The organism is Streptomyces sp. NPDC006283 (genome assembly GCF_040613325.1).
Classification (GTDB): domain Bacteria; phylum Actinomycetota; class Actinomycetes; order Streptomycetales; family Streptomycetaceae; genus Streptomyces.
Map to the genome: position 1 here is coordinate 1 of NZ_JBEXRZ010000033.1, position 47262 is coordinate 47262.

Below are 47262 nucleotides of genomic sequence, written 5' to 3' on the forward strand. Positions count from 1 at the left end.
ACCGCGTGAGGCCGTCCGCCGACCCGGCCCCAGCACGTACCGCGGGACACGGCGCCGCAGCCCCGCGCAGCGGCGGCCCCCGGAGCCGGGGCGCGCGGCGCGGAGCTGCCGCCTGGGGGGTCGGGGCGACAGCCCTCAGGGCCCGTCAGGGTTCAGGGAAGGGGCGGGGTGGGGGAATGTCCTCCCCCACGCCCCGCCGGCGTCTCAGATGACCGTCGCGCTCGCCGACTCGGCGGGCGGCGCCTCGCCCGTCATGGACGCCTCCGTGGATTCGGAGGGCGCTGCCGCCGTGTCGCTCTCGGAGGGAGCGGTCTCGGTGTCCGTCGGCGACGGACTCGTGGGCGGTGTCTCCGTCACCGACGGAGTCGGCGTGGGCGAGTTCGGCGGCTTCGGGGAGGACTTCGTCGGCGTCGGCCGCGTCGGCGGCGTCGCCGGCTCCGAGCCCGACGGACTGCCCGGCCTCGACGAGCTCGACGACGGCCGCTCCCCCGGCTGCTGCGGGTCGCCCGTCGAGGAGCGGGTCGCGCCCGGGGTCGTCGGGTCCGTCGGCTTCTTGGCGTCGTCCTTGTCCTGGGCCGGGTCGGCACTCGTGTCGGCCGCCGGGTCGTCGAAGGTCCACTCGTCGTCGACGTCGTCCTCGTTCACCGGCTGGCCGTTGCGCAGGTTGTCGCCGGCGGGCTCCTCCTGATCGGAGGTCATGCCGAGCGTGACGACCGTGCCCAGGACGGCGGCGAGCAGCGCGCCCGCCCCCGCGGCGACGACGTTGCGGCGGGCACCACCGAGGAGGGCCGCGCGACGGCCGGCCGGGCGGGCGGGGCCGTCCGAGGCGGGCTCCTGCCGGGCGCCCACCGCCGTGGCGGCGGTGGACGGGGAGCCCGGGGAACCGCTCCGCAGCAGCTGCTTCGTCAGCGGCAGCCCCGGCACGCCCTTCGGAGGCGACACGGGTTCCGCTCCGACGGCGGGGGCGACGGGGGCGACCACGCCGGACTCGCGGTCGGTGACGAGGGCGAGGGCCCGGCGTCCGGCGACCGTACCGTTCTTGTCGGCGAGCGCGCCGCGCATGCCGATCGACGCCTCGAGCTCGGCGCGGGCCCGCTCCGGGTTTCCGGTGCAGAGGGCCAGGACGCCCAACTCGTGGTGGAAGTAGGCCTCTTCCGCGACCTCGCCGGCGATCCGCGCCGCCTCCGAGCCGACCCGCAGGGCGCGCTCCCACGCGGTCCAGTGGCGGCCGGCCGCGAAGGCGGGCGCGGCGCTGCGGGCGAGCAGGACCGCGGTGCTTGCGTGTCCGGCCTCGTGGCCGGGCACGAGGGCGCTCAGCGCGGCGAGCACGGCGTCCGACTCCGCCACGGCCCGCTCCGGTGTGACGGACGGGTGCCCGGCCCACCAGGTGTAGTGCTGCGCGGCGGTGTGGGCGCGGCCGACGGCGTCCTCGTCGTAGCCCTTCTCACAGAGCTGCGCCAGCACCCCGGCCGCGAGGCGGTAGCGCGGGCCGACCGGGGAGAGCAGACCGCAGCGCATCAGTTCGCCGAGCGCGGCGTCGGCGTGGGTGTCGCCGACGAGGGCGGGCAGGTGCGCCTGGTGCGGCACCTCGCCGCCGAGGGCGACGGCGAAGCGCAGGGTCTGGCGGGCCGAGTCGCTGAGCCGGGAGGCGAGGAGAGAGGCGGGCGCGGCCCCCTCCCCCAGCGTCGGCAGGGGCACGTCCTTGCCGCCCGCCGCCGCGAAGGGCGCGAACTCCTCGAACGCCTCCGGGTCCGCACGGAGCTCGTCGCACTGGCGCAGCAGAGCGGCCGCCTGCACGAAGCGCAGCGGCAGGCCCTCGGACTCGAACCAGAGGTCGCCCGCCCAGTTGGCCTCCTCCTCGGTCAGCGGCCGTTCGACGGTCTGCTGCAGCAGATCGAGCGCGGCGGCGCGCCCGAGGCCGCCGAGGAAGACCTCTTCGAGGTGGGAGTCCGCGGAGGGCGCGGCGACGTCCGGCGTGGCGGCGACGAGGAACGCACATTCGGGCGCGGCGTCGAGCAGTTCGTCGAGGGACGCGCCGCCGAATTCCAGGTCGTCGAGGACGACGATGGCGCCGATGTCGCGTACGAATCCGGCGAGTGCGTTCCGGTCGGGCCGGTGTCCGGGCGCGTCGTAGACGACCGTGAACAGATCCTGGAGCAGCTCCGCGGGCGACCGGTGGTGGCCGTTGAGACGTACGACACCGTCGGGTGCGAAGTCACCGCACTCCGCGGCGACGGCGTCGAGCAGCGCGCTGCGGCCCGAACCGGCGGGGCCGGTGAGCCGGACGGAGCGTCCGCGGCCGAGGAGCCGTACCAGCCGTTCACGCTCCTCGTCGCGCTCCAGCAGCGGAGGCCGGGGCGTGGCGGGGCCGGGAGGTACGGGCGGCTGCGCGGCGCGGCGGTGCTCGACGCGCTCCGCGGCGCTGCGCCGGGCCGGGCGGCCGGGCTGCTGTCCGGGCGGACAGGCCTCGATCTCGCTGCCGTCGACGGGGTTGACGGTGAGCAGGAGGTCGCCGGAGACGAGCTGGACCGTACGCGCGGGCGACGGCGTGGACGGCCCGAAGTCCGCCGTTATGGCGTCGCGCGGCGGTCGCGCCTTTCCGGCGGCCTCGCCGAAAGTGTCGTTGTCCATGGTCTAAGCCCCCAGATACGGTTCGCTCGGCCTTGTCTCCGCCAAGATCACTGTCTCTTGGTGGCACAGCCGCGTGAGGTGCCCTCCCGGCCTTCCCGCACGCCCTGTCGCCTCGGTCCGGAGCCCACCTCATGGGTCCGTCGAAAGGGCAGGCGATCGAACCCTAGACGCTCGCCCCGCATCGCGAAACCTGCGGGGTGCCGCCCGTCCCTGACGTCATGGTCTCGAAAGGATTGCGCCGCTCGCCCCGTTCGTGCACCGGTCGCACCCGACGGGACGATTCGCCCCTGCGCGGACGCCCGGTGCGCCACCGACGCGACCGGTGCGTCACCGACCCGGACACCGCTGCGTCATCGCCACGGTCGCCCGGTACGTCACCGCCCCGGACTCGGGCGGCCTCACACGCGCGGAAGCGATTCCGCAGCGAGGCCGCCCTCGATCGCGAGGATGCGGTGCAGCCGGGTGGCCACGAGCAGTCGCTGCATCTGCGGCGGCACGCCGCGCAGTACCAGCCGGCGCCCGCATCTGCCGGCCCGCCGGTGGGCGCCCATGATGACCCCGAGCCCGGTGGCGTCCCAGGAGTCGAGGTGGGTCAGGTCGAGCACCAGGTCGCCGACTCCGTCGTCGACGGCCGAGTGCAGGACCGTACGGGCGTCCGCCGCGCTGCGGACGTCGAGGCGGCCCCCGACGACCAGCTCGGCGTGGTCGCCCCTGATGTGCATATGCGCTCCCCGAGTGTGCTTACAGTGCCCCGTGCCGGCCCCGTATCGACTGTGTGCGGCTGACTGTTCTTCGTCTGTTTCTTCTCTGTCTTGCAACAACTGACTGCCACGTAGGCGGAGGGGTTGCTACTTGTAAGCGAACCGATACCGAATTCACCCCGGTGGGTGATGCCGAACCGGTCGATAACGTCGGTGCGGACGTCAGTGCTTGTAGAAGCCCTGCCCGCTCTTGCGGCCGATGTCACCGGCGTCCACCATCCGGCGCATCAGCTCCGGCGGTGCGAACTTCTCGTCCTGGGACTCCGTGTAGATGTTGCTCGTGGCGTGCAGCAGGATGTCGATGCCCGTCAGGTCGGCGGTGGCGAGCGGCCCCATGGCGTGGCCGAAGCCGAGCTTGCAGGCGATGTCGATGTCCTCGGCGGTCGCGACGCCCGATTCGTACAGCTTCGCCGCCTCGACGACGAGCGCGGAGATGAGGCGGGTGGTGACGAAGCCGGCGACGTCGCGGTTGACGACGATGCAGGTCTTGCCGACCGACTCGGCGAACTCGCGTGCGCGGGCGAGGGTTTCGTCGCTCGTCTTGTAGCCGCGCACCAGCTCGCAGAGCTGCATCATCGGGACGGGCGAGAAGAAGTGGGCGCCGACGACACGCTCCGGACGCTCCGTCACGGCTGCGATCTTGGTGATCGGGATGGCGGAGGTGTTGGAGGCGAGGACGGCGTCGTCCCGTACGAGCTTGTCGAGCGTGCGGAAGATCTCGTGCTTGATCTCGAGCTTCTCGAAGACCGCCTCGACGACGATGTCGGCGTCGGCGACGGCGTCCAGGTCGGTCGTGGTGGTGATGCGCGCCAACGCGGCGTCGGCGTCCGCCGCTTCGAGCTTCCCCTTGGAGACGAACTTGTCGTAGGACGACTTGATGCCGTCCGTGCCGCGGGTCAGAGCCTCGTCGGTGACGTCACGCAGGACGACGTCCCAGCCCGCCTGGGCCGAGACCTGCGCGATTCCGGACCCCATGAGTCCGGCCCCGATGACAGCGAGCTTCCTGGCCACTGCGGCACTCCCTTAACGACTGTCCTCAACGACTGTTTACCTGTGCGCTCTCTGGCGGAGATTAGCGTCCGTGAGGTGCCCCTGTGACCGTGAAGAGATGCGCGTCACGTCTCAGATGACGGACATCACACCGGGACGGGCCGTCAGGGGTACCGGACCGGGCGGGTGAGCACCTTCTCCCCCGGAAACTCCCCATCTCGCCGACGGGAACGAGGGTTTCGCGCGACACTTCTTCCGGTTTGCTCCGCTTGGCCACGTCCATGGCGATCCGCCCCATGACGGTGAGGCGGCCGACGACCCTCGCACCGGGGTGGCTCGACCCGCTCTCGCACCTGACGCCGCTCCGCTGTCCGGCGGACGCGGTACGGGGCTCGTACATCGGCGAGTACGCCAAGGTCACGACGCTCCACGGCGTGCTCGTCGCCGTCTCTTTCGCGGCACTGGCCGTGACGGTCGGCACACGTGCCGTCCACGGGGCCGGCGCTTAACTACGCTGGCCACATGGTCAATCTGACGCGCATCTACACCCGTACCGGCGACCAGGGCACCACCGCTCTCGGCGACATGAGCCGGACCGCCAAGACCGATCTGCGGATCTCCGCGTACGCCGACGCCAACGAGGCCAATGCCGTCATCGGTACGGCCATCGCACTGGGTCAGCTCGACGACGCCGTGGTGAAAGTCCTCGTCCGCGTGCAGAACGACCTGTTCGACGTGGGCGCGGACCTCTCGACGCCGGTGGTCGAGAACCCCGAGTACCCGCCGCTGCGGGTCGAGCAGTCGTACATCGACAAGCTGGAGTCCGACTGCGACCACTTCCTCGAGCAGCTGGAGAAGCTGCGTAGCTTCATCCTCCCGGGCGGAACGCCTGGTGCCGCGCTGCTGCACCAGGCCTGCACCGTCGTACGGCGGGCGGAGCGCTCGACCTGGGCGGCCATGGAGGTGCACGGCGAGACGATGAACGGGCTGACGGCGACGTATCTCAACCGCCTCTCCGACCTCCTGTTCATTCTCGCCAGGGTGGCGAACAAGGAGGTCGGAGACGTGCTCTGGGTGCCGGGCGGGGACCGCTAGGGCTCCCCGGCGTCATGGGGCAGCCCGGACAGGGCCTAGCGCTCCGCGCGGGCCGGTTCCGGCTCCGGCTCCTTCGCCGGGGCCTTCTTCGGCCAGATCGCGTACGAGAGTGCGATCAGGCCGTGGATACCGGCCGCGCGCCACGCGGCGTACATCCAGCTCCGCAGCGATTCGGTCTGCCCCGCGTCGCCGACGTACCAGATCGCGATCTGCAGCAGCGCTGTGGCGACGGCCGCCGCCACCAGCGTGCCCAGCCAGATCCTGGCCTCGTGCCCCGCGCGGGCCATGCCGTGGCGCGGCGGCTTCGGCGGGGGCGGGGCGCCGGCGAAGCGATGCGCGGCGTGGCCGTCCAGCCACTTGATGGTGCGGTGGCCGTGACCGACCGTGTAGCCGATGTAGACCGCGGCCAGGCCGTGCTTCCAGCTCGGATCCGCGCCGTTCTTGAGGTCGATCGCGGTGACGACGAGCAGCACGACCTCCAGCAGCGGTTCGCACAGCAGCAGAGCCGCCCCGGTCCTCGGCATCTTCAGCAGGTAACGGACGGCCAGTCCCGCGGCGAGCAGCACCCAGAAGCCGATCTCGCAGATCACGATCAGCGCGACGATCACGACTGTTCTCCCTTCGTACGGTTCAAGCGTGTCGGTCCTCGGGGGCCGAATCGTCGTCGCCGGTGACGAACCCGCACTGCATCCTTCGATGTAGTGCAGGCTCACCCCGTACGCGGAGCCCTCGGGGCGTGGCGCCGTGTTTGATGGACGGGTGACCTTCCCCCGCCCCCACCGTGACGACGTCCTCGCGGCGGTCGCCGGTCTGCTCGGCGGCCTGCTGCTCTATGCGCTGGGGCTGCACAGCCAGGGCCCCGACCACGCGGTGCTGCCGACCCCGGTGACGCTGGTACCGCTCGTGGTGACGGCGTTTCTGGAACTGCTGCGGCGGACCATGCCGCGCACCGCGCTGCTCGTCGGCACGGTTGCCGTGATCGCCGACCAGCTCACCCGCGGCAGCATCGCGACGGTGCTGATGTTCGCGGACCTCGTGTACGCGGCCGTGGTCTACGGCACGCCCGCCTCCGCCCGGCGCATCCCGGTGACCACCGGGATGATCACCATCGCGGTGACGATCGGTTTCCTGGCCTGGTTCCGGGACCCGGCCGCATTGCTGATCGGCGTGATCACCGGTCTCGTCTCGTTCTTCCCCGCCGCCACCGGCGCGATCGTGCGCAACCACCGCGAGGCGGCGATCGCGGCCAGGCTGCGGGCCGAGCAGACCGCGCTGCTCGCGGAGATGGACCGCACCCAGGCCATCGCGGCCGAGCGCGCCCGGATGGCCCGTGAGCTGCACGACATGGTCGCCAATCACCTGTCGGCGATCGCGATCCACTCGACGGCCGCGATCTCCCTCGACGACGCGACGACCACGAAGCAGGCGCTGACGGTGATCCGCGAGAACAGCGTGGAGGGGCTGGCGGAGATGCGGCGGCTGATCGGGCTGCTGCGGGACAGCAGCGGCGACACGGAGCCTGCGGCGGCCCCGACCCTGGCGGGCCTGGACGCCCTGGTGGCGCAGGCCCGGACGAACGGCGCGGCCAGCGGGCTGACGTTCACCCTCGACGACGCGCGTGACGGCGACGGCCGGCTGCCCGCGCCCGTGGAGCTCGCCGCCTACCGCATCGTGCAGGAATCGCTCACCAACGCACTCAAGCACGCGGAGTCCGGCGAGGTGCGGGTCGAGGTGTCCGGCGGGGCGGGCGGGGAGGTGCGGGTGAGGGTGACCAGCCCGTTCGGCCGGCGACCCGGTCCGCGCGCCCCGGGCTCTGGCGCGGGGCTGGTGGGAATGCGGGAACGGGTGGCGCTGCTGGACGGGTCGTTCGAGGCAGGCCCGGCCGCGGGTCCGCCGGGCGGGCCCGAGAAGATCTGGTGCGTACGGGCGGCGCTGCCCGTGGTGAACGACAAGGAGCCCCCGGCATGACGGCGCACGCGGATGCCGCGCAGGACACCCCGCACACCCCCCGGATCCGGATCCTGGTCGCGGAGGACCAGAGCGCGGTACGGGCCGGCCTGGTGCTGATCCTGCGCAGCGCCCCCGACATCGAGGTGGTCGGGGAGGCCGGGGACGGCGAGGAAGCGGTGCGGCTGGCCCGCGAGCTGCGTCCGGATCTGGTGCTGATGGACGTACAGATGCCGCGGTTGGACGGGGTGTCCGCCACCCGTCAGGTGGTGGCGGAGGGCCTCGCCGACGTGCTGGTGCTGACCACGTTCGACCTGGACGAGTACGTCTTCGGGGCACTGCGGGCGGGGGCGTCGGGCTTTCTGCTGAAGAACACGGACGCCCACGACCTGCTGCGGGCGGTGCGCACGGTGGCACGCGGGGAGGGGCTGATCGCACCGGCCGTCACACGACGGCTGATCGCGGAGTTCGCCGCGCCCAGGCCCGTACGGTCTCCGGACGCGCCGGACCCTGCGGTCCTCGACGTCCTCACGAGGCGTGAGCGCGAGGTGCTCTCGTGCCTCGGGGAGGGACTGTCGAACGCGGAGATCGCACAGCGGCTCTCGATGGCGGAGGCGACGGTGAAGACGCACGTCAGCCGGTTGCTGGGGAAGCTGGAGCTGCGCAGCAGGGTGCAAGCGGCGGTCCTGGCGCAGGAGTTGGGCATCTGACGCCACCACGGACACCAGGGAGAACACCTTTGGTCTGGACCTATTGACGATTGGTCCAGACCACCCTAATCTCACCGAGCACGCTGCGGCGAGCCCCGCAGAGTGCGTGTGCACGGACCATCCCTGACATGTCCGCACCAACCTCGAGGAGCGTCCTTGAGTACCCAGACGCCACGAACCCCCCGCCCGAGAACCCGATTCAGATCCAGAGCCACCGCGGGCCTGACCGCGCTGCTGCTCCCCCTCGCCGCCATGGTGGGCCTCGCCTCGCCCGCCCAGGCAGCCACCTCCGCCACCGCCACCTACGCCAAGGCCTCCGACTGGGGTTCCGGCTTCGAGGGCAAGTGGACGGTAAAGAACACCGGCACCACGACGATCAACTCCTGGACCGTCGAGTGGGACTTCCCCTCCGGCACCCGCGTCACCTCGGCCTGGGACGCCACGGTCACCAGCTCGGGCGACCACTGGACCGCCAAGAACAACGGCTGGAACGGCACTCTCGCCCCCGGCGCCTCCGTCTCCTTCGGCTTCAACGGCAGCGGCTCCGGCTCGCCGTCCAACTGCAAGCTCAACGGCGCCTCCTGCGACGGCGGCAGCGTCCCCGGTGACAGCGCGCCCTCCGCTCCCGGCACCCCCACCGCCTCCGGCGTCACCGACACCTCGGTGAAGCTCACCTGGAGCGCGTCCACCGACGACAAGGGCATCAAGAACTACGACGTCCTGCGCGACGGCGCCAAGGTCGCCACCGTCACCGGCACCACGTACACCGACACGGGCCTGACCACCGGCACCGACTACTCGTACACGGTCCAGGCGCGCGACACCGCCGACCAGACCGGCCCCGTCAGCGGCGCCGTGGCGGTCCGCACCACCGGCGGTGGCACGGACCCCGGCCCGGGACCGGGCGACAAGGTGAAGCTGGGCTACTTCACCAACTGGGGTGTCTACGGACGCAACTACCACGTGAAGAACCTGGTGACCTCAGGCTCCGCGTCGAAGATCACGCACATCAACTACGCGTTCGGCAACGTCAGCGGCGGCAGGTGCACCATCGGTGACGCCTACGCCGACTACGACAAGGCCTACACCGCCGACCAGAGCGTCGACGGCGTCGCCGACACCTGGGACCAGCCGCTGCGCGGCAACTTCAACCAGCTGCGCAAGCTCAAGGCGAAGTACCCGCACATCAAGGTGCTGTGGTCGTTCGGTGGCTGGACCTGGTCCGGCGGCTTCGGCCAGGCGGTGCAGAACCCCGCCGCCTTCGCCCAGTCCTGCTACGACCTGGTCGAGGACCCCCGCTGGGCCGACGTCTTCGACGGGATCGACCTCGACTGGGAGTACCCGAACGCCTGCGGTCTGAGCTGCGACACCAGCGGCCCCGCGGCCTTCAAGAACATGATGCAGGCCATGCGCGCCAAGTTCGGCGCGAACAACCTCGTCACCGCGGCCGTCACCGCGGACGCCACGCCCGGCGGCAAGATCGACGCGGCCGACTACGGCGGCGCTGCGCAGTACATCGACTGGTACAACGTGATGACGTACGACTTCTTCGGCGCCTGGGCCGCCCAGGGCCCGACGGCCCCGCACTCGCCGCTCACCTCGTACTCGGGCATCCCGCAGGCCGGCTTCAACTCGGCCGAGGCGATCGCCAAGTTCAAGGCGAAGGGTGTGGCCTCGAAGAAGCTGCTGCTCGGCATCGGCTTCTACGGACGCGGCTGGACCGGCGTGACCCAGTCCGCACCGGGCGGCACGGCGACCGGCCCGGCGGCCGGCACCTACGAGCAGGGCATCGAGGACTACAAGGTCCTCAAGAACAGCTGCCCGGCCACGGGCACGATCGCCGGCACCGCGTACGCCCACTGCGGCACCAACTGGTGGAGCTACGACACACCGGCGACCGTCACCTCGAAGATGGGATGGGCGAACAACCAGGGACTCGGCGGCGCGTTCTTCTGGGAGTTCAGCGGTGACACCGCGAACGGAGAGCTGGTCGGCGCGATCAACAGCGGCCTCGGATAGAGCACGGGCCCGCTGACGACGAAGCCCGGGAGGCGTTCTCTCCCGGGCTTTGTCATGTACCGCTACGCGACGTTGACTCGCTGGCCGGGTGGCGCCGCCTCCAGCCAGGCGAGGAAGCCGGTCAGCGCGTCCTCGCTCATCGCCAGCTCCAGACGGGTCCCGCGGTGCACGCAGCCGAGCACGACAGCGTCGGACAGGAGCGCCAGCTCCTCCTCGCCCTCGGGAGTGCGGCGGGCCAGCACCTCGATCGCGGAGCGCTCGAGGACACGGCGGGGGCGGGGCGCGTACGAGAAGATCCGGAACCACTCGATCCGGTCGCCGCTGTAACGGGCGACGCCGTACACCCATCCCTTGCCGGTGGGGGTCCCCCCGGCGAAGCCAGGGGTGGCGTCCTGCCCCTCCGGGATGTTCCATCGGACGCTGCAGTCGAAGGTTCCCCCGGAACGCTGGATCAGCCGTCTTCGCAGTCCGAAGACGAAGAGCCCGATCACCACCAGGCCTACGACGCAGCCGCTCACAAGCAGAGCGAGGAACATCTCCACCGACCTCCTCGCTTCGTCCCGTAACCGAATATCACGTGCACCTGCATCGCCTCAGCCGCGGCACGGCCCGGAGGAGATCCGGGCCGGCCGCGGCTGAGGGACGAACCATTCGCGGGGTGCGTCTAGCGCACCGCCACCGCGCGCAGCCGGACGTCGGCGCGCCGCTCGGCGGCAGCATCCGTGTCCGACTTGGCGCGCTCCAGCGCACGCTCGGCGCGCTGGATGTCGATCTCGTCCGCCAGCTCGGCGATCTCCGCCAGCAGCGACAGCTTGTTGTCCGCGAACGAGATGAAACCACCGTGCACAGCGGCGACGACGGTTGCACCCTCGCTCGTACGGATGGTCACCGGGCCCGATTCCAGCACACCGAGAAGCGGCTGGTGACCGGGCATGACGCCGATGTCGCCGGACGTGGTGCGCGCGACGACCAGGGTGGCCTCGCCGGACCAGACACTGCGGTCCGCGGCGACCAGCTCGACGTGCAGCTCAGCAGCCAAGGTTGGCTCCTCGGGTCACCACCCGGCGGTTCAGCCGGGTGTTGGGTCATAAGTCTAGTAGGGACCTGAGCGCCGAAACGCTCCGGCCCGCCCCAGGCCTCTCGGCCAGGGATCCCGGGGTCGTCCCCGGGGGATACAGCAAGCGGCGTGCCGAAGGGGGCGGGACACGCCCGCCCCCTTCGGCGAGTCGGCCGACTCAGGAGACGCCGAGCTCCTTGGCGTTGGCCTTGAGGTCCTCGATGCCACCGCACATGAAGAACGCCTGCTCGGGGAAGTGGTCGTACTCACCGTCGCAGATCGAGTTGAACGCGGCGATCGACTCGTCGAGCGGCACGTCGGAGCCGTCCACGCCGGTGAACTGCTTGGCGACGTGGGTGTTCTGCGACAGGAAGCGCTCCACGCGACGGGCACGGTGGACAACCAGCTTGTCCTCCTCGCCCAGCTCGTCGATACCGAGAATCGCGATGATGTCCTGGAGGTCCTTGTACTTCTGCAGGATTCCCTTGACGCGCGTGGCGGCGTCGTAGTGCTCCTGCGTGATGTAGCGCGGGTCCAGGATCCGGGACGTGGAGTCCAGCGGGTCCACGGCCGGGTAGATGCCCTTCTCCGAGATCGGACGGGACAGAACCGTCGTCGCGTCGAGGTGGGCGAAGGTGGTGGCCGGGGCCGGGTCGGTCAGGTCGTCGGCGGGGACGTAGATCGCCTGCATCGACGTGATCGAGTGACCACGCGTCGAGGTGATGCGCTCCTGCAGCAGACCCATCTCGTCGGCCAGGTTCGGCTGGTAACCCACCGCGGACGGCATACGGCCGAGCAGGGTGGACACCTCGGAGCCGGCCTGGGTGTACCGGAAGATGTTGTCGATGAAGAAGAGCACGTCCTGCTTCTGAACATCGCGGAAGTACTCCGCCATGGTCAGACCGGCCAGGGCGACGCGCAGACGGGTGCCCGGGGGCTCGTCCATCTGACCGAAGACCAGCGCGGTCTTGTCGATGACACCCGAGTCCGACATCTCCTCGATGAGGTCGTTGCCCTCACGGGTACGCTCACCGACGCCCGCGAACACCGACACACCGTCGTGGTTGTTGGCGACTCGGTAGATCATCTCCTGGATCAGAACGGTCTTGCCGACACCGGCACCACCGAACAGACCGATCTTTCCACCCTTGACGTACGGGGTGAGAAGGTCGATGACCTTGACGCCGGTCTCGAACATCTCGGTCTTGGACTCGAGCTGGTCGAAGGTCGGAGCCTTGCGGTGGATGGCCCACCGCTCACCGATGTTGGCGTTCTCCTCGGGGACGTTCAGCACCTCACCGAGGGTGTTGAACACCTTGCCCTTGGTGAAGTCGCCGACGGGGACGGTGATGCCGTCGCCCGTGTCGGTCACCGGGGCCTGGCGGACCAGACCGTCGGTGGGCTGCATCGAGATCGCGCGGACCAGGCCGTCACCCAGGTGCTGGGCAACCTCGAGGGTCAGCGTCTTGAGCGCGCCGTCCTCGGCCGGGTCGGCGACCTGGACGGTCAGCGCGTTGTAGATCTCCGGCATCGCGTCGACGGGGAACTCCACGTCGACGACCGGGCCGATGACCCGGGCGACGCGGCCCGTGGCTACGGCCGTCTCAACAGAGGTCGTCATTACTTGTCACTCCCCGCGGTCGCGTCGGCCAGGGCGCTGGCGCCACCGACGATCTCGCTGATTTCCTGGGTGATTTCGGCCTGGCGGGCCGCGTTGGCAAGCCGGGAGAGGCTCTTGATGAGCTCTCCGGCGTTGTCGGTCGCCGACTTCATCGCGCGGCGGGTGGCGGCGTGCTTGGAGGCAGCCGCCTGGAGCAGCGCGTTGTAGATCCGGCTCTCGACGTAGCGCGGCAGCAGGGCGTCGAGGACGTCCTCGGCCGACGGCTCGAAGTCGAACAGCGGAAGGATCTCGCCCTTCGTGTCCGCCTCCTGCTGAGCCTTCTCGAGGCTGAGGGGCAGCAGCCGGTTCTGCACCGGCGTCTGCGTCAGCATCGAGACGAACTCGGTGAAGACGATGTGGAGCTCGTCCACACCACCCTCGGCCGTGTCCTTCTCGATCGCCGCGATCAGCGGGGCCGCGACCTTCTTGGCGTCCGCATATGTCGGGTTGTCGGTGAAGCCGGTCCACGACTCCGTGACCTTGCGCTCACGGAAGCCGTAGTACGACACACCCTTGCGGCCGACGATGTAGGCGTCGACCTCCTTGCCCTCGCCGCGGAGCCGCTCGGTGAGCTGCTCCGCCGCCTTGAGGGCGTTGGCGGAGTAGCCGCCGGCCAGACCGCGGTCGCTCGTGATGAGCAGGATCGCGGCCCGGGTCGGGTTCTCCGCCTCGGTGGTCAGAGCGTGCTTCGTCGTCGACCCCGTCGCCACCGCGGTCACCGCGCGGGTGAGCTCGGCCGCGTACGGCGTGGAGGCCGCCACCTGGCGCTGCGCCTTGACGATGCGCGAGGCGGCGATCATCTCCATCGCCTTGGTGATCTTCTTGGTCGCGGTGACGGATTTGATGCGACGCTTGTAGACCCGGAGCTGGGCTCCCATGAGTCAGGTCCCTTCCGTCGTCTACTTGGCGGTGCTGACCGGCGCGTCTTCGCCCAGAAGCTTGCCGTCCGAGGTCTCGAACTGCTGCTTGAACGCGGAGATGGCGTCAGCGACGGACTGGAGGGTGTCGTCCGACATCTTGCCGCCCTCGGCGATGCTGGTCAGAAGCTCCTTGCGCTCACGGCGCAGGTACTCCAGCAGCTCGGCCTCGAAGCGACGGATGTCGGCGACCGGGACGTCGTCCATCTTGCCGGTGGTACCGGCCCAGACGGAGACGACCTGCTCCTCGACGGGCATCGGCTGGTACTGGCCCTGCTTCAGCAGCTCCACCATCCGCTTGCCGCGCTCCATCTGCGCCTTCGAGGCCGCGTCCAGGTCGGAACCGAAGGCGGCGAACGCCTCCAGCTCGCGGTACTGGGCGAGGTCGACACGCAGACGGCCGGAGACCTGCTTCATGGCCTTGTGCTGGGCGGAACCACCCACACGGGAGACCGAGATACCGACGTTCAGGGCCGGACGCTGACCGGCGTTGAACAGGTCGGACTCCAGGAAGCACTGGCCGTCGGTGATGGAGATGACGTTGGTCGGGATGAACGCCGACACGTCGTTCGCCTTGGTCTCGACAATCGGCAGACCCGTCATCGAACCAGCGCCCATGTCGTCGGAGAGCTTGGCGCAGCGCTCCAGCAGACGCGAGTGCAGGTAGAAGACGTCACCCGGGTAGGCCTCACGGCCCGGCGGGCGGCGCAGCAGCAGGGACACGGCGCGGTAGGCGTCGGCCTGCTTCGAGAGGTCGTCGAAGATGATGAGGACGTGCTTGCCGTCGTACATCCAGTGCTGGCCAATGGCCGAGCCGGTGTACGGGGCGAGGTACTTGAAGCCGGCCGGGTCGGACGCCGGGGCGGCGACGATCGTCGTGTACTCGAGCGCGCCGGCCTCTTCCAGGGCGCCGCGAACGGACGCGATGGTCGAGCCCTTCTGGCCGATGGCGACGTAGATGCAGCGGACCTGCTTCTTCGGGTCGCCCGAACGCCAGTTGTCGCGCTGGTTGATGATCGTGTCGACAGCCAGGGCGGTCTTGCCCGTCTGGCGGTCGCCGATGATCAGCTGACGCTGGCCGCGGCCGATCGGCACCATGGCGTCGACGGCCTTGTAGCCGGTCTGCATGGGCTCGTGCACGGACTTACGGGCCATGACGCCCGGGGCCTGCAGTTCAAGGGCGCGGCGGCCCTCGGTCGCGATCTCGCCGAGGCCGTCGATCGGGTTGCCGAGCGGGTCGACGACGCGACCCAGGTAGCCCTCGCCGACACCGACCGAGAGGACCTCACCGGTGCGGGTGACCGGCTGACCCTCCTCGATGCCGTTGAACTCGCCGAGGACGATCGCACCGATCTCGCGCTCCTCGAGGTTGAGGGCGAGACCGAGGGTGCCGTCCTCGAACTTCAGCAGCTCGTTCGCCATGGCCGAGGGAAGACCCTCGACCTTCGCGATACCGTCGCCGGCCAGGCTGACCGTGCCGACCTCCTCGCGCGAGGCCGCGTCCGGCTGGTACGACTGGACAAAGTTCTCCAGCGCGTCCCGGATCTCCTCCGGCCGGATCGTGAGCTCCGCCATCTGGGTTCCCTGCTCTCCTTGTTGGGCCCGAAGTTTCTTTGGGGGTCTGGGGGCCGACCCCCAGGAATCTTCTGCAATCTCTGCACGGCCCAACCGGGCCGCTGGTCTTGCGTGTTCAGTTGGTGCGCACAGCAGTTGTGCCGGGCGTTGTCAGCCGGCGATGCGCCGCTGCGCCTCGTCGAGACGCTCCGCGATCGTGCCGTTGATGATCTCGTCACCGACGCGCACCGAGATCCCGCCGAGGACCGCGGGGTCCACTTCGAGGTTGAGGTGCATGTCACGGCCGTACATCCGCGCCAGACCGGCGCCGAGACGCTGCTTCTGCGCCTCGGTCAGCGGCACCGCGGAGGTGACGACGGCGACCATCCGGTCCCGGCGCGCCGCGGCGAGCTTGGACAGGGACTCGAGTCCCGCCTCCAGGCTACGTCCACGCGGGTGCGTGACGAGACGGACGACCAGACGCTCGGTGACCTGCTCGGCCTTGCCGCCGAGCAGACCGCCCAGCAGCTCGCCCTTGGCGGACGCCGTGGCCGACCGGTTGGTGAGCGCCGACCGAAGCTCGGTGCTGGACGACAGGATCCGGCCGAACCGGAACAGCTCGTCCTCGACGTTGTCGAGCACACCGGCCTTCTGCGCCGCGGAGAGGTCTGCGGTGTTCGCCAGCTCCTCGATCGAGTCGACCAGGTCGCGCGACTGCGACCAGCGGGACCGGACCATGCCCTTGACCAGGTCGGCGGTCTCGCCGCCGACCTGACCACCGAAGATGCGCCCGGCCAGCTCGGCCTTGGCCTCGCCGGCCTGCGCCGGGTCGGTCAGGACCCGACGCAGCGACACCTCACGGTCGAGCAGCGCTGTGACGGCGGCCAGCTCGCCGGCGAGCTTCGCCGCGTCGACCGACGTGTTGTCGACCAGCGCGTCGAGCGACTCGTGCGCGGCGGCCAGCGCCTCGCGGCTGGCTCCGTTCATCGGGTGGCCTCGGCCTTCGAAGCGCCGTCCTCGAGCGAGTCGAGGAAGCGGTCGATGGTGCGGCTCTGCCGGGCGTGGTCCTCGAGGGACTCGCCGACGAGCTTGCCGGCCAGGTCGGTGGCGAGCTTGCCCACGTCCTGACGCAGCGCCGCGGCCGCGGCCTTGCGGTCGGCCTCGATCTGGGCGTGGCCGGCCGCAATGATCTCCTCACGCTGCCGCTGGCCTTCCGCCTTCATCTCCTGGATGATCGCGGTGCCCTGCTCGGTGGCCTCCTGGCGCAGCCGAGCGGCCTCGTGACGGGCCTCGGCGAGCTGCGCCTTGTACTGCTCAAGGACGCTCTCAGCCTCGATCTTGGCCGCATCGGCCTTCTCGATGCCGCCTTCGATGGCCTCACGACGCTCTTCCAGAACCTTGTTGATGTTCGGGAGGAGCTTCTTCGCGAGGAAGAAGAAGACGATAGCGAAGGCGATCAGGCCGATGACGAGCTCGTCGAGGTGCGGAATGAGCGGGTTCTGCTCCTCCACAGCCGCGAGCTGCTGAACCAGAGGGTTCACATCAGTGCCTTCCGTAATGGGGTTGGGCTGTCGTCCGACGATCAGGCGCGGAAGACGAAGCCCATGACGATGCCGATGAGGGCAAGCGCCTCACAGAAGGCGAAACCCATGATCTGGTTGGTACGGATCAGGCCGGCCGCCTCGGGCTGACGGGCGAGGGCCTGGGTGCCGTTACCGAAGATGATGCCGACGCCGACGCCGGGGCCGATGGCGGCAAGGCCGTAACCGATGGAGCCGAGGTTGCCGGTGACGGCGGCAAGGGTCTGGGACATGCCAGTTCTTCCTTCTCTTTCACGGACCGGTGGGGGTTGGCCACCGGACGTCTTTTGGTCAGGGGGTCGGGTCGCTCAGTGGCTCTTGGCGAGCGCGCCCTGGAGGTAGCTGCAGGCCAGGAGCACGAAGACGTATGCCTGAACAGCCTGGATGAAGAGCTCGAAACCGGTCATGACGATGACCATCACGAACGAGGTGCCGGCGTAGATGATGCCGATGCCGTTGAGCAGGTACCAGCTGGCGAGGGTGAACATCACCAGCAGCATGTGACCCGCGAACATGTTCGCGAAGAGCCGGACCGCGTGAGTGAACGGCCGGATGAGCAGGTTCGAGAAGAGGTCGATGAACGAGACGAGCCACTTGACCGGACCCAGCGAGTTGTCGTAACCCGTGATGTTCTTCCAGCCGCCCACGAAACCGTGCGTCTTGAAGGTCAGTCCGACCCACAGCACGTAGACCAGCAGCGCCAGGCCCATCGGGTACGCGATGATCGACGTGACCGGGAACTGCGCGAGCGGGATCACGGACCAGAGGTTCATGATCCAGATGAAGAAGAACAGGGAGACCATCAGCGGGACGTACTTCTCGCCGTCCTTCTTGCCCATGATCTCGTACACGATCCCGCGGCGGACGAAGTCGTAACCGGCTTCACCGACCATCTGGAGCTTGCCGGGGACCAGCTTCGGCTTGCTGAACGCCGCCCAGAAGAACCCGACGACAACAATCGTCGCGATGAATGCCAGCAGCATGGGCTTGTTGAACTCGAAGCCGCCGACGGTGAAGATGGGCTTGAACAGGAAGGAATGGAGCCCGGGCGCCGGGAAGCCACAGTCCCTGAAGATCTGGCAGCTTGCGTCGAAGGCGAGCATCTGGGGGTCAGCACTCACCGCGGGCTCCTTCAGCGTGGCGCATAGGTACGGCAACCTCGTTGTGTCGGCGCGGCACGCGGCCGCGGTTCGGCACTGGACTGGTGTTTCGGATGTGGGGGCGGCTGTCAGGCGTTGAGCCTCGCGATGGAACAGGCGTCAGCTCAGATGCCCGCGCCCGCAGTGCCGCAGTTGGCACCGGACGATAGCAGGAAGGCGTGCGGCCATTTATCCCGCCCCTACCCCTCACGCCGCCGGTCCCGTCTTCACGGGGGTGTCACCCTTGGCGGACTCGGGGTCGACGTAAAGAATCTTCGTCTTCATGTAGGCACGTGCCTGCGCGGTGACCCAGACAATGGTCGCCGCGAGGAGCGTGAAGGCGAAGGCCTTGGCGTCGAACAGCGTGGTGTCCTTGAACGCCATCATGAAGACGAGAAGCAACAGCAGCTGCGCCGTATAGAGCATCAGCCCCATCGCCTGGAACAGGTGCGGAAAGTTCTTCGCCGTCCGCTGGAGCACCAGCATGCCCATCCCCATGAAGAGGATCACCACCAGGGTGCCGACAACGGCGCCGAGCGCTCCCTTTCCACCTGCGACCACACCACTGATCACAGCGGCGATCGCGCCGGCGGCAGCGGTGGGTACGGCGGCGAGGAGAAGAGTGCGTGCGTCGGTGGACGGCATGGCGGCAGCTCCGCTTGATGGTGGGGGCAGTGGTGTCGTCATGGACGAGCGTAGGCCCGGTCCGAGATGTGTCTCGGGGCCAACGGACCGTCGCACTACGGTCCTTCGGCTCTGTCTCCGGGTCTCGTGAACGGTATCACAAACTATTTGATGAGGTCTTTACCCAGTGGTGTGCCAACTCTCACACATGAGAGTGAAGGCGCGCGTGTGTGCACGACAACCGGGCGCTATGTCTGCTAATGAACCGTTTTCCCATCGACATCCGGCCGTTTCGGTTCGGGAGCCGCCTCTTTGCCACTCGGAAGCGGGCGCCGCCGACAGCCGGCGTTGACGCCATGCGCAGCCCCTGAGGCGGGCACAAGCCCACCCTCGCGCCGCTCCGTGGGGCAGGGCGCCGGCGAACGGCGCCTCAGCCCCGTGTGCCGGCCTTGCGCCGGTCCGGGAAGCGCGAGCGGGCGCCGATCGCCGTCGCGCCGTTGACTCCGCTCACGCCCACCCCGACCGGCACGCGGGGCTCGTCCTCGTAGTCGTCGGCGGCCGTGGCGGCGGGCTGCCCGGTCGCGGGCGCCTCCTGCGCCGTGCGGCGGCGGCGACGGTAACGCGGCGGGACGAAGCGCTCCGCCCAGCCGGGGGTGCGGGGGCTGAAGCGCGGCAGCAGCAGCAGGACGAGACCGATGGCGCTCAGGCCGGTGACGGCCAGCACGATCCACATCACCGAGTGGACCGAGTAGGCGACGACACCGAACGCGATCAGCGCCGACCAGAAGTACATGATCAGAACGGCCCGGCTGTGCGAGTGCCCGATCTCCAGGAGCCGGTGGTGCAGATGGCCGCGGTCCGCGGCGAACGGCGACTGGCCCTTCCATGTGCGGCGGACGATCGCCAGCAGCAGGTCGGCGACAGGGATCGCGATGATCGTCAGCGGCAGCAGCAGCGGAATGAAGACCGGCAGCGCCGCATGCGTGGCCTCGCGCGCGCTGCCTTCCCAGATCCTGAGGGCGTCCATGTCGACCTGGCCCGTCACGGAGATCGCGGCCGCCGCGAGCACGAGCCCGATCAGCATCGAGCCGGAGTCGCCCATGAAAATGCGGGCCGGGTGCATGTTGTGCGGAAGGAAGCCCAGGCACATGCCCATCAGGATCGCCGTGAACAGCGTCGCCGGGGACGCCGCCTCGATGCCGTAGCTGAACCAGATCCGGTACGCGTACAGGAAGAACGCTGCGGCGGCGATGCACACCATGCCGGCGGCGAGACCGTCCAGGCCGTCGACGAAGTTCACGGCGTTGATGGTGATGACGACCAGGGCGACGGTCAGCAACGTGCCCTGCCAACTGGTCAGCGACACGGTGCCGACGCCGGGGACCGGAATCCACAGGATCGTCAGACCCTGTACGACCATCACACCCGCGGCGATCATCTGGCCGCCGAGTTTGATCAGCGCGTCGATCTCGAACTTGTCGTCCAGGACGCCGATGATCCAGATCAGGGCGGCCCCGGAGAGCAGCGCACGCGGCTCGTTGGACAGCTCGAAGACGCTGTTGAGGTTCTCCAGATGATCGGCGACCAGCAGCCCCGCGCACAGCCCGAAGAACATCGCGATGCCACCGAGTCTCGGCGTCGGCTCGCGGTGCACGTCCCGTGCACGGATCTCGGGCATCGCCCCGGTGGCGATGGCGAATTTGCGCACCGGCCCGGTGAGCAGATACGTCACCGCGGCCGTGACGCAGAGCGTCAGCAGGTAATCACGCACGGGCTGCCCCACAGGAATCGCTGGCCATCTCAGCCCCACACCTTAGCTGTGGTAGCCACATGCTCGAGGACACACCGAGGCCGGGGATGGTTGCACGACTGCACCACAGCACTGCGGCTACCCCGAAAACGGCGGGAATCTCCCGACCATTTCCCGCACCTGCTCCCGGATGTCCCGCGCCTGCTGCTCGTCCCGCAGCGCGGCCGTGAACAGGGCCGCGATCCGGATCATCTCCGGCCGGCCCATGCCCTGGGTGGTGACGGCGGCGGTGCCCAGCCTGATGCCGCGGCCGTCCCCGTAGGGCAGCGCGCAGGTGTCCAGGACGATGCCCGCCGCGGCGAGACGTCCCCGGGCCGTCCTGCCGTCGACGCCGAACCCGACCGGGTCCGCGCCGACGAGGTGGGTGTCCGTGCCGTCCGTCAGCACCGTGAACCCCTCGGCCGCGAGCGCCTCCGCCAGCGCCCGCGCATTGGCGACCACCTGATGGGCGTACGCGGTGAACGCCGGCGTCTCGGCCTCCCCGAAGGCGACGGCCTTGGCGGCGATCGTGTGCATCTGCGCGCCGCCCTGCGTGAACGGGAAGACCGCGCGGTCGATCCGCTGGGCGAGCTCCGCGCCGCACAGGATCATCCCGCCGCGCGGGCCGCGCAGCACCTTGTGGGTGGTGGCGCAGACCACGTCGGCGAACGGGACGGGGTTCGGCGCCGCGCCGCCGGCGACCAGCCCGATCGGATGGGCGGCGTCCGCGATCAGATAGGCGCCGATTTCGTCGGCGATGTCACGGAACTGCTCGTAGTCGAGGTGGCGGGGGTAGGAGATCGAACCGCAGACGATCGCCTTGGGCCGGTGCTGGCGGGCCAGGTGACGCACCTGGTGATAGTCGATCAGCCCGGTCTCCGCGTCCACGCCGTAGCCGACGAAGTCGAACCACCGGCCGGAGAAGTTCGCGGGCGAACCGTGCGTGAGGTGGCCGCCGTACGGGAGACCCATGGCGAGCACCGTGTCGCCCGGCCGCAGCAGCGCCGCGTACGCCGCGAGGACCGCGGAGGAGCCGGAGTGGGGCTGCACATTGGCGTGCTCGGCGCCGAACAGTGCGGTGGCGCGCTCGATCGCGATGCGCTCGGCGGCGTCGACGAGTTCGCAGCCGCCGTGGTGGCGGGCACCGGGATAGCCCTCGGCGTATTTGTTGGCGAGCGGCGAACCGAGGGCGGCGAGAACCGCGGGCGAGGTGAAGTTCTCCGCGGCGATGAGCTGGAGCGTGCCGGCCTGCCGTTGCGTCTCGCCGAGGATGATGTCCGCGATCTGCGGGTCCTGGCGGCGCAGCGCGTCGAGGAGGGGGGCGGGGTGGGCGGGCGCTTGCGCTGTCTGCGTCTGCACGTGCGCTTCACGGGTGACGGACATGACGGCTCCGGTCCTCGGGCCTGTGCTGCGGCCCCTCCAATGTAGAACCGGGTGGTCGCGGACGCGCGGTGTATGCGGGAGTTCGGGGAGTCGGCGAAGCGGGACGTACGGCGCCCGCGGCGGACCTGTCCCCCGTACGGCCGAGCGGCCCGCGTGGCCTCACGGCCGCGCCGGAACCCCCGTCAGCGCCGTGACGACCGGGTCCAGCGCCTGGTGGATCTCGTCGCCGATCGAGCGGAAGAAGGTGATCGGCGCCCCGTACGGGTCGAACACCTCGTCCGCGTCCGGGCTCGGCGCGAGCAGCCACCCGCGTAGAGCCGCCGCCGCGCGCACCAGCGCACGCGCACGCTCCACCACGCCGTCCTCCCGGGGGTCGGGAAGGGTCGCCGGGTCTATGGCCCGCACGAGGCGGGTGAACTCCTTGAGGGTGAAGGTGCGCAGGCCCGCCGAGTGGCCCATCGAGATGACCTGCGCCCGGTGGTCGCGGGTCGCGGTGAGGACCAGGTCCGCGCGGATGACGTGCTCGTCGAGCAGCTCGCGTCCCATGAAGCCGCTCGCGTCCGCGCCGAAGTCGGCGAGGACGATCTCGGCGTTGGCCTCCATGGGGGCGCCCTCGTGGCCCCAGGTGCCCGCGCTCTCCACGATCAGGCCGCCCGTGAGGGGATCGCCGAGGCGGTCGCTCAGGGCATGGCGGGTCAGCCGCTCCGTGATGGGCGAGCGGCAGACGTTGCCGGTGCTGACGTGGAGGATGCGGAAGGTCGATGCCGTGCTGCCGGTTTCCGCTATGCCACGCCCCTGTGGGGCGGTCAATTGGCCACCTCGAGGTCTGGTACCACCTTGCGCAGTTCGTCCGCGGAGAGAGCTCCCTCTCGCAGCAGCACGGGCACCTTGCCCGTGACGTCGACGATCGAGGACGGCACGATGCCGGGGGTGGGGCCGCCGTCCAGGTAGACGGAGACGGAGTCGCCGAGCATCTCCTGCGCGGCGTCGCAGTCCTCGGGCGAGGGGTGTCCCGTGAGGTTGGCGCTGGAGACCGCCATGGGGCCGACCTCGGTGAGCAGTTCGATGGCGACGGGGTGCAGCGGCATCCGGATGGCGACGGTGCCGCGGGTGTCCCCCAGGTCCCACTGCAGGGACGGCTGGTGCTTGGTCACCAGTGTCAGCGCACCCGGCCAGAAGGCGTCGACGAGCTCCCACGCCTGCTCGGAGAAGTCCGTGACCAGCCCGTGCAGGGTGTTCGGAGAGCCGATGAGGACAGGGGTGGGCATGTTGCGGCCGCGCCCCTTGGCGTCGAGGAGGTCCGCGACGGCCTCGGTGGTGAAGGCGTCCGCGCCGATGCCGTAGACGGTGTCGGTGGGCAGCACGACAAGCTCGCCGCGGCGGACGGCAGAGGCTGCCTCGCGCAGGCCGGTGATGCGATCCGTCACGTCGTTGCAGTCGTATCGCCGAGCCATCAGCGGGCCTCCTCGTGCGTGTACTTGGTCATGGCGTTGCCTTGCGGGCGGTCGCGAACCGCGGCCGCCTGTTCAGGTCGGGGTGGTCGGCGGCGTCGGCCCAGCCGGATTCCTCGTTGAAGATCCACGGCACCTGGCCGCCCTGCGTGTCCGCGTGCTCGATGACGACGAGCCCGCCGGGACGGAGCAGCCGGTGCGCGGTGCGCTCGATGCCGCGGATGGTGTCGAGTCCGTCCTCGCCGGAGAACAGGGCCATCTGCGGGTCGTGGTCGCGGGCTTCCGGTGCGACGTACTCCCACTCGGTGAGCGGGATGTACGGCGGGTTGGAGATCACGAGGTCGACCTGGCCGTCGAGCTCGGGGAGCGCGGAGAGCGCGTCGCCCTGGTGGACGGTGACCCTGGAGCCTTCCGCGTTCTTACGGGTCCACCGCAGCGCGTCCTCGGACAGCTCCACCGCGTGCACCCGCGAACGCGGCACCTCCTGCGCCATGGCCAGCGCGATGGCGCCGGAGCCGGTGCACAGGTCGACGATCAGCGGCTCGACGACGTCCATGGCCCGTACGGCCTCTATCGCCCAGCCGACGACCGACTCGGTCTCGGGCCGGGGTACGAAGACGCCGGGGCCGACCTGCAGCTCCAAGAAGCGGAAGAAGGCCCGCCCGGTGATGTGCTGGAGCGGCTCGCGCGCCTCGCGGCGGGCGACGGCCTCCCAGTAGCGGGCGTCGAAGTCCGCGTCCTTGACGTTGTGCAGCTCTCCCCGCTTCACGCCGTGGATGTAGGCGGCGAGCTCCTCCGCGTCGAAGCGCGGCGACGGCACGCCGGCGTCGGCCAGCCGCTGGGTGGCCTGGGCCACCTCGGCGAGCAGCAAGGTGCGGGGGCCTGGGGGGCGGCCCCCGGAGTGTGACTGCACGTCGGTCCTCCGAGCACTGCAGGGGGTGGTTACTGCGCGGCCGCGAGCTTCGCCGCGGAGTCCGCGTCGACGCACGCCTGGATCACGGCGTCCAGATCTCCGTCGAGTACCTGGTCCAAGTTGTACGCCTTGAAGCCGACCCGGTGGTCCGAGATCCGGTTTTCCGGGAAGTTGTACGTCCGGATCTTCTCGGAACGGTCCACCGTGCGGACCTGGCTGCGGCGGGCGTCCGCGGCCTCCTTCTCGGCCTCCTCCTGTGCCGCGGCGAGCAGCCTGGAGCGCAGGATACGCATCGCCTGCTCCTTGTTCTGGAGCTGGCTCTTCTCGTTCTGGCAGGAGGCGACGATGCCGGTCGGCAGGTGCGTGATGCGCACCGCGGAGTCGGTGGTGTTGACGGACTGGCCGCCGGGGCCCGACGAGCGGTAGACGTCGATCCGCAGGTCGTTGGCGTGGATCTCGACGTCGATCTCCTCGGCCTCCGGCGTGACGAGCACACCGGCGGCGGAGGTGTGGATACGGCCCTGGGACTCGGTCGCGGGCACCCGCTGCACGCGGTGCACCCCGCCCTCGTACTTCATCCGCGCCCAGACGCCCTGGCCGGGCTCGGTCGCGCCCTGGCCGCCCTTGGTCTTCACCGCGACCTGGACGTCCTTGTAGCCGCCCAGCTCGGACTCGGTGGCGTCGATGATCTCGGTCTTCCAGCCGACACGCTCCGCGTAGCGCAGGTACATGCGCAGCAGGTCGCCGGCGAACAGGGCGGACTCGTCGCCGCCCGCGCCGGCCTTGACCTCGAGGATGACGTCCTTGTCGTCGCTGGGGTCGCGCGGGACCAGCAGCAGCCGCAGCTTCTCCGTGAGCTCCTCGCGCTGCTTCTCCAGCACCTTCACCTCGGCGGCGAAGTCCGGGTCGTCGGCGCCCAGTTCACGGGCGGTCTCGATGTCCTCACCGGTCTGCTTCCAGGAGCGGTACGTGCCGACGATGGGCGTCAGCTCGGCGTAGCGCTTGTTCAGCTTGCGCGCGTTCGCCTGGTCGGCGTGGACCGAAGGGTCGGCGAGCTTCTTCTCGAGATCGGCGTGTTCGCCGATCAGTTCCTCGACCGCCTCGAACATTCGGGGGCTCCTGGTTTCAGTACGCGTGGGTGGCTGCTCAGAACGGACAAAGCGCCGGCCCCGGCCCCCCGGACGGGGCGGCCGAGGGCCGGCGCAGTGGCGCGCTACTTCTTGGCAGCAGCCTTGCCGAAGCGGGCCTCGAAGCGGGCCACACGGCCACCGGTGTCGAGGATCTTCTGCTTGCCCGTGTAGAACGGGTGGCACTCGGAGCAGACTTCGGCGCGAATGTTGCCGCTCGAGATCGTGCTACGGGTGGTGAACGACGCGCCGCAGGTGCAGCTGACCTGGGTCTCGACGTACTCGGGGTGGATGTCGCGCTTCAAGGTGTCTCCTAGTTTCGGGAGGGCACCGGGTCGTACGTGCGGATTGCTCGTACGTGAACCGGGGCCGACGTACCAGTCTGCCAGGACCGGCCGTATCTCCCAAAACCGGGGTGGTCACGGAAGTATTCCTGGCGGCCGAAGCGGGTATGAACGCTCTTTCGCGCCGGTTCGCAACCGCGCGCATCCGGGTCGTCCTCAGTCACTGCCCACGACGGACGCGGCATCGCCCTTGTCGCCGGCCGAGTCCTCGACCGCGGAGGCGGGGATCGGCCTGTCCCGCTTGAGCGCTCTCCACACCTGATCGCCGCCGGCCTCGACCGGGATGACGCGGTTGGGGTCGTCCGGGTCGTACTTCACCGGCATCGTGATCATGTCGACGTCCTCGGCGCCCAGGGCGCTGAGCCCCTTGGCAAAGCCCATCAGCTCGTTCACCGAGTCGAGCTCGGAGTCGGGAGTGATCGCCTTCGTGCCGGCGTCCGCGAGGCCGAGGAGCTTCTTGGGGCTGCTGAAGACGCCGACGTCCTTGACCTGGTTGATGAACGCCTTGATGAACGCCTGCTGAAGCTGGATGCGCCCTAGGTCGCTGCCGTCCCCCACGCTCTTGCGGGTGCGTACGAGGCCGAGGGACTGCTCGCCGTCGAGCGTGTGGGTGCCGGGCGGGAGGTTCAGATGGCTCTTGGTGTCGTTGATCGGCTGCGTGGTGGTGATGTCGACGCCGCCGAGCTCGTCGATGAGCTTCTTGAAGCCGGTGAATTCGACCTCGATGAAGTGGTCCATGCGGATGCCGGACATCGCCTCGACGGTCTTCACCGCGCAGGCGGGACCGCCGACCTCGTACGCCGTGTTGAACATGGCCCGCTGCGCGCCCGCGACCGCCGTGCCGTCACGGCCGGTGCACTTCGGCCGCTCGACGAGCGTGTCACGCGGCACGGAGACGACGCTCGCCGTCTTGCGGCCCTGGTAGACGTGCACGACCATCGCGGTGTCCGAACGGGCGGCGCCTTCGTCGGCGCCGTATTCGGAGTTCGCGCCGGAGCGGGAGTCGGAGCCCAGGACGAGGATGTCCATGGAGCCGTTGTCGATGTTCTTGGGGCGGTCGGTCCCCAGGGCCTGGTTGATGTCGATGCCCTGGAGGTTCCCGTTGAGCTTGAACCACAGAAGGCCGAGGCCACTGCCGCCGACGAGCACCATGGCTGCGGCCGCCCAGGCGACGGCCGTCCACACCCGGCGCGCCGTGGAGGGCTTCTTGCGGCGTCTGCCGCGGCGTGGGGGTCCCCCCAAGCCCCCTGAGCGCAGGGGGAGTATTCGCCCGCCGGTGCTGGTGCTCTGCTCGGTCATGCTCTCCTCGGCTCTCGCTGTTCCCGCTACCCCCGGGGGTGGTGATCAGGCGCGGTTCCCGGCATTTCGTCGCTTCTTCGGACGTCGCTCGTCCCGACGTCGAAGCGAGAAGCGTCGCACGAGCGGATGAGAGGCCGGTAAGAACGCGTCGGGCCCACCGCGCGCTGCACGGTGGGCCCGAAGAAGTGCTCGAGGAGGCCGCTTTCTCACCCTCACCAGCGGTTTCTGCCGACGGGGACGGAGTGGCGGGACTCCCCCGCCGGGCCCTCGACGGGCCCGGCGGCTGTGGCGGAGATCTCCCGGCGAGGGACCTGCGCCGCTTGAGGCGTCTCAGTCGTTGCCGTTGCCGGCGGACGGAGTCGTCTTCTGGATCTGGAGCAGGAACTCGCCGTTCGACTTGGTCTGCTTCATCTTGTCCAGCAGCAGCTCGATCGCCTGCTGCTGGTCGAGGGCGTGGAGCACTCGGCGCAGCTTCCAGGTGATGGCCAGCTCGTCGCTGCCGAGCAGGATCTCTTCCTTACGCGTACCGGACGCGTCGACGTCCACCGCGGGGAAGATCCGCTTGTCGGCGAGCTTCCGGTCGAGCTTGAGCTCCGCGTTGCCGGTGCCCTTGAACTCCTCGAAGATCACCTCGTCCATGCGCGAACCGGTGTCGACCAGCGCGGTGGCCAGGATGGTCAGGGATCCGCCGTCCTCGATGTTGCGCGCCGCACCGAAGAAGCGCTTCGGCGGGTAGAGCGCGGTCGAGTCGACACCACCGGACAGGATGCGACCGGAGGCCGGGGCCGCGAGGTTGTACGCACGGCCGAGGCGGGTGATCGAGTCCAGCAGGACGACCACGTCGTGACCCAGCTCGACGAGGCGCTTGGCGCGCTCGATGGCCAGCTCGGCGACGGTGGTGTGGTCCTCTGCGGGGCGGTCGAAGGTCGAGGAGATGACCTCGCCCTTCACCGACCGCTGCATGTCGGTGACCTCTTCCGGACGCTCGTCGACAAGGACGACCATCAGGTGGCACTCGGGGTTGTTGTGGGTGATCGCGTTGGCGATCGCCTGCATGATCATGGTCTTGCCGGTCTTCGGCGGAGCCACGATCAGGCCTCGCTGGCCCTTGCCGATCGGCGCGACGAGGTCGATGATCCGGGTCGTCAGCACGCCCGGGTCGGTCTCGAGACGCAGTCGGTCCTGCGGGTACAGCGGGGTCAGCTTGTTGAACTCGGGGCGGCCGCGGCCCGATTCGGGCGCCATGCCGTTGACCGAGTCCAGTCGGACCAGCGCGTTGAACTTCTCGCGGCGCTCGCCCTCCTTGGGCTGACGCACGGCACCGGTGACGTGGTCGCCCTTGCGCAGGCCGTTCTTGCGGACCTGGGCGAGGGAGACGTACACGTCGTTCGGGCCGGGCAGGTAGCCGGAGGTCCGGATGAACGCGTAGTTGTCGAGGATGTCCAGGATGCCGGCGACGGGGATCAGGACGTCGTCGTCGGAGACCTGCGGCTCGCCGGTCGCGAAGTCGTCACGGCCACGGCGGCCACGGCGGTCGCGGTAGCGGCCACGGCGTCCACGGCGGCCACCGGCCTCGTCGTCGAAGTCGTCCTGGGGGCCGGTGCCCTGCTGGCCGCCCTGGCGCTGCTGGCGCTGGCCGCCGCCGCCCTGCTGCTGGTCGTCGCCCTTGCCGCGCCGGTCACGCTGACGCTCGCGGCGGTCACCGCGCTCGCCACGCTCACCGCGGTCACCGCGGTCGCCACGCTCACCGCGGTCGCCGCGCTGACCGCGCTCCTGGCGGTCACGGCGGCCCTCCGCGGTGTCCACGGCGGTCTCGGCCTTGGCCTCGGGCTGTGCCTCGGTCCTGACCTCGACGGCGGTGTCGCCCCGGCTCTCGGCACGGGTCTCCGGGCTGCCCGCCTGGGCGGTGGCACGGCGCCGGCGGCGCTCCCCGGCCGGCTGGTCGTCGCTGGCCGGCTGTCCGGGGATGTCGATCTGCTGCTGGGCGACAGCCTTCTCGGGCTTGTCGGCCTTCTCTGCCTTCTCGGCCTTCTCCGCGGCGGGGGCGGCGGCCTCGTCGCCCGTGCGCGCCTTGGAGGTGGCGCGGCGCTTGGGCTTGGCGACGGCCTCGGTGCCCGCGTCGGCGCTCTTCGCCGGGGAGCCCCCTGCGGCCTGCGCCTCCTTGATGACCTCGATCAGCTGGCTCTTGCGCATACGCGCGGTGCCCCTGATGCCGAGGCCGGACGCGACCTGCTGCAGCTCGGCCAGGACCATGCCCTCGAGGCCGGTGCCGGAGCGGCGGCGCCGTGAGGTGGTGCCGGAGGCAGCACCTGCGGCGGGCGCGGCGTTGTCGACCTTGTCGTCGGCAGTCACGCCCATCAGATCGGTGGTGTCGCTCACGAAGGGTCCTTCCCTGGAGCGGACGTCGGCCTTCTGGCTCGGCGACCGGTTGTGCTGTCCGGCTGCGGTCCTGGGTGGTGGACCGAACCGGAGCGGTGGTCCCGCCGGAAATTTGACGGCGGAGAGATACATGCGTACGTGCAAGGTCCGGCTCGAGGTCCCCCTGCTCGGCCCACTCCTGGAAAAGCGAGGGGTGTCGTGCCGGTTCCGGAGCGTGCTCGAAACTGCTCAGGCAGGCTGCTCAGGCAGTTTGGGGAGGCTCCCGGAGAATGTTGGTCCCGAAGGGGGACACGAAGCACCGCGCCTCAACGACGACGGTTGCAGACTTGAGATTAACACTACCGGCTCCAACAAACATTCCCCCTCTCCAGCACCGGCAATCGTGTGGCAGTCGTGTCGCTAGGGCGCCAGCGGCAGGACGCTCGCTCCCGCGGCGTCGAAGGCCAGCCGGTTGGCCGCCCAGCCCTCGCCCGCCAGTTGTGCGACCTTGTCGGCCGCACTGTCCTCGGCCAGCGCGAGCACCGTGGGGCCCGCACCGGAGATGACTGCAGGGACGCCGTCGGCGCGCAGTCGGTTCACCAGGTCGATGCTCTGCGGCATGGCCGGGGCGCGGTACTCCTGGTGGAGCCGGTCCTCCGTGGCGGGCAGCAGCAGCTCAGGACGCCTGGTCAGGGCCTCGACGAGGAGGGCGGCACGGCCGGCGTTGGTGGCGGCGTCCCCATGGGGGACGGTGCGCGGCAGCAGGCCGCGGGCCGTCTCGGTGAGCACCGGCTTGCCGGGCACGAAAACCACCGGAACGACGGAATCGGCGGGATCCATCCTGATCGCGCGCGCCGCTCCCGCCTCGGTCCAGGCGAGGGTGAAGCCGCCGAGGAGGCAGGCCGCGACATTGTCGGGGTGGCCCTCGATCTCGGTGGCGAGCTCCAGCAGGGCCGCGTCGTCGAGTTTCGCGTCCCCGCCTATCGTCACGGCGCGGGCGGCGACGATGCCGGCGCAGATCGCGGCGGAGGAGGAGCCGAGGCCGCGGCCGTGCGGGATGCGGTTGGCGCAGACGATCTCAAGGCCGCGCGGCTGTCCGCCGAGCAGGTCGAAGGCCGTGCGGAGAGCCCGTACGAGCAGGTGCTTCTCATCGCGGGGCAGGGTCGACGCGCCCTCACCGGCGATGTCGATGTGCAGACCGGAGTCCGCGACCCGGACGACCACGTCGTCGTACAGACCGAGCGACAGTCCCAGGGCGTCGAAGCCCGGACCGAGATTGGCGCTGGTTGCGGGGACGCGCACCCGGACGGCGGCGGCGCGGAACGCTGGACCGGCCATCGCTCGACGACTCTCCTTGGTTCTGAACTGCGGGATGTACAAGATTTGTTCGAGAGGCTGCAACACCCGTGGGCCTCGGCGGCGGGAACACCGCGACGGCAACAACACCGCGCATATGCGGGGGCCGGGTTCGAGTACAGCCTATCGAAGGAAGGTTCACCTGCGACATAGGGCGCACAGGAGGCGCACGATGCGTGTCGCGAGCCTCCTGTGCCTCTACGCACGGCGTTGTCCTGGTTGCCATACTTTCCAGTAGGCCAACTGGCCGGGTCCGAGGGCCCGTCCGGCGACCAGGACGCGGCTTCGGCCATGATCCGGCGAACGGGCCTACGCGGCCCGCCGGCCGGGACGGAACGGGATCAGGCCAGTCCGAGCCGCTCCGCCGCCGCGGCGGCGTCGACCGGGACGGTGACCGGCTGGGGCGCTCCGGCGACCGCCCAGTCGGGGTCCTTCAGGCCGTTGCCGGTGACCGTGCACACGATCCTCTGGCCCGGGTCGACCTTGCCCTGCTCGGCGGCCTTCAGCAGACCGGCGACGGAAGCGGCCGAGGCCGGCTCGACGAAGACGCCCTCCTGGGACGCCAACAGCCGGTAGGCACGCAGGATTTCACGGTCCGTCACCTCGTCGATGAAGCCCCCCGACTCCTCGCGGGCGGCCAGCGCCTGTGACCAGGAGGCCGGGTTGCCGATACGGATGGCGGTGGCGATCGTCGACGGGTCCTTGACGACCTCGCCGCGCACGATCGGAGCGGAACCGGAGGCCTGAAAACCCCACATACGAGGGGTTTTGGTGGACATGCTGTCCGCCGCGTACTCCTTGTACCCCTTCCAGTACGCCGTGATGTTGCCGGCGTTGCCGACGGGCAGTACGTGGATGTCGGGGGCGTCGCCGAGCGCGTCGACGATCTCGAAGGAGGCCGTCTTCTGGCCCTCGATGCGGTACGGATTGACCGAATTGACCAGCGCCACCGGGTAGTTCTCCGAGAGGCTGCGGGCAAGGTTCAGGCAGTCGTCGAAGTTGCCGTCGACCTGGAGGATCTTCGAGCCGTAGACCAGCGCCTGCCCCATCTTGCCGAGCGCGATCTTGCCCTGCGGCACGAGGACCGCGCAGACCATGCCCGCGCGCACCGCGTAGGCGGCGGCGGAGGCGGAGGTGTTGCCGGTGGAGGCGCAGATGACGGCCTGCGCGCCCTCCTCCTTGGCCCGGGTGATGGCCATCGTCATGCCGCGGTCCTTGAAGGACCCGGTGGGGTTGGCGCCCTCGACCTTGAGGTGCACCTCGCAGCCCGTGCGCTCGGAAAGGACCTGCGCCGGGACGAGCGGCGTACCACCCTCACGGAGCGTGACGACCGGCGTCGTGTCCGTGACCGGAAGACGGTCCTGGTACTCCTCGATGATGCCGCGCCACTGGTGGGTGCCGTTGGTGGTCATGGGTCCCTTACTCCCCTTCAACACGCATGATGCTGGCGACACCGCGCACGGTGTCGAGCTTGCGCAGCGCCTCGACGGTCCCGGAGAGGGCGGCGTCGGGCGCGCGGTGGGTGACGACGACGAGCGATGCCTCGCCGTCCTTGCCCTGCTGGCGCACCGTATCGATGGATACGCCGTGCTCGGCGAAGACCGTCGCGACCTGGGCGAGAACGCCCGGCTTGTCGGCCACGTCGAGGCTGATGTGGTACCGCGTCACCACGTCGCCCATGGGGCTCACGGGCAGCTGGGTGTAGGCGGACTCGCCGGGGCCCGTCGCCTCGGCGAGCTTGTTGCGGCACACGGCGACGAGGTCGCCGAGGACGGCGGACGCGGTGGGCGAGCCGCCGGCGCCGGGGCCGTAGAACATCAGCTGACCCGCGGCTTCCGCCTCGACGAAAACGGCGTTGTACGCCTCGCGGACGGAGGCGAGCGGGTGGCTGAGCGGGATCATCGCGGGGTGCACGCGGGCCGTGACGGACCGGCCGTCGGCGGCGCGCTCGCAGATGGCGAGCAGCTTGACGGTGCAGCCCATCCGCCGCGCCGACGCCATGTCGGCGGCGGTGACCTCGGTCAGGCCCTCGCGGTAGACGTCGTCGAGGCGTACGCGGGTGTGGAAGGCGATCCCGGCGAGGATGGCGGCCTTGGCGGCGGCGTCGAAGCCCTCGACGTCGGCGGTCGGGTCGGCCTCCGCGTATCCGAGGGCGGTGGCCTCGTCGAGCGCTTCGGAGTACCCGGCGCCCGAGCTGTCCATCTTGTCGAGGATGAAGTTGGTCGTGCCGTTGACGATGCCGAGCACGCGGTTGACCTTGTCGCCGGCGAGCGACTCGCGCAGCGGCCTGATCAGCGGGATCGCACCGGCGACCGCGGCCTCGAAGTAGAGGTCGCGGCCGTGCTGCTCGGCGGCGGCGTACAGCGTCGCGCCGTCCTCCGCGAGGAGCGCCTTGTTGGCGGAGACGACGGACGCGCCGTGCTCGAACGCGGTGGTGATCAGGGCCCGGGCCGGCTCGATGCCACCGATGACCTCGATGACGACGTCGATGTCGCCGCGTTTGACCAGGGCGGTCGCGTCCGTGGTGACGAGCTCCGCGGGGATGCCTTCGCGCACCTTCCCGGGGCGGCGCACGGCGACCCCGGCGAGCTCCACCGGGGCACCGATGCGCGCGGCGAGGTCGTCGGCGTGCGTCGTCATGATGCGCGCCACCTCTGAGCCGACCACTCCACAGCCCAGCAGCGCCACCTTCAGCGGACGCGTACGCATCATCCGACCTCGCTTCTCATTACTTCTACGGTGTGGACCAGTCTCACTCACCGGACCGGAGTTTCTGTCCTTCGTCCGGCATGCGAGACATCTATCTCAGCTATCCGACGTCGAGACGCAGGAGATCTTCCTCCGTCTCGCGCCGGACGATCACCCGGGCCTCGCCGTCCCTGACGGCGACAACAGGCGGGCGAAGTGCGTGGTTGTAGTTGCTGGCCATGGACCTGCAGTAGGCGCCGGTGGCCGGCACGGCGATCAGATCGCCGGGCGCGAGGTCGGCCGGCAGGAACGCGTCCTTGACCACGATGTCGCCACTCTCACAGTGCTTGCCGACGACCCGGCTGAGCATCGGCGGCGCTTCGGACGTCCTGGACACGAGCGCGACGCTGTACTCGGCGTCGTACAGCGCTGTGCGGATGTTGTCCGACATTCCGCCGTCGACGCTGACGTACGTGCGCAGGCCCTCGAGCGGCTTGACGGTGCCGACCTCGTACAGGGTGAAGGCGGTGGGACCGACGATGGCGCGGCCCGGCTCGACGGAGATGCGGGGCGTACGCAGCTTCGCGGCCTCGCACTCGCGGCTGACGATCTCGGTCAGCGCCTTGGCGATCTCGTGCGGCTCGCGCGGGTCGTCGTCGGGCGTGTACGCGATACCGAGGCCGCCCCCGAGGTCGATCTCGGGCAGTTCGACGCCGTGCTCGTCCCGCACCTCGGCGAGCAACTGCACGACCCGGCGCGCGGACACCTCGAAGCCCGCCATGTCGAAGATCTGCGAACCGATGTGGGAGTGGATGCCGATGAGCTCGAGCCCGTCGAGCCTCAGCGCACGGCGTACGGCCTCCGCGGCCTGTCCGCCGGCCAGCGCGATACCGAACTTCTGGTCCTCGTGGGCGGTCGCGATGAACTCGTGCGTGTGGGCCTCGACTCCGACGGTGACCCGGATCTGCACCGGCTGCCGCTTCCCGAGGGACTGGGCGATGTGCGCGACGCGGACGATCTCCTGGAAGGAGTCGAGGACGATCCGCCCCACTCCGGCGCGCACGGCCCTTTCGATTTCGTTCTCGGACTTGTTGTTGCCGTGGAAGGCGATGCGCTCGGCGGGCATCCCGGCGTCGAGGGCCGTGGCCAGCTCCCCGCTGGAGCACACGTCGAGGTTGAGCCCCTCTTCCTTGAGCCACCGGACGATCGCGCGGGACAGGAACGCCTTCCCCGCGTAGAACACGTCCGCGTCCTTGCCGAACGCGTCGGCCCAGGCCCGGCAGCGGGCACGGAAGTCGGCCTCGTCGAGGAAGTAGGCGGGCGTCCCGAACTCCTCGGCCAGTCTTGTCACTTCGATCCCGCCGACGGTGACGACCCCGTCGGTGTCGCGGGTGACGGTACGGGCCCAGACCTTGCCGTCGAGGGCGTTCAGATCGGTGGGCGGTGCGGAGTAGTGGCCCTCGGGAAGGACGTCGGCGTGACGGGGCCCGGCGGGGTGTGCAGATCGGCTCATCGGTCTCTGGTCTCTCTCACATCTCACAGGTGTTCGGGTGCGCTGATGCCGAGCAGGGACAGGCCACCGGCCAGCACCGTCCCGGCCGCCTCGGCGAGGGCGAGCCGGGAACGATGGGCGGCCGAGGGTTTCTCGTCCCCGACGGGCAGCACGGTGTGCTGGAAGGAGAGAAGGGCCTCTGCGGTGACTTCGAGATGCCTGACCAGCCGGTCCGGGGCGCGCAGGCGTGCGGCATCGGCGACCACGGCGGGGTGATCGCCGACGGCGGCGGTGAGGGCGGGGGCGTCGACGTGGGGTCCGGGGACGCTGCGGAACCCGAGTCGCTCGGCATTACGGGTGAGCGCCTTCGCCCGGGAGTGGGCGTACCGCACCTGGTGGAGCGGGTTGCGCTCGTGCTGCACGAGCAGCCCCGCGTCGGTTCGCGGCCTGTCGTGCGCGGCCGCGGCGAGCAGCGCCCACCGGGCGGCGTCCGGCCCCAGGCGCCGCACCACGTTCTGATCGCCGACGGGCACGACCCGTACGGACTCCCCCGGGCCCGGTTCGGCGCCGAGCCGCGCGAGCGTGTCGGCCCAGACGCGGGCGCGCTCCTCGTCGGCGTGCGGGAACGACCCGCCGCCGGCGGACCGCCGCGGGGCACCGTAGCGCGCGCCCTCGTCGAGCACCCGGCGCACGAGCTGTTCCTGCGCGCTGCTGTGGAGGGTGAAGTTCAGGAACCCGGGCCCGGTGACTTCGACGTGTGCGATGCCGTGGTCGCCCGCGATGCGCTGCCTGATCGCCTCCGCCACCTCGGCGGCGGGCCGCCCGGCCTGCCGCGCCAGCCGCAGCGCGACCCCGGTGGCGTAGTCCCCGCACCCACCGGGTCGGGGCCGCTCGATCTTCACGCCCTCGGCGGCCGGTACGTCCACCCGCAGCGCACCGTCCTCGACGGCACGGCACACGGCGTGCCGCACGGTACGGGAGAGCTCGGCGGGGGTCACGGCACAAGCGTATGGGAGGAGGGGGGGCACTTCGCGAACCGGTTTCGCCATGCGGGCAGGGGGCGGGGGCTGGGGTGGGGGGTGCTGTGGGGGCGGGGGTGGCTGGGGACGGCGGCGCCGGGCGGTGGGGGTGACTGGAGACGGCGGTGGCTGGGGCGGGTGGCGCCGGGCGGGCGTTGTGGGGGCGGGGGCACTGCGGGGGGGCGCTGCGCGGCGGGGCGCGGGCGGAGGCTGTCGACGGTGACGGCTGCGGCTGCGGCTGGGGCGGGGCGGAGGCCCGGCCGGGCCGGACCGACGGGGCGGTGACTGGTGGGGGCGGGTGCCTGTGGGGGGCGGTGCCGGATGCGGGGCGGAGACGCGGGCCGTGCGGTCAGCCCCTCGCACTCCCCGCCCGCCCGGCTCCATGCCTGCCGTCTACGGACGGCGGACCCTCCCCGGCCTCATGGCGCATCAACCGACGCACGATCCGCACCAACTCGGCCGGCTCGAACGGCTTGGCAAGAAAGGCATCCACGCCGGCTGCGACACCGCTGTCCACCTCGTACTGCGTGCACGCGCTGATGATCGCGAGGGGGATGCGGCTCGTCCGCGGGTCGTCCCGCAGCAGCGCGGCGGTCCGCAGGCCGTCGAGCCGGGGCATGACCACATCGAGCGTGACGACGTCCGGCTGCACCCGATGGACGACTTCCAGACACTCGGCACCATCGGCCGCGGTCACGACCTCGAAGCCCTCCAGCTCGAGGTTGACCCTGATCAGCTGCCGAATCACCCGGTTGTCATCAACAACGAGCACTCGGCCGGACGCGCCGGACACAACTCGAGAGTAGGTCCGCCGGCCCGGCTGCGTCCGCGTTTTGCCCACTTCCGACCCGTGCGGGCGAAGCGGGAGCACGCTGAGGCACTGCGGGGGCACTGCGGGGGCGCGGGGTACCGGTGATCATCCGCCCGGGTCCCGACGCCGCCGGAACGCAGGCACACACCATGCTCCAGGCCCCTCGAATCGAACGCCGGAGGCCCTGCCCGTGGCCCGAAATACCTGTTCACGAAGACGCTTCGGGAGCTGGTAGGGTTCTACCCGTCGCCACGCACCAGCGCGGCGGACGCCCCCGTAGCTCAGGGGATAGAGCAACGGCCTCCGGAGCCGTGTGCGCAGGTTCGAATCCTGCCGGGGGCACCCAGCATGAGGTGCCCAAAGACCCCGTCACCAGCGGAAACGCTGAGGCCGGGGTCTTCGCATATGTGCAGCTGTATGCCGCCCAAAGCAGCCTTATGTCGGGGTCTGTGGACGAGGCGTGGACGGGATCTTGGAGCATCGCCGCAGGTGGGCTGCGGAAAGTCGCGGGGCCTGCATGCCGGGCCGGCGCCTCGCAGGGGCACCGACCAACGACTCAGCCCAGGCGCCACGCTTGGCGGTGGCGGGCGACGCTGTACACCTGCTCAACCTGCTCGGCTGTCAGCACCCCAGAGAGCGGCGCCAGTGCCGCTACTTGGCGTTCTTGGTAGACCCGCACTCTCAGCTGGGTGGCCACTACCTTCAGATCGGTGACGCCGACGAAGACGAGCACCGGCTCCACCGATACAGGAAAGGCGCAGTAACGCTCAAGCACGCGAACGACCCGCTTGGCCTCGGCCCGACTCTTCCGCGCATAGGGCGCCGGCTTCCCGTGATCGACTTTCACGGCATCATCGCCGACCCACACGGCTCTCTTGTGATGGTGCTTCGTATTGATACTGAACACCCCACCAGGCCCGATCAGCAGGTGATCGATGTCCACCTTGTTGGCCAGAGGTATGGAGTGGAGCACACGCCAGCCGTGACGCGATAACCGGTTCAGCTCGGCACCCACTCGCCGCTCCCCCGCCAGTCCCTTTCGCCACGAGTCGCACTCCGTAGATCGCCGCAGAAGCCGTGCGACCACACGCTCAAGGACACCCGAGCCAGACTCAGCGAGTCGATTACGCAGAGCCTCCCCAGGCGGGTTCGCGGCCAGGTCGTCGGCCGGCGTCAGCGGCGGGAGCATCGGACGCGCTACAGCCGCCGGAGCTTCGGCCGGCGGGACAGGGACAGCGTGGTTCGGTAAGTGCTTTGTCAGGACGGCGATCACGTCGTCGCGATACTCGGCGCGCAGGATGGTGATCTCCCCCGTTCTGACATCCGCCCAACCGACCGAGGTTCCGTCTGGCAGGTTCGCATACAGGCGATCATGTCCGTACCTCTTCCAGCGCGTGACCTTCAGCTCCACGTGGCCCCCTCTGCTCCAGTAGCGACGATGTCGACATGGCAGCAGCAAGAGCGCGGGGGCCACAAGACCGCTGAACCCGGGGCGAAATACAGCGCTCTCCCCCACGCTGAACGATCACCGCTGGTGAGCGAGGGAACGAGAAAGGCCCCGGGCAAGATGCCAGGGGCCTTGGCCGCGCTTCAGGTCGTCCTATTCGTACTCGCGAAGCAGATCCTCGATACGCCGGTTGGCGACCTCCTGGCGTCCGTCCAGACACTTCGCGTAGCGGGTCAGAAGAACCTCGACACTGTTGCCGGCCCGCTCGGCGACCTCAGTCGGATCGACACCCGCGTTGAGCCACGTCGACAGAGCCGAGTGCCGAAGGTCGTACGGCCGACTCGCGAGCGGCGAGGCCGCGAGGGCCGGGGGCAGCGCCAGGAGTCGCGCCTCCTGCCACACGCGGTAGTAGGTCGAGGACGGAACGACGGACCCCTTTTCGCTGAAGAAGAGACGTCCGTCCTTAGCCGTTCCGAACGTGGCCAGATGCTCGCGCAGCTCCGTCACGAGCTGGGGCGGGATGGGCACACGACGGACGTCCTCACTCGGCCGGTTCTTGAGTCCGCGGTCATCGTGGGTCTCCCCCGAATCAGTCCACTGCCGCCCGACGGACGGGCGTGTCCGATGGAGCAGAGCCAAGCCCCAACCAGACCCAGGAAGGACGAGATCCGTCTCCACCAAGCCCACCGCTTCCGCGGGCCGAAGGCCGCCGAAGTACATCGCGGCAAACAGCCCCACGAGCCGCCGGCCGCGGGAACGCCGATAGCCCCCTACGTAGGAGACCGCGGTAAGCAGGTTCCGAGCCTGTTCCGGATTTGCTACCACGCGCGGGTCGACCTGGTTGGAGACCTTGGGCTTCTGCCACCGGACGGCGGTAATGGGGTTCTCGGAGAGTTCTCCCAAGTCGACCGCGTAGTTGGCAGCATTCACCAACGTCCGCCGCTTGCGGCGCACGGTTTCCGCAGCCGCCGCGGTGCCGTCGAGCTTGAGTTTTAGTGAATCGAGCAGAGCGCGGGCAGTGGCGGGTTCTGCCAGGTCAGTGAGGGGCCGGGACGCCTTCGAGACCCAATGAAGAACCCCTCGAATGTCATCGGGGAGCTCACGGTCGTCAGGTCCGGGAAGAACGAAGGCCCAGTTGCGCAAGGCTCGGCGAATCTCCTGCTCGGAGGGCCGTCCTGCACGCTCTTCAAGTAGTTGCATGGTGATGCTGGTCAATGACTCGTTGATACCGTCCCGCGTATTAGGGGCAGCGTGCGGCCACTTCATCGAGAGGTATCGGCGCGCGAAGTCGTACCAGGACAGGGAAGATTTCGCCTTCTCCAGGGACACCGGGAGACCGGTCGCCGTGTCGAATTCTTCTCCCTCGCGCATAGCTCGCATTAGCTTGCTGCGATAGTGATCTGCGAGGGCCTTGGTCCGGAAGGTATCGGAGAAGACGTTCCCCGCAACGGACCAGCGGACGCCGTAGGACGGAGTTTTGGTGTCCCGCTTCCGAACCCCCCAGACCTTCACGTCCAAGGACTTCACGCTGCCGCCTCCAGCCGTCGCAGCCAGGCGCTGAAGTCGCTCCGCCATACTCGGAGTTCGCCGTTGGGGAGCTTAAAGGCAGCAGGTCCCTGCCCCAACTCGCGCCAGCGGTAGAAGGTACGCCGGGAGATGCCTCCCAATTCTGCGAGGACCTGAGGAACAGTCATCAGCTCGTCAGTCTTCCCTGCCACTACTGGTCTCCTTCCGCAGTGTCGGGTGTCAGTGAGGCGGCGAGCCATTCCTCGGCGCGGCCGAGGCCGGTTCCGGCGAATGTCCAGTGCGCGAGGACGAGGGTGGTCTCGTCTGCGGGGGATTCGGCCGGCACGTCCTGGTCGCCGCGGGCGATGGCGGCTTGCAGGCGTCGCCATTCGGCGCGGGCCTGGCGGAGTGCGCCAAGGGTGGTGGAGTAGCGGCGGGTCTTGGTGGAGAAGTGGCCGCGGAAGCCGAGCATGTGGGCCCACGCGCGAAGCCGGAGGTCTTCCAGGTCTTTGCGGGCGCCGAGCGTCCAGGCGGTGCGGATGAGTCGGCGGGCGTGTTCGGGGATGGATTTGCGGCCGAGTTCGGCGAGGAACTTGATGGGGCGGTCGAGGGTGCCGGTCGCGGTTTCGGCGCCCTTGGTGGCGTACTTGGCGATATAGGCGGCCACAGCGCGTTCGGTCAGCTCGGTGCCGCCGTCGAAGTCGGCCGAGCGGATCGGGCGGATGTCGAGCTGGGTGCCGAAGGCGAACGTGTGGGCGCGGCCGTCGATGACCGGGCCGGGCACATCGGCGGTGGCGGCGGCGGCGCGGATGGCATCGGCGAGGAGTTCGGCGGTGGCCCAGGGCGGGGGCGGGGTGTCGCCGCCCTCGGGGCCGTCGAGACGGATAACGGCATGGAAGTGGATGGCGCCGCGGCGCTGGTACTCGGCGACCTTGGCGAACGACACCCGCGCGAACTCCTTGAAAGCCCGCTGAGAAAGCCCAGCCCTCTTGGCGACTTCGCGGCGAAGGTAGATGGAGAACCGGGCCCAGATCTTGGAGGCGTGCGCGTTCCAGAGCACGGCGGCCTCGTAGTCGTAGCGGTCGGGGTCGAGCGGCGTGCCGAGTTCGGGGGCGCCGGCGGGGTGGGTGGTGCCGCAGCGGCAGCGGCCCTTGGTGGGCCGGTTGTGGACGGGGCCGAAGCTGGGAGCGGTGAAGGTGGCGAACACCCGGGGGTGGGTGGCCACGCGTTCGGGGGTGCCTTTGCCGCCGCGGAGGCCTGCGGTGATGAGCTGGTAGGTGTCGCGGCGGTAGGTCTCGGCGCAGGCCGGGCAGCGGGTCGCGCGGCGGTTGTTGCAGCGCACGAGGAGGTTCCCGGCGGGCAGTTCGCTCGCTGTGAGGTGGTGCAGGATCTCCCCAGTGCCGGTGTGGACGTCGGTGCGGTGGCCGTCGAGGCGTATCGGGGTGGTGCAGCCGCCCAAGCCCTTCAGCTGGCGCATGAGGCCGGGCATGGTGCCGAGCGAGGCGAGGAAGGCGAGGTCCCGCAGCGGCGGCGGCGCGGTGGTGGTGGTGGTCAAGGCAGAGTCCTCCTCTCGAAGCGGAAGGGGGCGGGACACCGGCCGGGCAGAAGTGCGTTCGCGGTCGGTGCCCCGGCGGGGGTCAGCGGTGGGGGCAGGTGTTGCGGTGGTCGATCCACTCGGCCACCAGGTCGCGGACGTTGTCGTCACCCTTGGCCCGGCCGGTGGCTCCGCAGCAGCAGGCATAGGAGCCGGTGGCGGGCAAGTCCCGGGCCGGTTTCGCGATGTGCACGCCGGGCTGGTTGGCGGTGGGCGCAAGATCGGTCTTGACGGCCAGGGCCACGGACAGGTCGGTCACAACCAGCGCCGCTTCTTCGGCGTGCTGGCCGAAGCGCTAGAGGGGCCTGACAGGTTGTCCGAGGGATTTCCGGGTGATCCCTTACGTCCCATCCGGGGCGGCTGTTCTTTGCGGGATGCGTCGTGGCGCTGGTGGGCGGTTGCGATCTTCTTTGCCTCGTCGATCGGCGAGTCCAGGGGATCGGACAGGATGCGGTGAAAGGGGATCCGCTTCCTCATGCCGTCACCTCCGAACCCGCAGCAGCGACGATCGGGCGGGCAGGCGTCGTGCCGGTGCCGTGGCAGGTGCGGCAGTGGGCGGTGATGGTGCGGCGCTGGCCGGTGCGGTCGCGGCCGCCGAGGGTGATGGCGGCGGAGGCGAAGCCGTCGCAGGACGGGCAGACGCGGGCCGGGGCAGGGCGGTGCTGCATGATGGGGAGTCCTTCCGGTTGATGAGATCGGGTAGGGGCTGGGCCGTCCGGGCGGCGGAGACTTGGCGGTTGAGGCCGCCCGGGAGGCCGGTCAGCGATGGCGCGCGTTGCTGCTGACCATGGAGCGCAGGACGACGGCGCAGACGGCGACTGAGGCGGCCGTGATGGCGACCGCGAGGAGCATGGAGACCAGGACCGCGCCGACGACCAGGACGACCGCGGCGCCGCCGCCGACGGCGACCAGGAGGCCGGTCGGGGTGAGCCGGACCGCGGGCTCCGACCGAACGGCGGCCGGGGCAGCGACGGCGGCCGGGGCCGGGGCGGTGTGCTGGCAGGTGCACCCGGTGGCGGTCTGGTGCTCGACGATCGGCGCGGGGGCCGGGTGGATGAGCGGGGCGACGATGCCGGTCGGGGTTGGCATGGTCGGGATACGCGGGCGGAACATGATGGGTCTCCCTTTTGGACTGGTTACTTGGTGGTGCCGTTGACGGCGTCGACGCCGGTGCGGGTGCCGGATTCGATGGCGGGGGCGAGGAAGGTGTCGGCGAGGAGGAAGCCGCCGAGGAGGAGCACGACGATGAGCCAGGTCGGCGGGCGCATGAGCTTGATGCCGAAGTAGCCGAAGATGGCGACGAGGACGATCAGCGGAAGTTCGACGTTCACGACGGGGCCTCTCGGTTAGTTGGCGCGGCAGCGGTGGGTGCGGGCGGCGAGCTGGGCGGCGGACTGGGCGGAGAAGTCGGCGGACCAGCCGCAGTTGTCGCGGGAGCAGACGGCGGCGTGCTTGGTGCGTCCGTTCCGGTCGCGGTGGGTGCCGATCTGCACGGGGCCGATCCGCATCACGGAGTGGAAGAAGTCACGGGCAGGCATGGGATCAGTGCTCCGATCGCAAGCTCAGGCCGGGGAAGGCGGCGAGGGTCCGAGCGGAGGCTGCCGGGTCGACCGTGCGTTCGGCGGCTTCCTCGGCGAGCATCCGGGCGAGGGTGTGGTGGCCGGCGTCGGCCATCTCACGGGCCGCTTGCAGGTATTCGTCTCGTGTCATGTCGCGTCCGGGCATAAGCGGAGTCCTTTCAGGCGAGGTGGGCGGCGAGCTGGTCAGCCATCGGGCTGGGCAGGCCCAGGCGGTCGCGCAGGGTCGCGGCGTCGATCGGGTGGCCGGTCGTAGCGCGGTGGGCGTCGGCGAGCTTGCGGGCGTGGTCGACGAGGGCGGGCGGCACGTCGGCGGGCGGTCGGGCGGGCAGGGCCGGGACGGGATCGGCGGGTTCGACCGCATCCGCCACGGGGGCTGGGTCCGGTTCGGCCGGCACTGTCACCGGCTCGACCACCGGCAGCGGCGCAGGTTCGGCCGGGTCAGCGTCGGTAGCGGTCGGGGTGGTGGGTGAGTGGACGAGGAGGGTGCCGCCGAGGAAGGCGAGGGCGGGCCATCCGGCGACGAGGATGCGCAGCCAGTCGGGCACGTCGTTCAGGTCGAGCAGGCCCGCGGTGGCGACGTTGGCCCCGAGCGAGGCGGCCAGGGCGACGGCAAACCACGTCCACGCAGCGCGGGCAGGTTCGCCCTGGGCACGCAGGGTGCGCAGGCGTCGCCAGGCCGCGACGAGCAGCAGGTCGACGGAGACGGGATAGGCCCAGGCCTTCCAGCCGTCCTGTCCGGCAGCGGCGGCAAGGTCGTGCAGGTGGGCGAAGGACAGCGCACCGGCGATCACGGCTTGCACGAGGACGGCGTCCAGGCGGACCTTGCGGACCATCGGTCTTCACCTCCTTGAGGATTTGGGCCGGGGCCGGGGCCGGGCGAGGCACGAGGGCCGGTCGCCGAGCCCCGGAAGCCGTTTCGGGTATGGCGGGGTAGGGACCTGGCGCGAAGCGGTCGCGCCGACCAGGTCGGGGGACTGTCAGGCGGTGAGCGGCTTGGTGGCCGGGGCCGCCGGGATCTCGACCGGAGCAGAAGGCAGATCCGGGAGGACAGGCCGGAAAGAGTCCAGGCCGTCGAGGACCGGGGTGCGGTGAGCGTTGGCGGTGCAGGCGTTCACGGCCTGGCGCATCGTCGTGAACGGCGTACGGATGCGGACCCAGCCGCCCGAGGAGTCACCGGCCACCGCCATGCCGGGACGGGCGACCGGGATCTGTGTGGTCGCCAGTACGGCGTCGGGGGAGATGTCGCCGAACGCCATCTTGGCGGAGGGTTCGTCGTTGACCCGGTGCGAGATGCGGCCGGTGAGCTGGGCCCGGAGCATGGTGATGCCGTCCCCGAGTTCGGCGCCGAAGCGCTGCCCGCAGATCTCCACGTAGATGCCGGCCGCCCGGCCGAGCTGCACCAGGCGCACGAGGGCGGTGACGATCCGCTCGCGGCGCTTCTTCTCCGCCGTGTTGGAGAACAGCGCCAGTTCGGCTACCTCGTCCACCAAGAGGACGACCGGCACCGGCCGCAGGTCCTCCGGCAGGCCCCACAGGTCGGCGGTGATCTCCTCATCCGGGGTGTCCGCGCTGATGCGCTGCTCGCGCCGGATCACCTGATAGGTGTCGGCCATCCGCTGCACGAGCGCTTCCAGCAGGTCGGCCGCATCGTCCGGGTTGTCGGCCAGCGCGGAGAACCGGCGGGCCAGCGGAGCGAGTTCCACTCCTTGCTTGCAGTCGATGCCGACCAGGGCAACGTGCCGGAACGCGAGTTCCTTGACCAGGTTCCGCTGATAGACCGACTTCCCCGACAGGGTCGCCCCCAGGTTCAGCGAGTGCGGCACCTGCCGATAGTCGCGGTAGTGCACTGCTCCGTCCTCCCGCAGCGCGACCGGGATGCGCAGCCCGTCCCGCTCGACCTTCGCGGGCATCTGCACGCGCTCGAGCACGTCGTAGCCGGTCATGCGCAGCTCGACCACACCCGACTTGATCTCACGGGACGTGACGCTGTGCATGGCGAACGAGTGCCGCAGCCGGTCCGTGGAGGCCGCGAAGTCGAACGCGTCCTGACCCGGCCGCAGTTTGACCCGCAGCACCAGGCCGGTGCGGGTGGGCCGGAAGCTGAGGATGCGCGGCGGCCGGGACTCGGGCGCCGGACGATTCGTGATCCGGGCGAAGGTGAGCCGCAGCCGGGACGGCGGAACGGTCAGCCCGCAGGCGTCCATGACCGAGGCGTACCGGAAGATCACCCGCAGCACGGCCAGCGTGACGCCGATGCTCAGCCAGTACCAGGCCGGGCGCAGCCGCCGCAGCACCAGGGCCGCGGCGACCACCACCAGGCTTAAGACGAGGAGTGTCGTGGTCGACATGCCGCTCAGCCCTTGGCCGACGGAGCGACCAGCGCGACCGCGCGGAAGGCGATGCCGAACCGCTTCTCACCGTTGAAGGTGTTCTCCCAGTCCCGGGCCTTGAGGCCGACGACCTTGATCGGCATGCCGAGCGTGATCCCCTCCGGGACACCGGTCTCCGGGATCGAGACGGTGTAGAGGTTCGCCTCACCCTCGTCCGCGATGGTCAGGCCGACCGTCATCATCTTCGCCCCGGTCTCCCGGTCGACCGCGATCTCACCGGTCTGCTTGTTGATGACCTTGGCCTTGGGCTCGACGGCGACGAACACGACAGCGGTAGAGGTGTCGATCTTGAAGGACGACATACCCACTCCTTGAATCAGAGACGAGGGCGCACGACGACAACCGCCGTCTTCGCTGTCCTAGGACTGCGAGCGCGTGACTCAAGAATGGGGCGCAGTCCCAGGACTGTCAATGTCCTAGGACTGTGCTTCACTGGCGGGGTAGGCGAAGGAGGCCCCGTGACACCAAAGTGGCGAGAGCTGGCGGACCGACTGGCTGCGGAGATCAGAAACGGCGCGCGTCCGCCTGGCCAGCAGCTTCCCCACATCCGCGACCTGGTGGAGGCCGGTGAGGGCTCCAAGTCGACAGTGCACGCCGCCTACAAGGCTCTCGAAGCCGAAGGTCTCGTGACGTCTTCGCGTGGTCACGGCACGGTGGTGCGCGAGCAGACGCCGCTGAAACGACTCGGCATCGCCCGGTACGACAAGGCCAAGTGGCGAGACGGCGATGAGGTCGCGTTCATCGCCGACCGCGTGGCGTCGGGCCGGGCCTATCGCCGCAACGAGCAGACGCAGACGGTCAGCCGCGTGACGGCATCACCCCTCGTCGCCGAGAAGCTTGGAGTCCCGCCCGAGTCCGAGGTCTATGCCCGCGCCCGCCTGGTGAAGGAGGGCGAGCAGCCGACGCACAGCCTGACCAGCTACTACCGCCCCGAGCATGTCGAGGGGACGCGGCTGGTGGACGACGCCCGGACCGGCCGGCAGGGGTGGCGGATACAAGGTCCTCTATGACGCGGGCTACGAGATCGACCACATGACGGAAGCGCTCTTTGCGCGTGTCCCGACGGCCGACGAGGTGAAGCTGCTCCAGCTCCCGGCGGGAGAGCCCGTCATGGAGTTGCACCGCACGACGCGCACGGCCGACGGGACCGTAGTCGAGTTCGCCATTGGCGTTCACGCCGCCTCGCGATTCGCCTGGGAGTACGACTTCAAGGTCCCGGACTCCGCACAGCCGAAAGGCGACTCGTGACTCTGCCGGCCGCATTCCTCGAGGACGCCCAACGCCTTTGGGACTACCAGCTCATGGGGCATGAGCCCCGCCCATGCTCCGTCGCCATCGGCTTGGGCAGCCACGACCTTGGCGTCGCCGAGGTGACCGCGGAGCTCTACCAGCGCGGCATGGCGCCCCTGGTCGTCTTCACCGGAGCCACGAGCAAGACCACGCGCGATCGGATGCCGCGCGGTGAAGCCGAGCACTACCGTGAGCGCGCCATCGAGCTGGGCGTTCCCGGCGAGGCGATCCTCGTGGAGCCGCAGGCACGGAACACCGGGGAGAACATCCGCTTCTCGCACGCGCTCCTGGAGGAACGAGGGGTCTCGGTGTCGTCCGTGCTGCTCGTGAGCAAGCCGTACGAGGAGCGTCGGGCGTACGCAACGGCTCGCAAGTTGTGGCCGGAGGTCGAGGTCGTGAGCGCTTCAGCGCCCATGACCTTGGAGGCCTACGTCGACTCAATCGGCGACGCTCGCCTCGTCGTTGACATGCTGGTTGGAGCGCTGCAACGCCTGCTGATCTATCCGGCCCAGGGCTTCATGATCAGCCAAGAGGTTCCACGGGATGTCAGGGACGCCTACGACCGTCTGTGCGCCCAGGGGTTCACGAGTCGGCTCATCCCTGATGCCGCTCAGGCGGAGTGAGTAGAAACCTTCTCTACGAGTTCAAGGCGGCTCGCTCCGCTCGCCGCGCGCGGCCCCGGCTCCAGCGCCGGGCCCCGACGCTCCTGTCTCCGCCCCGCTCCGGGCCCCGGCTCCGGTC

The 47262-nt window shown here is 69.9% G+C and carries 48 protein-coding genes, 1 tRNA gene and 2 pseudogenes; 8 read left to right on the forward strand and 43 right to left on the reverse strand.

What is annotated here, in order from left to right; translation table 11 throughout:
* Positions 1-204: 204 nt before the first annotated feature.
* The 3 genes from ABZ070_RS09860 to ABZ070_RS09870 form a co-directional block, all read right to left on the reverse strand.
* Positions 205-2631, reverse strand: a complete 2427-nt coding sequence (locus ABZ070_RS09860) for an ATP-binding protein (protein WP_356631817.1) — start codon at positions 2629-2631, stop codon at positions 205-207.
* 398 nt (positions 2632-3029) lie between these two features.
* Positions 3030-3353, reverse strand: coding sequence for an STAS domain-containing protein (locus ABZ070_RS09865; protein ID WP_177147608.1), 324 nt, complete (start codon positions 3351-3353; stop codon positions 3030-3032).
* 201 nt (positions 3354-3554) lie between these two features.
* Complete coding sequence (locus ABZ070_RS09870; RefSeq protein WP_356631819.1) at positions 3555-4403, reverse strand: 3-hydroxyacyl-CoA dehydrogenase family protein; 849 nt, start codon at positions 4401-4403, stop codon at positions 3555-3557.
* A 290-nt stretch (positions 4404-4693) separates the two neighbouring features.
* On the opposite strand from ABZ070_RS09870, the pseudogene ABZ070_RS09875 reads away from it, so the two are divergent.
* Positions 4694-4891 (forward strand): annotated as a pseudogene (locus tag ABZ070_RS09875) (ABC transporter permease); the annotation flags it as partial.
* A gap of 13 nt (positions 4892-4904) precedes the next feature.
* Entirely contained in the window at positions 4905-5477 is a 573-nt protein-coding gene (locus tag ABZ070_RS09880) for a cob(I)yrinic acid a,c-diamide adenosyltransferase (RefSeq protein ID WP_356631821.1), read from the forward strand.
* A gap of 35 nt (positions 5478-5512) precedes the next feature.
* Here the strand turns inward: ABZ070_RS09880 and ABZ070_RS09885 are convergent, their stop codons facing one another.
* Entirely contained in the window at positions 5513-6085 is a 573-nt protein-coding gene (locus ABZ070_RS09885) for a hypothetical protein (protein ID WP_356631823.1), read from the reverse strand.
* 151 nt (positions 6086-6236) lie between these two features.
* Between ABZ070_RS09885 and ABZ070_RS09890 the strand changes: the two genes are divergently transcribed.
* From ABZ070_RS09890 to ABZ070_RS09900, 3 genes are all read left to right on the forward strand, one after another.
* Positions 6237-7445: a histidine kinase gene (locus ABZ070_RS09890; protein ID WP_356631825.1), complete on the forward strand. Its 1209-nt coding sequence runs from the start codon at positions 6237-6239 to the stop codon at positions 7443-7445.
* Complete coding sequence (locus ABZ070_RS09895; protein WP_356631827.1) at positions 7442-8134, forward strand: response regulator transcription factor; 693 nt, start codon at positions 7442-7444, stop codon at positions 8132-8134. Before ABZ070_RS09890 ends, ABZ070_RS09895 begins: the two co-directional genes overlap by 4 nt.
* A 156-nt stretch (positions 8135-8290) precedes the next feature.
* Positions 8291-10153 carry a glycoside hydrolase family 18 chitinase gene (locus ABZ070_RS09900; RefSeq protein ID WP_356631829.1) on the forward strand — a complete coding sequence of 621 codons (1863 nt, stop codon included), beginning with the start codon at positions 8291-8293 and terminating at the stop codon, positions 10151-10153.
* A gap of 62 nt (positions 10154-10215) precedes the next feature.
* On the opposite strand, the gene ABZ070_RS09905 is transcribed toward ABZ070_RS09900, so the two are convergent.
* The 25 genes from ABZ070_RS09905 to ABZ070_RS10025 all read right to left on the reverse strand — a co-directional run bounded on the left by ABZ070_RS09905 (position 10216) and on the right by ABZ070_RS10025 (position 36744).
* Positions 10216-10689 (reverse strand): DUF2550 domain-containing protein, encoded by a 474-nt coding sequence (locus tag ABZ070_RS09905; protein ID WP_356631831.1) that lies wholly within the window; start codon positions 10687-10689, stop codon positions 10216-10218.
* A gap of 128 nt (positions 10690-10817) precedes the next feature.
* Complete coding sequence (locus tag ABZ070_RS09910; RefSeq protein WP_356631833.1) at positions 10818-11192, reverse strand: F0F1 ATP synthase subunit epsilon; 375 nt, start codon at positions 11190-11192, stop codon at positions 10818-10820.
* 196 nt (positions 11193-11388) lie between these two features.
* Positions 11389-12831, reverse strand: coding sequence for a F0F1 ATP synthase subunit beta (gene atpD / locus ABZ070_RS09915; RefSeq protein ID WP_356631835.1), 1443 nt, complete (start codon positions 12829-12831; stop codon positions 11389-11391).
* Positions 12831-13748 (reverse strand): F0F1 ATP synthase subunit gamma, encoded by a 918-nt coding sequence (locus ABZ070_RS09920; RefSeq protein WP_356631837.1) that lies wholly within the window; start codon positions 13746-13748, stop codon positions 12831-12833. The genes atpD and ABZ070_RS09920 overlap by 1 nt, the downstream gene beginning before the upstream one ends.
* A gap of 21 nt (positions 13749-13769) precedes the next feature.
* Entirely contained in the window at positions 13770-15362 is a 1593-nt protein-coding gene (atpA, locus tag ABZ070_RS09925; RefSeq protein WP_356631839.1) for a F0F1 ATP synthase subunit alpha, read from the reverse strand.
* Positions 15363-15512: 150 nt separating this feature from the next.
* Positions 15513-16328: a F0F1 ATP synthase subunit delta gene (locus tag ABZ070_RS09930; RefSeq protein WP_356631841.1), complete on the reverse strand. Its 816-nt coding sequence runs from the start codon at positions 16326-16328 to the stop codon at positions 15513-15515.
* On the reverse strand, positions 16325-16882 hold the full coding sequence (locus tag ABZ070_RS09935) for a F0F1 ATP synthase subunit B (protein ID WP_356631843.1): 558 nt from the start codon (positions 16880-16882) through the stop codon (positions 16325-16327). The genes ABZ070_RS09930 and ABZ070_RS09935 overlap by 4 nt, the downstream gene beginning before the upstream one ends.
* 41 nt (positions 16883-16923) lie before the next feature.
* On the reverse strand, positions 16924-17154 hold the full coding sequence (gene atpE / locus ABZ070_RS09940) for an ATP synthase F0 subunit C (protein WP_356631845.1): 231 nt from the start codon (positions 17152-17154) through the stop codon (positions 16924-16926).
* A 75-nt stretch (positions 17155-17229) separates the two neighbouring features.
* The gene (atpB, locus tag ABZ070_RS09945) at positions 17230-18042 is read right to left on the reverse strand and encodes a F0F1 ATP synthase subunit A (RefSeq protein ID WP_356631847.1); all 813 of its coding nucleotides are present in this window, start codon (positions 18040-18042) and stop codon (positions 17230-17232) included.
* A gap of 225 nt (positions 18043-18267) precedes the next feature.
* Positions 18268-18705, reverse strand: a complete 438-nt coding sequence (locus tag ABZ070_RS09950) for a hypothetical protein (protein WP_356631849.1) — start codon at positions 18703-18705, stop codon at positions 18268-18270.
* Between the two features lie 409 nt (positions 18706-19114).
* Positions 19115-20455 (reverse strand): MraY family glycosyltransferase, encoded by a 1341-nt coding sequence (locus ABZ070_RS09955; protein ID WP_356631851.1) that lies wholly within the window; start codon positions 20453-20455, stop codon positions 19115-19117.
* Positions 20456-20572: 117 nt separating this feature from the next.
* Positions 20573-21856 carry a serine hydroxymethyltransferase gene (gene glyA / locus ABZ070_RS09960; RefSeq protein ID WP_356631853.1) on the reverse strand — a complete coding sequence of 428 codons (1284 nt, stop codon included), beginning with the start codon at positions 21854-21856 and terminating at the stop codon, positions 20573-20575.
* Positions 21857-22015: 159 nt separating this feature from the next.
* Positions 22016-22666, reverse strand: coding sequence for a protein-tyrosine-phosphatase (locus tag ABZ070_RS09965; protein ID WP_356631855.1), 651 nt, complete (start codon positions 22664-22666; stop codon positions 22016-22018).
* Entirely contained in the window at positions 22663-23310 is a 648-nt protein-coding gene (locus ABZ070_RS09970; protein WP_356631857.1) for an L-threonylcarbamoyladenylate synthase, read from the reverse strand. The genes ABZ070_RS09965 and ABZ070_RS09970 overlap by 4 nt, the downstream gene beginning before the upstream one ends.
* Positions 23311-23338: 28 nt before the next feature.
* Entirely contained in the window at positions 23339-24220 is an 882-nt protein-coding gene (prmC, locus tag ABZ070_RS09975) for a peptide chain release factor N(5)-glutamine methyltransferase (protein ID WP_356631859.1), read from the reverse strand.
* A gap of 29 nt (positions 24221-24249) precedes the next feature.
* Positions 24250-25329: a peptide chain release factor 1 gene (gene prfA, locus ABZ070_RS09980; protein WP_356631861.1), complete on the reverse strand. Its 1080-nt coding sequence runs from the start codon at positions 25327-25329 to the stop codon at positions 24250-24252.
* Positions 25330-25433: 104 nt separating this feature from the next.
* Positions 25434-25652 (reverse strand): 50S ribosomal protein L31, encoded by a 219-nt coding sequence (gene rpmE, locus ABZ070_RS09985; protein ID WP_356631863.1) that lies wholly within the window; start codon positions 25650-25652, stop codon positions 25434-25436.
* Between the two features lie 195 nt (positions 25653-25847).
* Complete coding sequence (locus tag ABZ070_RS09990; RefSeq protein ID WP_356631865.1) at positions 25848-26990, reverse strand: LCP family protein; 1143 nt, start codon at positions 26988-26990, stop codon at positions 25848-25850.
* A 330-nt stretch (positions 26991-27320) separates the two neighbouring features.
* Positions 27321-29369 (reverse strand): transcription termination factor Rho, encoded by a 2049-nt coding sequence (gene rho / locus ABZ070_RS09995; protein ID WP_356631867.1) that lies wholly within the window; start codon positions 29367-29369, stop codon positions 27321-27323.
* A gap of 399 nt (positions 29370-29768) precedes the next feature.
* Complete coding sequence (gene thrB, locus ABZ070_RS10000) at positions 29769-30686, reverse strand: homoserine kinase (protein WP_356631869.1); 918 nt, start codon at positions 30684-30686, stop codon at positions 29769-29771.
* 359 nt (positions 30687-31045) lie between these two features.
* Positions 31046-32116: a threonine synthase gene (gene thrC, locus ABZ070_RS10005; protein ID WP_356631871.1), complete on the reverse strand. Its 1071-nt coding sequence runs from the start codon at positions 32114-32116 to the stop codon at positions 31046-31048.
* A gap of 7 nt (positions 32117-32123) precedes the next feature.
* A complete protein-coding gene (locus tag ABZ070_RS10010; RefSeq protein ID WP_356631873.1) occupies positions 32124-33416 on the reverse strand; it encodes a homoserine dehydrogenase in 1293 nt (430 codons plus the stop codon).
* 97 nt (positions 33417-33513) lie between these two features.
* Complete coding sequence (lysA, locus tag ABZ070_RS10015) at positions 33514-34905, reverse strand: diaminopimelate decarboxylase (RefSeq protein WP_356631875.1); 1392 nt, start codon at positions 34903-34905, stop codon at positions 33514-33516.
* Between the two features lie 23 nt (positions 34906-34928).
* Complete coding sequence (gene nrtL / locus ABZ070_RS10020) at positions 34929-35882, reverse strand: ArgS-related anticodon-binding protein NrtL (protein WP_356631876.1); 954 nt, start codon at positions 35880-35882, stop codon at positions 34929-34931.
* A 370-nt stretch (positions 35883-36252) separates the two neighbouring features.
* Positions 36253-36744, reverse strand: coding sequence for a response regulator (locus tag ABZ070_RS10025; RefSeq protein WP_356631878.1), 492 nt, complete (start codon positions 36742-36744; stop codon positions 36253-36255).
* Between the two features lie 240 nt (positions 36745-36984).
* On the opposite strand from ABZ070_RS10025, the gene ABZ070_RS10030 reads away from it, so the two are divergent.
* Positions 36985-37056 (forward strand) — tRNA-Arg (locus tag ABZ070_RS10030).
* Positions 37057-37270: 214 nt separating this feature from the next.
* On the opposite strand, the gene ABZ070_RS10035 is transcribed toward ABZ070_RS10030, so the two are convergent.
* From ABZ070_RS10035 to ABZ070_RS10100, 14 genes are all read right to left on the reverse strand, one after another.
* Positions 37271-38125: a nuclease-related domain-containing protein gene (locus ABZ070_RS10035; protein WP_356631880.1), complete on the reverse strand. Its 855-nt coding sequence runs from the start codon at positions 38123-38125 to the stop codon at positions 37271-37273.
* 189 nt (positions 38126-38314) lie between these two features.
* A complete protein-coding gene (locus ABZ070_RS10040; RefSeq protein ID WP_356631882.1) occupies positions 38315-39688 on the reverse strand; it encodes a site-specific integrase in 1374 nt (457 codons plus the stop codon).
* The gene (locus ABZ070_RS10045) at positions 39685-39855 is read right to left on the reverse strand and encodes a helix-turn-helix domain-containing protein (protein WP_356631902.1); all 171 of its coding nucleotides are present in this window, start codon (positions 39853-39855) and stop codon (positions 39685-39687) included. The genes ABZ070_RS10040 and ABZ070_RS10045 overlap by 4 nt, the downstream gene beginning before the upstream one ends.
* 23 nt (positions 39856-39878) lie before the next feature.
* Complete coding sequence (locus ABZ070_RS10050) at positions 39879-41156, reverse strand: replication initiator (protein WP_356631904.1); 1278 nt, start codon at positions 41154-41156, stop codon at positions 39879-39881.
* A 148-nt stretch (positions 41157-41304) separates the two neighbouring features.
* Complete coding sequence (locus ABZ070_RS10055; RefSeq protein ID WP_356631884.1) at positions 41305-41520, reverse strand: hypothetical protein; 216 nt, start codon at positions 41518-41520, stop codon at positions 41305-41307.
* On the reverse strand, positions 41517-41738 hold the full coding sequence (locus tag ABZ070_RS10060; protein WP_356631886.1) for a hypothetical protein: 222 nt from the start codon (positions 41736-41738) through the stop codon (positions 41517-41519). The genes ABZ070_RS10055 and ABZ070_RS10060 overlap by 4 nt, the downstream gene beginning before the upstream one ends.
* Positions 41735-41929 (reverse strand): hypothetical protein, encoded by a 195-nt coding sequence (locus ABZ070_RS10065; RefSeq protein WP_356631888.1) that lies wholly within the window; start codon positions 41927-41929, stop codon positions 41735-41737. The genes ABZ070_RS10060 and ABZ070_RS10065 overlap by 4 nt, the downstream gene beginning before the upstream one ends.
* 91 nt (positions 41930-42020) lie before the next feature.
* Complete coding sequence (locus tag ABZ070_RS10070) at positions 42021-42374, reverse strand: SpdD-like protein (RefSeq protein WP_356631890.1); 354 nt, start codon at positions 42372-42374, stop codon at positions 42021-42023.
* Positions 42375-42397: 23 nt separating this feature from the next.
* Positions 42398-42592, reverse strand: coding sequence for a hypothetical protein (locus ABZ070_RS10075; protein WP_266374132.1), 195 nt, complete (start codon positions 42590-42592; stop codon positions 42398-42400).
* A 15-nt stretch (positions 42593-42607) separates the two neighbouring features.
* A complete protein-coding gene (locus ABZ070_RS10080; protein WP_356631892.1) occupies positions 42608-42799 on the reverse strand; it encodes a mobile element transfer protein in 192 nt (63 codons plus the stop codon).
* Between the two features lie 4 nt (positions 42800-42803).
* On the reverse strand, positions 42804-42971 hold the full coding sequence (locus ABZ070_RS10085) for a hypothetical protein (RefSeq protein ID WP_356631894.1): 168 nt from the start codon (positions 42969-42971) through the stop codon (positions 42804-42806).
* 28 nt (positions 42972-42999) lie between these two features.
* Positions 43000-43674, reverse strand: a complete 675-nt coding sequence (locus tag ABZ070_RS10090) for a DUF2637 domain-containing protein (protein ID WP_356631896.1) — start codon at positions 43672-43674, stop codon at positions 43000-43002.
* Positions 43675-43818: 144 nt separating this feature from the next.
* Entirely contained in the window at positions 43819-45189 is a 1371-nt protein-coding gene (locus ABZ070_RS10095) for an FtsK/SpoIIIE domain-containing protein (RefSeq protein ID WP_356631898.1), read from the reverse strand.
* Positions 45190-45194: 5 nt separating this feature from the next.
* Positions 45195-45533 carry a hypothetical protein gene (locus tag ABZ070_RS10100; protein WP_356631900.1) on the reverse strand — a complete coding sequence of 113 codons (339 nt, stop codon included), beginning with the start codon at positions 45531-45533 and terminating at the stop codon, positions 45195-45197.
* A 156-nt stretch (positions 45534-45689) separates the two neighbouring features.
* Here ABZ070_RS10100 and ABZ070_RS10105 point away from each other — a divergent pair.
* Together ABZ070_RS10105 and ABZ070_RS10110 are read left to right on the forward strand one after the other, a co-directional pair.
* Positions 45690-46479, forward strand: a pseudogene (locus tag ABZ070_RS10105) (GntR family transcriptional regulator).
* A gap of 53 nt (positions 46480-46532) precedes the next feature.
* Entirely contained in the window at positions 46533-47144 is a 612-nt protein-coding gene (locus tag ABZ070_RS10110) for a YdcF family protein (protein ID WP_356631906.1), read from the forward strand.
* Positions 47145-47262: the final 118 nt, after the last annotated feature.

Bases quoted from the DNA above. Each gene is read 5' to 3' on its own strand.
- ABZ070_RS09865 (WP_177147608.1), bottom strand. From the start codon at position 3,353: ATGCACATCAGGGGCGACCACGCCGAGCTGGTCGTCGGGGGCCGCCTC.
- lysA (WP_356631875.1), bottom strand. From the start codon at position 34,905: ATGAGCCGATCTGCACACCCCGCCGGGCCCCGTCACGCCGACGTCCTT.
- ABZ070_RS09895 (WP_356631827.1), top strand. From the start codon at position 7,442: ATGACGGCGCACGCGGATGCCGCGCAGGACACCCCGCACACCCCCCGG.
- prfA (WP_356631861.1), bottom strand. From the start codon at position 25,329: ATGTTCGAGGCGGTCGAGGAACTGATCGGCGAACACGCCGATCTCGAG.
- ABZ070_RS10090 (WP_356631896.1), bottom strand. From the start codon at position 43,674: ATGGTCCGCAAGGTCCGCCTGGACGCCGTCCTCGTGCAAGCCGTGATC.
- ABZ070_RS10085 (WP_356631894.1), bottom strand. From the start codon at position 42,971: ATGACACGAGACGAATACCTGCAAGCGGCCCGTGAGATGGCCGACGCC.
- thrC (WP_356631871.1), bottom strand. From the start codon at position 32,116: ATGACCACCAACGGCACCCACCAGTGGCGCGGCATCATCGAGGAGTAC.
- ABZ070_RS09950 (WP_356631849.1), bottom strand. From the start codon at position 18,705: ATGCCGTCCACCGACGCACGCACTCTTCTCCTCGCCGCCGTACCCACC.
- ABZ070_RS09990 (WP_356631865.1), bottom strand. From the start codon at position 26,990: ATGACCGAGCAGAGCACCAGCACCGGCGGGCGAATACTCCCCCTGCGC.
- ABZ070_RS09880 (WP_356631821.1), top strand. From the start codon at position 4,905: ATGGTCAATCTGACGCGCATCTACACCCGTACCGGCGACCAGGGCACC.
- atpE (WP_356631845.1), bottom strand. From the start codon at position 17,154: ATGTCCCAGACCCTTGCCGCCGTCACCGGCAACCTCGGCTCCATCGGT.
- ABZ070_RS10100 (WP_356631900.1), bottom strand. From the start codon at position 45,533: ATGTCGTCCTTCAAGATCGACACCTCTACCGCTGTCGTGTTCGTCGCC.
- ABZ070_RS09860 (WP_356631817.1), bottom strand. From the start codon at position 2,631: ATGGACAACGACACTTTCGGCGAGGCCGCCGGAAAGGCGCGACCGCCG.
- ABZ070_RS10010 (WP_356631873.1), bottom strand. From the start codon at position 33,416: ATGATGCGTACGCGTCCGCTGAAGGTGGCGCTGCTGGGCTGTGGAGTG.
- thrB (WP_356631869.1), bottom strand. From the start codon at position 30,686: ATGGCCGGTCCAGCGTTCCGCGCCGCCGCCGTCCGGGTGCGCGTCCCC.
- ABZ070_RS10095 (WP_356631898.1), bottom strand. From the start codon at position 45,189: ATGTCGACCACGACACTCCTCGTCTTAAGCCTGGTGGTGGTCGCCGCG.
- atpA (WP_356631839.1), bottom strand. From the start codon at position 15,362: ATGGCGGAGCTCACGATCCGGCCGGAGGAGATCCGGGACGCGCTGGAG.
- glyA (WP_356631853.1), bottom strand. From the start codon at position 21,856: ATGTCCGTCACCCGTGAAGCGCACGTGCAGACGCAGACAGCGCAAGCG.
- ABZ070_RS09930 (WP_356631841.1), bottom strand. From the start codon at position 16,328: ATGAACGGAGCCAGCCGCGAGGCGCTGGCCGCCGCGCACGAGTCGCTC.
- ABZ070_RS10060 (WP_356631886.1), bottom strand. From the start codon at position 41,738: ATGAGGAAGCGGATCCCCTTTCACCGCATCCTGTCCGATCCCCTGGAC.
- ABZ070_RS10050 (WP_356631904.1), bottom strand. From the start codon at position 41,156: ATGCCCGGCCTCATGCGCCAGCTGAAGGGCTTGGGCGGCTGCACCACC.
- ABZ070_RS10070 (WP_356631890.1), bottom strand. From the start codon at position 42,374: ATGTTCCGCCCGCGTATCCCGACCATGCCAACCCCGACCGGCATCGTC.
- ABZ070_RS10045 (WP_356631902.1), bottom strand. From the start codon at position 39,855: ATGACTGTTCCTCAGGTCCTCGCAGAATTGGGAGGCATCTCCCGGCGT.
- ABZ070_RS09970 (WP_356631857.1), bottom strand. From the start codon at position 23,310: ATGGCTCGGCGATACGACTGCAACGACGTGACGGATCGCATCACCGGC.
- ABZ070_RS10065 (WP_356631888.1), bottom strand. From the start codon at position 41,929: ATGCAGCACCGCCCTGCCCCGGCCCGCGTCTGCCCGTCCTGCGACGGC.
- ABZ070_RS09905 (WP_356631831.1), bottom strand. From the start codon at position 10,689: ATGTTCCTCGCTCTGCTTGTGAGCGGCTGCGTCGTAGGCCTGGTGGTG.
- atpD (WP_356631835.1), bottom strand. From the start codon at position 12,831: ATGACGACCTCTGTTGAGACGGCCGTAGCCACGGGCCGCGTCGCCCGG.
- ABZ070_RS10080 (WP_356631892.1), bottom strand. From the start codon at position 42,799: ATGCCTGCCCGTGACTTCTTCCACTCCGTGATGCGGATCGGCCCCGTG.
- ABZ070_RS09920 (WP_356631837.1), bottom strand. From the start codon at position 13,748: ATGGGAGCCCAGCTCCGGGTCTACAAGCGTCGCATCAAATCCGTCACC.
- ABZ070_RS10110 (WP_356631906.1), top strand. From the start codon at position 46,533: ATGGGGCATGAGCCCCGCCCATGCTCCGTCGCCATCGGCTTGGGCAGC.